At 42.3% G+C, this 57,671-nt stretch carries 58 protein-coding genes, 1 tRNA gene and 3 pseudogenes (2 of these 62 cut by a window edge); 45 read left to right on the top strand and 17 right to left on the bottom strand.

The annotated features are described in order from the left end of the window. Positions 1–359, top strand: partial view of a globin-coupled sensor protein gene (locus tag FTV88_RS14855; RefSeq protein WP_153726325.1) — the final stretch only. It extends 931 nt beyond the left edge of the window; 359 of the gene's 1,290 nt are visible here — the last part of the coding sequence; its start codon lies beyond the left edge, outside the window; it ends in the stop codon at positions 357–359. Between the two features lie 76 nt (positions 360–435). On the opposite strand, the gene FTV88_RS14860 is transcribed toward FTV88_RS14855, so the two are convergent. Together FTV88_RS14860 and FTV88_RS14865 are read right to left on the bottom strand one after the other, a co-directional pair. Further along, positions 436–1,209 (bottom strand): hypothetical protein, encoded by a 774-nt coding sequence (locus FTV88_RS14860; protein WP_162008079.1) that lies wholly within the window; start codon positions 1,207–1,209, stop codon positions 436–438. Between the two features lie 240 nt (positions 1,210–1,449). Next, positions 1,450–3,402 carry a M1 family metallopeptidase gene (locus FTV88_RS14865; protein WP_162008080.1) on the bottom strand — a complete coding sequence of 651 codons (1,953 nt, stop codon included), beginning with the start codon at positions 3,400–3,402 and terminating at the stop codon, positions 1,450–1,452. 371 nt (positions 3,403–3,773) lie between these two features. Here FTV88_RS14865 and FTV88_RS14870 point away from each other — a divergent pair, with 371 nt between their 5' ends. The 4 genes from FTV88_RS14870 to FTV88_RS14885 all read left to right on the top strand — a co-directional run bounded on the left by FTV88_RS14870 (position 3,774) and on the right by FTV88_RS14885 (position 7,314). Next, positions 3,774–4,073, top strand: coding sequence for a hypothetical protein (locus FTV88_RS14870; RefSeq protein ID WP_153726328.1), 300 nt, complete (start codon positions 3,774–3,776; stop codon positions 4,071–4,073). 307 nt (positions 4,074–4,380) lie between these two features. Beyond that, entirely contained in the window at positions 4,381–5,175 is a 795-nt protein-coding gene (locus tag FTV88_RS14875) for a hypothetical protein (RefSeq protein ID WP_153726329.1), read from the top strand. A 234-nt stretch (positions 5,176–5,409) separates the two neighbouring features. After that, complete coding sequence (locus tag FTV88_RS14880; protein ID WP_162008081.1) at positions 5,410–5,868, top strand: NapC/NirT family cytochrome c; 459 nt, start codon at positions 5,410–5,412, stop codon at positions 5,866–5,868. Positions 5,869–5,898: 30 nt separating this feature from the next. Beyond that, positions 5,899–7,314, top strand: a complete 1,416-nt coding sequence (locus FTV88_RS14885; protein ID WP_153726331.1) for an ammonia-forming cytochrome c nitrite reductase subunit c552 — start codon at positions 5,899–5,901, stop codon at positions 7,312–7,314. Positions 7,315–7,363: 49 nt separating this feature from the next. On the opposite strand, the gene FTV88_RS14890 is transcribed toward FTV88_RS14885, so the two are convergent. The 6 genes from FTV88_RS14890 to FTV88_RS14910 form a co-directional block, all read right to left on the bottom strand. After that, the gene (locus FTV88_RS14890; protein WP_153726332.1) at positions 7,364–7,603 is read right to left on the bottom strand and encodes a hypothetical protein; all 240 of its coding nucleotides are present in this window, start codon (positions 7,601–7,603) and stop codon (positions 7,364–7,366) included. 39 nt (positions 7,604–7,642) lie between these two features. After that, entirely contained in the window at positions 7,643–7,765 is a 123-nt protein-coding gene (locus tag FTV88_RS16085; RefSeq protein ID WP_279236861.1) for an ABC transporter permease, read from the bottom strand. A gap of 17 nt (positions 7,766–7,782) precedes the next feature. Continuing rightward, positions 7,783–8,844, bottom strand: coding sequence for an ABC transporter permease (locus FTV88_RS14895; RefSeq protein ID WP_153726333.1), 1,062 nt, complete (start codon positions 8,842–8,844; stop codon positions 7,783–7,785). Beyond that, positions 8,841–9,596 carry an ABC transporter ATP-binding protein gene (locus FTV88_RS14900; protein WP_279236863.1) on the bottom strand — a complete coding sequence of 252 codons (756 nt, stop codon included), beginning with the start codon at positions 9,594–9,596 and terminating at the stop codon, positions 8,841–8,843. Before FTV88_RS14900 ends, FTV88_RS14895 begins: the two co-directional genes overlap by 4 nt. Before the next feature lie 16 nt (positions 9,597–9,612). Next, the gene (locus FTV88_RS14905) at positions 9,613–10,503 is read right to left on the bottom strand and encodes an efflux RND transporter periplasmic adaptor subunit (protein ID WP_162008082.1); all 891 of its coding nucleotides are present in this window, start codon (positions 10,501–10,503) and stop codon (positions 9,613–9,615) included. A gap of 144 nt (positions 10,504–10,647) precedes the next feature. After that, on the bottom strand, positions 10,648–11,829 hold the full coding sequence (locus FTV88_RS14910; protein ID WP_162008083.1) for a class I SAM-dependent methyltransferase: 1,182 nt from the start codon (positions 11,827–11,829) through the stop codon (positions 10,648–10,650). A 126-nt stretch (positions 11,830–11,955) separates the two neighbouring features. Here FTV88_RS14910 and FTV88_RS14915 point away from each other — a divergent pair, with 126 nt between their 5' ends. The 14 genes and pseudogenes from FTV88_RS14915 to FTV88_RS14980 all read left to right on the top strand — a co-directional run bounded on the left by FTV88_RS14915 (position 11,956) and on the right by FTV88_RS14980 (position 21,161). Beyond that, positions 11,956–13,188, top strand: a complete 1,233-nt coding sequence (locus FTV88_RS14915; RefSeq protein WP_153726336.1) for an NAD(P)/FAD-dependent oxidoreductase — start codon at positions 11,956–11,958, stop codon at positions 13,186–13,188. A gap of 138 nt (positions 13,189–13,326) precedes the next feature. Continuing rightward, positions 13,327–13,482 carry a rubredoxin gene (gene rd, locus FTV88_RS14920; RefSeq protein WP_153726337.1) on the top strand — a complete coding sequence of 52 codons (156 nt, stop codon included), beginning with the start codon at positions 13,327–13,329 and terminating at the stop codon, positions 13,480–13,482. A gap of 76 nt (positions 13,483–13,558) precedes the next feature. After that, a pseudogene (locus tag FTV88_RS15950) lies at positions 13,559–13,642 on the top strand (rubrerythrin family protein); the annotation flags it as partial. A 135-nt stretch (positions 13,643–13,777) separates the two neighbouring features. Continuing rightward, a complete protein-coding gene (locus FTV88_RS14930) occupies positions 13,778–14,632 on the top strand; it encodes a PHP domain-containing protein (protein ID WP_153726338.1) in 855 nt (284 codons plus the stop codon). Next, positions 14,625–15,002 (top strand): 6-carboxytetrahydropterin synthase QueD, encoded by a 378-nt coding sequence (gene queD, locus FTV88_RS14935; RefSeq protein WP_153726339.1) that lies wholly within the window; start codon positions 14,625–14,627, stop codon positions 15,000–15,002. Before FTV88_RS14930 ends, queD begins: the two co-directional genes overlap by 8 nt. 30 nt (positions 15,003–15,032) lie before the next feature. Then, a complete protein-coding gene (locus tag FTV88_RS14940; RefSeq protein WP_153726340.1) occupies positions 15,033–15,635 on the top strand; it encodes a hypothetical protein in 603 nt (200 codons plus the stop codon). A 2-nt stretch (positions 15,636–15,637) separates the two neighbouring features. Next, positions 15,638–16,360 (top strand): YkgJ family cysteine cluster protein, encoded by a 723-nt coding sequence (locus FTV88_RS14945; RefSeq protein WP_153726341.1) that lies wholly within the window; start codon positions 15,638–15,640, stop codon positions 16,358–16,360. A gap of 47 nt (positions 16,361–16,407) precedes the next feature. Further along, positions 16,408–16,755, top strand: coding sequence for an STAS domain-containing protein (locus tag FTV88_RS14950; RefSeq protein ID WP_162008084.1), 348 nt, complete (start codon positions 16,408–16,410; stop codon positions 16,753–16,755). Between the two features lie 7 nt (positions 16,756–16,762). Then, positions 16,763–17,374: a chemotaxis protein CheC gene (locus FTV88_RS14955; protein ID WP_153726343.1), complete on the top strand. Its 612-nt coding sequence runs from the start codon at positions 16,763–16,765 to the stop codon at positions 17,372–17,374. Positions 17,375–17,410: 36 nt separating this feature from the next. Then, on the top strand, positions 17,411–17,821 hold the full coding sequence (locus FTV88_RS14960) for an ATP-binding protein (RefSeq protein WP_153726344.1): 411 nt from the start codon (positions 17,411–17,413) through the stop codon (positions 17,819–17,821). 133 nt (positions 17,822–17,954) lie between these two features. Then, on the top strand, positions 17,955–18,161 hold the full coding sequence (locus FTV88_RS14965) for a DUF1858 domain-containing protein (protein WP_153726345.1): 207 nt from the start codon (positions 17,955–17,957) through the stop codon (positions 18,159–18,161). Positions 18,162–18,378: 217 nt separating this feature from the next. Next, positions 18,379–19,020, top strand: a complete 642-nt coding sequence (pduL, locus tag FTV88_RS14970) for a phosphate propanoyltransferase (RefSeq protein WP_153726346.1) — start codon at positions 18,379–18,381, stop codon at positions 19,018–19,020. Between the two features lie 121 nt (positions 19,021–19,141). Further along, on the top strand, positions 19,142–20,200 hold the full coding sequence (locus FTV88_RS14975) for an HD-GYP domain-containing protein (RefSeq protein ID WP_153726347.1): 1,059 nt from the start codon (positions 19,142–19,144) through the stop codon (positions 20,198–20,200). Positions 20,201–20,273: 73 nt separating this feature from the next. Beyond that, positions 20,274–21,161 carry a YitT family protein gene (locus FTV88_RS14980; RefSeq protein ID WP_153726348.1) on the top strand — a complete coding sequence of 296 codons (888 nt, stop codon included), beginning with the start codon at positions 20,274–20,276 and terminating at the stop codon, positions 21,159–21,161. Here FTV88_RS14980 and FTV88_RS14985 read toward each other — a convergent pair. Continuing rightward, entirely contained in the window at positions 21,128–22,642 is a 1,515-nt protein-coding gene (locus FTV88_RS14985; RefSeq protein WP_162008085.1) for a DEAD/DEAH box helicase, read from the bottom strand. The two genes, FTV88_RS14980 and FTV88_RS14985, sit on opposite strands and share 34 nt — an antisense overlap. A 233-nt stretch (positions 22,643–22,875) precedes the next feature. On the opposite strand from FTV88_RS14985, the gene FTV88_RS14990 reads away from it, so the two are divergent. Genes FTV88_RS14990 through FTV88_RS15000 form a run of 3 tightly spaced genes read left to right on the top strand, consistent with a single transcriptional unit; the run spans position 22,876 to position 25,480 of the window. Further along, the gene (locus FTV88_RS14990; protein WP_279236998.1) at positions 22,876–23,607 is read left to right on the top strand and encodes a glycosyltransferase; all 732 of its coding nucleotides are present in this window, start codon (positions 22,876–22,878) and stop codon (positions 23,605–23,607) included. After that, positions 23,604–23,990, top strand: a complete 387-nt coding sequence (locus FTV88_RS14995; protein WP_153726351.1) for an EamA family transporter — start codon at positions 23,604–23,606, stop codon at positions 23,988–23,990. The genes FTV88_RS14990 and FTV88_RS14995 overlap by 4 nt, the downstream gene beginning before the upstream one ends. After that, positions 23,957–25,480, top strand: coding sequence for an ArnT family glycosyltransferase (locus FTV88_RS15000; protein ID WP_153726352.1), 1,524 nt, complete (start codon positions 23,957–23,959; stop codon positions 25,478–25,480). Before FTV88_RS14995 ends, FTV88_RS15000 begins: the two co-directional genes overlap by 34 nt. A gap of 6 nt (positions 25,481–25,486) precedes the next feature. Here the strand turns inward: FTV88_RS15000 and FTV88_RS15710 are convergent. After that, positions 25,487–26,238: pseudogene (locus tag FTV88_RS15710) on the bottom strand (sulfite exporter TauE/SafE family protein). A gap of 130 nt (positions 26,239–26,368) precedes the next feature. Between FTV88_RS15710 and FTV88_RS15015 the strand changes: the two are divergent. The 6 genes from FTV88_RS15015 to FTV88_RS15040 all read left to right on the top strand — a co-directional run bounded on the left by FTV88_RS15015 (position 26,369) and on the right by FTV88_RS15040 (position 32,479). Then, a complete protein-coding gene (locus FTV88_RS15015) occupies positions 26,369–27,118 on the top strand; it encodes a LytR/AlgR family response regulator transcription factor (RefSeq protein WP_153726355.1) in 750 nt (249 codons plus the stop codon). A gap of 117 nt (positions 27,119–27,235) precedes the next feature. Further along, entirely contained in the window at positions 27,236–27,994 is a 759-nt protein-coding gene (locus FTV88_RS15020) for a ZIP family metal transporter (RefSeq protein ID WP_153726356.1), read from the top strand. Positions 27,995–28,082: 88 nt separating this feature from the next. Further along, on the top strand, positions 28,083–28,727 hold the full coding sequence (locus FTV88_RS15025) for a GerMN domain-containing protein (RefSeq protein WP_162008087.1): 645 nt from the start codon (positions 28,083–28,085) through the stop codon (positions 28,725–28,727). Positions 28,728–28,979: 252 nt separating this feature from the next. Beyond that, on the top strand, positions 28,980–30,431 hold the full coding sequence (locus tag FTV88_RS15030) for an N-acetylmuramoyl-L-alanine amidase family protein (RefSeq protein WP_153726357.1): 1,452 nt from the start codon (positions 28,980–28,982) through the stop codon (positions 30,429–30,431). 135 nt (positions 30,432–30,566) lie between these two features. Then, the gene (gene murI, locus FTV88_RS15035; RefSeq protein WP_153726358.1) at positions 30,567–31,424 is read left to right on the top strand and encodes a glutamate racemase; all 858 of its coding nucleotides are present in this window, start codon (positions 30,567–30,569) and stop codon (positions 31,422–31,424) included. Positions 31,425–31,498: 74 nt separating this feature from the next. Next, positions 31,499–32,479 carry a 2-hydroxyacyl-CoA dehydratase family protein gene (locus FTV88_RS15040; RefSeq protein WP_153726684.1) on the top strand — a complete coding sequence of 327 codons (981 nt, stop codon included), beginning with the start codon at positions 31,499–31,501 and terminating at the stop codon, positions 32,477–32,479. A gap of 488 nt (positions 32,480–32,967) precedes the next feature. On the opposite strand, the gene cudC is transcribed toward FTV88_RS15040, so the two are convergent. Further along, positions 32,968–33,495, bottom strand: a complete 528-nt coding sequence (cudC, locus tag FTV88_RS15045; protein WP_243137194.1) for a choline uptake/conversion transcriptional regulator CudC — start codon at positions 33,493–33,495, stop codon at positions 32,968–32,970. Positions 33,496–33,942: 447 nt separating this feature from the next. Here cudC and FTV88_RS15050 point away from each other — a divergent pair, with 447 nt between their 5' ends. From FTV88_RS15050 to FTV88_RS15065, 4 genes are all read left to right on the top strand, one after another. Further along, complete coding sequence (locus tag FTV88_RS15050) at positions 33,943–35,265, top strand: quaternary amine ABC transporter ATP-binding protein (RefSeq protein WP_153726360.1); 1,323 nt, start codon at positions 33,943–33,945, stop codon at positions 35,263–35,265. A 2-nt stretch (positions 35,266–35,267) separates the two neighbouring features. Continuing rightward, positions 35,268–36,098 (top strand): ABC transporter permease, encoded by an 831-nt coding sequence (locus FTV88_RS15055; protein WP_153726361.1) that lies wholly within the window; start codon positions 35,268–35,270, stop codon positions 36,096–36,098. A 15-nt stretch (positions 36,099–36,113) separates the two neighbouring features. Further along, complete coding sequence (locus tag FTV88_RS15060; RefSeq protein ID WP_279236878.1) at positions 36,114–37,022, top strand: glycine betaine ABC transporter substrate-binding protein; 909 nt, start codon at positions 36,114–36,116, stop codon at positions 37,020–37,022. A 146-nt stretch (positions 37,023–37,168) separates the two neighbouring features. Further along, positions 37,169–38,332 (top strand): HipA domain-containing protein, encoded by a 1,164-nt coding sequence (locus FTV88_RS15065; protein WP_153726362.1) that lies wholly within the window; start codon positions 37,169–37,171, stop codon positions 38,330–38,332. Positions 38,333–38,376: 44 nt separating this feature from the next. Here FTV88_RS15065 and FTV88_RS15070 read toward each other — a convergent pair. The 6 genes and pseudogenes from FTV88_RS15070 to FTV88_RS15955 form a co-directional block, all read right to left on the bottom strand. Continuing rightward, positions 38,377–38,739, bottom strand: a pseudogene (locus FTV88_RS15070) (sigma-70 family RNA polymerase sigma factor); the annotation flags it as partial. Positions 38,740–38,771: 32 nt separating this feature from the next. Further along, on the bottom strand, positions 38,772–38,912 hold the full coding sequence (locus FTV88_RS15075; protein WP_153726364.1) for a hypothetical protein: 141 nt from the start codon (positions 38,910–38,912) through the stop codon (positions 38,772–38,774). A gap of 92 nt (positions 38,913–39,004) precedes the next feature. Continuing rightward, positions 39,005–39,562 carry a tyrosine-type recombinase/integrase gene (locus FTV88_RS15080; protein ID WP_153726365.1) on the bottom strand — a complete coding sequence of 186 codons (558 nt, stop codon included), beginning with the start codon at positions 39,560–39,562 and terminating at the stop codon, positions 39,005–39,007. A 391-nt stretch (positions 39,563–39,953) separates the two neighbouring features. Then, on the bottom strand, positions 39,954–41,120 hold the full coding sequence (locus tag FTV88_RS15085) for a PDDEXK family nuclease (RefSeq protein WP_153726366.1): 1,167 nt from the start codon (positions 41,118–41,120) through the stop codon (positions 39,954–39,956). Positions 41,121–41,384: 264 nt separating this feature from the next. Next, positions 41,385–42,470, bottom strand: coding sequence for a hypothetical protein (locus tag FTV88_RS15090; protein WP_153726367.1), 1,086 nt, complete (start codon positions 42,468–42,470; stop codon positions 41,385–41,387). 263 nt (positions 42,471–42,733) lie between these two features. After that, on the bottom strand, positions 42,734–43,999 hold the full coding sequence (locus FTV88_RS15955) for an IS4 family transposase (protein ID WP_243137196.1): 1,266 nt from the start codon (positions 43,997–43,999) through the stop codon (positions 42,734–42,736). Positions 44,000–44,478: 479 nt separating this feature from the next. On the opposite strand from FTV88_RS15955, the gene FTV88_RS15100 reads away from it, so the two are divergent. The 13 genes from FTV88_RS15100 to lon all read left to right on the top strand — a co-directional run. Continuing rightward, the gene (locus FTV88_RS15100; RefSeq protein WP_368277399.1) at positions 44,479–44,739 is read left to right on the top strand and encodes a 2-hydroxyacyl-CoA dehydratase family protein; all 261 of its coding nucleotides are present in this window, start codon (positions 44,479–44,481) and stop codon (positions 44,737–44,739) included. A gap of 448 nt (positions 44,740–45,187) precedes the next feature. Beyond that, the gene (locus tag FTV88_RS15105) at positions 45,188–45,508 is read left to right on the top strand and encodes a 2-hydroxyacyl-CoA dehydratase family protein (protein WP_368277400.1); all 321 of its coding nucleotides are present in this window, start codon (positions 45,188–45,190) and stop codon (positions 45,506–45,508) included. 532 nt (positions 45,509–46,040) lie between these two features. Continuing rightward, entirely contained in the window at positions 46,041–46,793 is a 753-nt protein-coding gene (locus tag FTV88_RS15110) for an acyl-CoA dehydratase activase (protein ID WP_153726371.1), read from the top strand. 18 nt (positions 46,794–46,811) lie between these two features. Continuing rightward, positions 46,812–47,654 carry a fumarate hydratase gene (locus FTV88_RS15115; protein WP_153726372.1) on the top strand — a complete coding sequence of 281 codons (843 nt, stop codon included), beginning with the start codon at positions 46,812–46,814 and terminating at the stop codon, positions 47,652–47,654. 3 nt (positions 47,655–47,657) lie between these two features. Next, positions 47,658–48,230 (top strand): Fe-S-containing hydro-lyase, encoded by a 573-nt coding sequence (locus FTV88_RS15120; RefSeq protein ID WP_153726373.1) that lies wholly within the window; start codon positions 47,658–47,660, stop codon positions 48,228–48,230. Between the two features lie 49 nt (positions 48,231–48,279). Further along, a complete protein-coding gene (gene rph, locus FTV88_RS15125; protein ID WP_153726374.1) occupies positions 48,280–48,999 on the top strand; it encodes a ribonuclease PH in 720 nt (239 codons plus the stop codon). A gap of 43 nt (positions 49,000–49,042) precedes the next feature. Then, on the top strand, positions 49,043–49,681 hold the full coding sequence (locus tag FTV88_RS15130) for an XTP/dITP diphosphatase (protein WP_153726375.1): 639 nt from the start codon (positions 49,043–49,045) through the stop codon (positions 49,679–49,681). An 84-nt stretch (positions 49,682–49,765) separates the two neighbouring features. Then, positions 49,766–49,848 (top strand) — tRNA-Leu (locus tag FTV88_RS15135). Positions 49,849–50,193: 345 nt separating this feature from the next. Next, entirely contained in the window at positions 50,194–51,492 is a 1,299-nt protein-coding gene (gene tig, locus FTV88_RS15140) for a trigger factor (RefSeq protein WP_153726376.1), read from the top strand. Between the two features lie 71 nt (positions 51,493–51,563). After that, positions 51,564–52,160, top strand: coding sequence for an ATP-dependent Clp endopeptidase proteolytic subunit ClpP (gene clpP / locus FTV88_RS15145; protein WP_153726377.1), 597 nt, complete (start codon positions 51,564–51,566; stop codon positions 52,158–52,160). A gap of 19 nt (positions 52,161–52,179) precedes the next feature. Further along, the gene (gene clpX, locus FTV88_RS15150) at positions 52,180–53,442 is read left to right on the top strand and encodes an ATP-dependent Clp protease ATP-binding subunit ClpX (RefSeq protein ID WP_153726378.1); all 1,263 of its coding nucleotides are present in this window, start codon (positions 52,180–52,182) and stop codon (positions 53,440–53,442) included. Positions 53,443–53,558: 116 nt separating this feature from the next. Next, positions 53,559–55,292, top strand: a complete 1,734-nt coding sequence (gene lonB / locus FTV88_RS15155) for an ATP-dependent protease LonB (protein WP_153726379.1) — start codon at positions 53,559–53,561, stop codon at positions 55,290–55,292. A gap of 81 nt (positions 55,293–55,373) precedes the next feature. Continuing rightward, a protein-coding gene (lon, locus tag FTV88_RS15160) for an endopeptidase La (RefSeq protein ID WP_153726380.1) crosses the window boundary here: on the top strand, positions 55,374–57,671 show its 5' portion. 138 nt of this gene lie beyond the right edge of the window; the window shows 2,298 of its 2,436 coding nt (coding positions 1–2,298); it begins with the start codon at positions 55,374–55,376; the stop codon falls past the right edge of the window.

Here is a 57,671-nt window from a genome sequence, read left to right on the forward strand (position 1 = left end):
AGTCAGGTCGAGGCTTTACTGTCGTTGCGAACGAAGTTAAAAAGCTAGCCGGCTTCTCCGAGCAATCGGTGCAAGAAATTGCTGAAATGATTCAGATTTCACGTCAACATACTACAGAAGTATCGCAAGCCATGATTCAGACGAGTAAAGCGATGGCAGCTGCTTCTTCCGTCGCTCAAGAAGTTGTTCGGAGCTTTGGTGATATTATTAGTTCAATCGACAACAACCAGGAGCGCGTTCGTTCCATTGCGACTGAGATTGAAAGCTTAACGACCACTTCGAAGCAGATCGAGGAAGCTTCTGATGAAGTGGCTCGTTCTGCAGAAGCGCTTTCTATGATGGCCGTCAATCGTTCTTAATCACCCCAACTGGGCATGAAAAAAGCCCTGCATCTAGCGCCTTTTAGAGCTAGATGCAGGGCTTTTTCTATTCCACCTATCCCATATATTCATCCATTACCACAAGAGCATACAAGCGAGCCCAAATCAATAAGACAATTGTTATTTGTTGAACCAAAAAGGACGTCCAAAGGCTTAGCCAACCGCCTCCAGGCCAATGCATCAAGAAGAGATACAAAAGTCCAACAATGCAAAAAGCGCTACCATAGATGAGACCACGCAAGAAAAATAAAGAAAGAAAGTGTTGCCCAGCCATCTTAAAAGACTCTAAAAGACGGAATAAAGGAGATGTTTTTCCTCTAAAGCAACAAGAGCTTTTCGTTATAGACAAGCGAGCCCAATCGCCAGTAAAGGAGATGTATGAAAGGGCAATCAGAATGATGGAAACCTTGAAAAGCCAGTAGATAGCCCACTGGAAAACTGTCCAGGTGGGACTGACAGTTCCAAAAGATGAAGCCAGCCAAAAAAGAAGGAGATAAAAAGGTACCAGTACCGTTAAGACTGTCCAACAATAAAGGTAGTTTTCGCCAATGCCTCGAAAGAAAGCTCGGAACTGTTGATGCGCTGTTAAGCGACCAAAACGACTTTCTTGGAGTGTACCAATAATACCAGCTTGCCAAAAAGGAAGAAAGAGTACAAACAATAGAAAGGGAAGGTAGATTAGACCTTGTACGATAGCGCTAGTAGCAGGCGTACCAAAAGGCAATAGCAGATCGTGATAGACACTATAACTAAGACTACTCCAACTTTGTTCAGCCACACCTGTAGTAAGACCCTGGGCACTATTCCAGTCAACAGGTAAGGCTGGCAAGGCTTTCAATAAGTAAAGAAAGAGCGGAACGATAAGTGGTAGTAAAAGGAGTAGCGTAAAAAACCAGAGCAGCAATGCTAGAGGAAAAAGAAGGACAGCACGGCCTATAGCAGGACCAAAAAGATAACGAAGCAGGAAGAATCACCTCCTGCTTCATCTTATTGGACTTCCTATAAAGCCATGACAGAAGAACGTTTAAGAAAAAAGAAATTATGAGCCCTTTTTATAATCTGAGTCTTTTTATAAGCCTAAGGTCAAAAGACTCTGGTAATAGAGCGTCAGGAATAAAGTCCATCGCAAAGCGGGCCACCAAGGGCGCTCTTGTGTCCAATCATTGTTTAAACGGTTGATATCGAGAGGAAGACGCTCTTCAGGATCAATATGAATAGCCAGAGGTGCTGTCGAATAGGGCACCTGAATCTGGTGGTACCGTTCCTTTCCAGACCAATGGTAAAGTTCTTTTTGGCCGTTGTGATGAACGATTAAAATATCGACAGGTGCAATGATCTCACCTCTGCGGTCTATGCGGATTGTCCAGTTCAATCCTTCAGGTGTACCGACTGGGCTGATATCGCCAATTGCATAATCTAGGTAACTGTCTTTTTCAAGACTTTCTCTTAGAAACTGAGCCGCTTCAACGCTTCCTTTTTCTTTAACAATGGCAATAAAATCGTCCGTCCCAGGATGACGAAAGGCCCATCGTTGGTAGTAGGTTGATAGCACATCAAACATTTTCTCTTCGCCAATGAATCCTTCAAGACTATAAAGCAGTAAAGCGGCACGGTAATAGACAGAGGTGGCATAGGAGCGTGAAGAAGCAAATTCCCAGGCTGGAAGGTCAATCGGATCAAGTACGAAGGGTTGTAATACAGTGCGAAAAAGGCCAGGGCTTTCTGTGCTTAAAGGAAGGGGCAACATAGGTTGTCCGAAAAGGGAAAAGGAACTACGGCTATCACCATAAAGGCGCGATAAAATTTTTCCTTCTGTGTAGGTTGTGAAGCCCTCGTCCAGCCAAGGCTCTTCAAATTCATTGGTAGCCACAAGCCCGTACCAATACTGGTGGATCATCTCGTGAACAAGTACCCGTTCTGGCTCCATAGAACGGCGGTGGGAAAGTAAAGGTGTGCCGCCTGTGATTAAAGTAGGGTATTCCATCCCACCAGCGCCAGCAGCATCACCGGGCGGATCAACAATCGTTACTGTTCTATAAGGATAGGTACCGAAAAGGCTTTGTAATTCATTTAAAGTACCGAGAACAGCCTCTAACTGGCGATTGGCCATGTGGGCATGCTCTTTCCGTGTAAATAGTTGTACCATAATAGGTTCGCCACTATCTGGTTGAAAAACATCGTGATAGACAAGAAAGCGGGGATCAGCAGCCCAAGAAAAATCATGGATCCATCGTTGGGCAAAATGATACTGTTTTTCTCCATTTTGGTGAATCGGCTCCGTCACTTCTTCGCCTGTTGCGCCTACTATATATTCTTTTGGTACCGTTATACGAACATCATAATTGGCAAAATTAGCAAAAAACTCGCTATTACTATGATATTGATGAAGATTAAACCCTTCGTGGGCTCGACCTCGCTGACCAGCAAGCTCATAAGCGGCGAGCTTGGGATACCATTGACCGGCCATCACAAAAGGTTCCGCTGTGCCAGAACGAGCAAAAATGGCAGGCAAATGGGTGCGGAACGAAATAGTGATCTCTAAAAGCTGTTCTGGTTGTAATGAATCAGGGAGTTGCACAAGAGCAAGAGTTTGATCTAAGTGATTATTGTCATCAGGCTGAATATATTGCAAGGTCGATGTAATATCTTTAGAACCTTCTGGGGTATGGTAGGAAATACTGAAAATTTCCACATAACCCCTCTGCATCGACGAGGCTTGATGACCGCGATGGAGCCCCAGGGAGTGATTCATGAAAGTAGAACCTGGCGAAAAAGCATTTTGATAAAGATGAAGGGCTATTTCAGAAAGGGGAACTTGGCCAGGATGGCGCCAGCTTATGGTCACTTTACCATCAATGGCTGACAAAGAAGGCGAAAAGGTACAATCAATGGCGTAATGCAACGCTGGATCGGTGTCGGGCATGGATAAAGAGAAAGAGTTTTTCTCTGAAGCTCCATTGACAGGTGAAGAAACAACAAAAAATAGGAAAATAAAAGAGGATAAGATCGTTCGTAACTTCATCTTCGATGACTCCTTTTCCATACATTTCATCCTATCATAGATGATGAGAAAGGACGGGGACACTTTTTCCTCAGCCTTAGAAAAATAGTAAAGTCACAAGACCTCCACTCATAAATTGTAGGACAAGAAAAATGAAGAGGAGGTCGGGAACTTGCTTGGCAATCCTTTAGATGGAACGACTTTTGAATTTCTTCGGCTTGGATGGTGGTTCTTGCATATTCTTTTCATAATGACGATCTTTTATCTCGGTCACCGATATTGGCCCCAAAAAAATAAAAAATAGTGCCCCACCTACCCTACAAATGGAACCATTAGATGGAAAGGTAATAAGATAATTACGAAAAAGGAATTGTAGGGGAGGTCCCAGTTTTATGGACATAAATAACATGAAAGAAGCGATTTCGCAGCTTTTGAAACAGCGCAACCTGAATCTTCCGATCAGCGATGTAGAAGAAAAGCAAGTCAAGGGCATCGTAGATAAAGTGAAAAAACGACAATCACTTAGTGATGAAGACCGTTTGAAAGCTGTTACACTTGTTAGTCATTTTTCCAAGCAACTAGCACCGCAACAGGGTCAACAGCTCAAGGCAATGCTTGATCAACTGATGAAAAACCATAAAGTATCGGATAAAGATAAAGTTGCTTTAGAAGAAATTAAGAAAATGTTATGAATGCGATCAAGCTTTGAGAGGAGTGATAAATCATGACTTGTAGTACAGAAAGGATTGCGCCTTTTTATGTAGATCGACGTGTTATTGCCCTTGCACTTACCTTGATCGTGATAGCAACTTTTTACCCTACTTTGTTTGTTAGTTATCACTAAATAAGAAAAAATAAGAAGACCACGAGAGACCACAGACCAAAAGAGAGCTCTAGCCGAGTTCTCTTTTTTTATTGCCCACAAAAACACACCTTTTTCCTAAAATTCTATAATATGTATTACCAACAATCGTTAGAGTGTTTCCTGGAGGTGTAGGAATGAAAGTACAATCGCGTCGTCGCAGTAAAAAGACAAGAACCAGCAGAAAAACAAAAACTTCCATTGATCAACAGCTAAAACTTCTAAAACAGCGTGAAAGCCGACTTCTTAAAGCGATTCTTCGCTTAGAAAGTAAAAAGGAAAGGTTAAATGAAAGGAAGAAAGGGAAAGAAATAGAAACTTTATATGACAGATCTTATGAACCTACACTAGATGATGAAAGAGACTATAATTCCTTTTTGAATCAGAATCAGGATGATGAAGGAACAGATGCTGTGGCTGCTATGTTAGAAAAAGAAGCTGCATCGAAATCACTGCCTGACAATCCAATCTCGGCGCTCCGTGATATTTTCCCCAAAAACTTTGATCTGCAGAATGTAGAGAAAGAGATACAAGGACTTAAGTCAAATGCACATAGAGTTGAAGGATTGTTAAAAGAAGCCGACGAAGCACTTGACTCACTTGTTAAATCAATGGGATATATGGGCGTTAAGCCAAAACGAGGTAGTTGGGCTTATCGCCGTTGGCGTAAAATTCAAGAACGAGGAGACAGTGGGAAAGAAGGCGCAGGAGGACTTGATCTAGGTGCCATACTCAATCTAGCTTCTATGTTAACGGGCAGCGGTGGTGGTGCTGTAAGTGCTGCCAATGTGGCAGGAAATACAGCCTCTGCTTCAGGCTCTTTACCGATGATGGGTATGGTAGGAGACTTGATGAAATCACCAGCTGTTCAGAACGTACTGCTCGATCTTGCTTCATCTTTTATTAAAAAAGGAAAATTTAAGCTATTTTAATAGTATCAAGAAGCACCGTGTAAATAATAAGAATAGTACCAGCTGTTAATTTGCTTTTTTAATAACAAAGGGTTATTGTCTTAAAAATTTTAAGAAACACCAAGTCGTGAATGTGACATTTATCACGTACTTTGGTGTTTCTTTTTATTACAATGCGAGTAAAGGATTATGAGGAGGGATAGGCAAAAATATTCTCGTGAAAGTGATTACATACGCAGAGAGGAGGAGGTAATAGTGGAGGCTGGCAAAAAGGTACGCATCGTCATTTTAGCTATAGGTTTTCTATTGTTAGCAGCTGGTGCAGGAACGGCTACCATGCATTCTGTAACAGGAAATTCTGCTTTCTGCGCAAGCTGTCATATTATGGACAACTATATGAGTTCCTGGGAGCATTCTTCACACAGAGAAATTGCTGGTTGTAATGACTGTCACACCGATCAGCGAAATCTTTTGACGAAGACTTGGTCCAAAGTAAAAGCAGGTACTCTCCATGGATATGTCAATTACCTCACAGATCACCCTGACTACCTAGAACTTTATGACTCTAGTCGTGATATTGTTCAGGCCAATTGTGTCAGTTGTCATAGCGATCTAATTTTCAAAACAAGCCTGGCCAATCCCTCTATCGGTGGCAAATACTGTTTTGACTGTCACAGCTCTGTGCCCCACGACACATACCGACCGCGATACTGACGTAACGAAATAGAAAGGAGAGATTCATAAATGAGTAAGAAAAAGTGGCTTCTTGCTATCTGGGGCATTCTGATCATTTTCATGTTCGGTGCTTTTATTAGTGGTTGTAACTCTCAACCAGCAGCAACCTTTGGCTACATAGAGACAGGATTTGGTCCCAATGAGCATGATATGGAAAAGTACGCCTTGCTCTTCCCCCATCATTATGATTCTTTCATGAAAAATGCGGAAATGGATGACTATCACTCTAAGTATGGTGGCAGTATTCATGACGATCACTTGGAAAAGTATCCCTATATGAGAACCCTATTTGCGGGTATGCCTTTCTCCTTAGAGTACAATGAAGATCGCGGTCACGTTTATAGCATGACAGACCTTGTAGAGATCAAGCGAGTCACAAGCCTACCAGGTGGCAGACAGCAGATGGGTTCCTGTCTCACCTGTAAAACCGTAGAAGCTTTTGATCTTCAGGTTGAAATGGGTCTAGACTACTACTCTACGCCTTTGAACGAGCTTATCCCAGATATTAAACATGGCTTTAGCTGTTCTGTCTGTCACGATCCTCAATCAATGAAGCTTCGTGTAGCACAACAGCCTTTTATTGATGCCATGGCTCGTATTGGTGAAGATGTTACCAAAGCGACACAACAAGAATTGCGCACTTATGTTTGTGCCCAGTGTCACGTTGAATACTACTTTAATCCAGCTCGTCAAGGTGAAGTAACCTTCCCGTGGGACAAAGGTTTTACACCTGGCGATATGGAACAGTATTACAATGAAATTGCGGGACCCTTATATGGTTTTAATCAAGACTGGATTCACCCTATGACGGGTACACCTCTACTGAAAGCGCAGCACCCTGAGTTTGAAATGTATCAAGGCTCTATTCACCAGATCAATGGTATTTCCTGTGCGGACTGCCACATGCCTTACGTTAAGCAAGGTAATCAGAAGATCTCCAGTCACTGGATGACTTCTCCGCTGAAGCATATGGAACAATCTTGTACGGTCTGTCATAGACAGAACGTAGAAGAGCTTAGAGACTATGTCTATAGCAAGCAAGATAAGACTTTTGAAATGCTGAAAAAAGCAGGTTCTTACAACGAGCAAGCTATCAATACGATTGCTAAAGCTATCGAACTCGGTGCTTCTGATGAAGCTCTTAAAGAAGCTCGTGACCTCCATCGTCAAGCACAATGGCGCTGGGATTATGTAGCTGCTGAAAACTCTATGGGCTTCCACAACAACCCTCTTGCCTTAAGCACCCTTTCAGAATCGATTGAACTGGCTCACCAAGCAACGATGGCGGCAGCTCGAGCAGGCAACTTCCACGACATTCCTGAGCTCAAGCCCTATGGTGACTATGTTTATGAAAGATTAGAGCAGAGTGGTTGGTCTAGGGACAAAGGCCGTTCGTACGCACCGAGTCATATGACCTGGCACTAAGGTAATTAGAAAAAGAAGATGTGCTTATGCACATCTTCTTTTTCTATGCTTAGAATTCTTTTAAAGGCACCACTACAGTGCGTTCAGCCTTACAATCGGGACAATGTAATAGATGTTGGCAATTCTTCTCCTCATCAATGTTCATACCCAACTGATCATCGCGATCATAGGGGCTATAGGGCTGTGCGTAATCTTCAAGTCGCCCTTGATCGCTCATCAAGTGACTGCAGTGCTGACAAGGCACAGAGATGCGAGTCAGACCGTTGCAAGCAGGACAGAGCTTTTGCACGGATTATCCCCATCCTTTCTAAATGCGAACTTCTCCCTATTACTCATAGCGAAGAGCTTTAATCGGATCAAGACGAGAAGCTTTTGAAGCGGGATAAAGACCGAAAAGAAGACCTATACCAGAAGCACCAACAAGACCAAGTAAAAAAGCAGAAAGAGGCAAAGCTGAAAGAAGACCTTCTAAGGGCCAATTGGCCCAATAGCTAGGCCATGTATGGTAAGTAAAGAAAGAAGAGAACCGATGAGGCCTCCCAGAGCACCGAGTAAAAGAGCTTCAAAAAGAAATTGAATCATAATTTGACGAGGTGTTGCCCCGAGAGCGCGACGAATGCCAATTTCACGAGTTCTTTCCTGTACAGAAACCAACATAATGTTCATAATACCAATGCCACCGACTAGAAGAGAAATGGCCGCTATGGCAGTTAGAAAAGAAGTTAAGGTTCCCAGGATATTATCGCTTACTTTCATAATATCTCTTTGTGAAAAGACTTGAATTTCACGTTGATTTTGCATACGTCCGAGAACCGTCTCGATTCGTTCTTGCAAGTCGTCAAGCAATGTTGGATTGCTGGCTCGTACAAAGATGATGCCGATATCTCGTGAACCCGATAGATCTTGCACGGCTGTAACAGGTGCTACCATAATATTGTCACGATCATGGCCCATGGCTCGACCTTTTTCTTGTAATGTTCCTAGTACACGAAAGGTTGCACCATTGACTCGAACGGTACGACCAACAGGATCGGCAGTGCCAAAAAGTTTTTCCTTGGTACGGGCACCTAAAACAATGACACGAGAGCGTGCCGTTACTTCACCATTATGGAAGAATCGACCTTCTGCGAGCTCATAGCCTTGGATAGATAAAAAATTATCGCTATCACCATAAAGGCTTACGCCTACCTGGCCTTTCGTCGTTTCAGCTCGTACAGGGATCGTTAGATTGGGGCTAACTACTTCGATGTTGGGAATATTCTTTAGCTTCTCTGCGTCTCTCATTGTTAAATTGGCTCTCAGTAAACCAGGACCAAAAGCGCCATCTTCTCGACCCGGCATAACCATCAATAGCCCTGCACCTAGTTCTGAGATCTGCCCGGTCACTTCTTTACGCACTGTATGACCGAGAGAGATCAAAGTAACAATCGCAAAAACACCAATGACCACGCCAAGAATGGTTAAGGTTGAACGAAGGCGATGGGCCCAAAGCGCTTCTAAAGCCAAACGAAGAATTTCTTGTATCTTCATAGGCTTACCAATCCTGGCTCGAGGCTCGGCTTTCCACAGTCATAGCCATGTTTTTGTAGAAAAACTTCTTGTGTATCATTTAACAGGATAGCACCGTCTTGTATGGTCACCACGCGGTCTGCCCAACGAGCCACTTCTCGATCATGGGTTACCATAATAATGGTTTTTCCTTCTTGGTGGAGCTCTCGAAAAAGTAATAATATTTCTTTTCCCGTTCGTTGGTCGAGATTGCCCGTTGGTTCATCGGCCAGTAAAACAGATGGTTGATTGGCCAGTGCTCTGGCAATGCCAACGCGTTGCCTTTCTCCACCTGATAAATCGTTAGGGCGATGGTACAAACGGTGTTCTAAACCAACTCGTTCCAGCAAAGCTTGTGCTCTCTTGCTTCTCTCAAAAGCAGCAATGCCGCCATAGAGCATGGGGATTTCGACATTTCGCAAGGCTGTAAAACGAGGAAGGAGATTAAAAGATTGAAATACAAATCCCATGGTCTTGTTGCGCAGCCTACATCGCTCTTCTTCGTGAAGCCCTTCTGTTGCTTGTCCTTGCAAACGATAAGAACCGGCAGTAGGACGATCCATCAAGCCAATAATATTCATTAGAGTGCTTTTTCCACTTCCTGAAGGACCCATGATAGCCACAAACTCACCAGAAGATACATGCAAGGTAATACCTTTTAAGATTGATAAAAGGTTCCCTCCATAGTTAAAAGACTTTTGAATATCTTCTATTTCGATGATCTTGTTATTCATAAACCCTATCCTCGATTCATGTCTTAATGGGGGAGTCCCCTTTCACTTTTACACTTTGCCCCGTTGTAATAGATAGTCCTAAGGGAAGAATGACTTCATCACCTTCCTCTAAGCCTGAAAGAACTTGGACGTGATAATCATCTTGAATGCCGAGCACAACATCAACGGCCTTGGCGCGGCCTTCTCGTAAAACATAGACTTTTGCTTGGCCCTGCTCCTCGAAAATCGAATCAACGGAAATCCGCAGATCGAGTACTTCTTCAAGAAGTACCTTTCCATCGGCTGTCATGCCTGCATAGACTGTAATTTCTTTGGGTACGGATAGAGTTATTTGAAAACCACGATTTCCTTCTATATCTCGCCGCGCCATTTTTGATAGTGTAAGTACTTCTCCTGAAAAAGTTTGTCCAGGATAACCTATAAATGACCAGAGAACGGGTAAACCTGGCTTTACTTGCAATACTTCTGTTTCATCAACCATTGCTTGAATTACTAGCTCACGGGTATCGCTAATTTGGCCCAAAGGAACACCGAGAGGTACCCATACACCACTATGAGCTTGCTTTTCCGTTAACTTTCCTGCAATGGGGCTCGTAAAGTCTTGTTCAGCAATACGAGCTATGACTTGATCTTTTCTTACATCATCACCTTCTTGCACCAGCCACTCTATCACGCCAGGGCGAGATGCGTAGAAGGCCACTTCCCGCTGTGGGCGCACTTCTCCACTGATCCAGAGCTCACGCCATACCGGTCCTTGCTCTACTGATATAGTTTCTACTTCGAGTGGTTTGGGCACAAAATAAGAAAGAACTAGAAAAGTTGAGGAAGAAAGAAGAAGTAAGGCAAAAAGACCGGAATAGATATTTTTTTTTCGCTTTGCACCATCTTGCTGGGATAAAGAAAACAAAAAAGAGAACCCCCTTTTGGCATAGATCGTTTACAAAAAAAAAGACCAGATAACTCTACGGAAAGTAGAACTATCTGGTATCTTATCCCTTTACTGTTTTTTTTATGATCTTTTATGCCCCTAAAGAGCCTACAGTATAGAAAATTAAAGAGGAAAAGCTTCCCGGCCTCGCTGACGTAGTCCCAACAGCTCCTGCACTGTTACAGCTTTCGTCTGAATTAGTATGCGAAAGGTTTCACCCATTCCCCAGGGCTGTATTAATTTCTTTAACTGCTGCTGTCGACGAAAATCATCTACTGTCATAGTTGCTCTTGGCTTCATTTCTTCAGGATCAAGCAAACTTATAAGAAACCACATCTGATTGGTTAATCCGACTGTACGCCAACCTCGTTCCTGTCCTAAGGTATGCAATGCTGTAAAATCAACGTGGGTCGTTAGATCTTTTAAGCCCACTTCTTCAAAGGGATTGCTATTGGCTTGATGCTGAAAATAAGTCATCAATGTACCTTCGCGACGGGAAGGGTGATAGAGAACTTCAGCCGGATGACCGTAATCAATGGTTAACAGAAAGCCACAATGAAGATGCCGATCAATCCAAGTTAGCCAGTCTCCTATAGACGGATTGATCTCAATAATTTGACCTTCCTCCAAGGCAATGCCACGCTGAGAAATATGTTGATCTACCCATGAAGCTAAACTTTCCTGAGAAAGGGCACCTTCCTGCCAGGCAAAGGTATCTTTTTGGGAGGTTACATAAAGCTCTTGCAAACCGGACTCTCGTTGAACCAACCGATGAACAGGCAAGGCATCAAAAAACTCATTGCTAAGAAAAAGACCTTCTATATTCTCAGGCAATTGATCCGGTTTTGACCAGCCGTAGGAGCCTTTTGATGCTGAGACAGGCAAGTCATAGGATTTGTATGCTATAAGCTCAGAGAGTCGCTTCTGTTGTTCTTCTTTACGCTGTGCACTTACTTCAACAAGGTGGTAAATAAGGTGCTCTGCTAGTTCAGAGCTTTGCAAAGCTTCTAGGATGCTGTGAGCCATTACTCCTCGCCCAGGTCCGAGCTCAACGATAGAAAAAGGAGAGGGACAGCGAAGAAGACGCCACATTTCTTCGATTTGTCTAGCCAACAATTGACCGAAAAGAGGGCTTACTTCGGGGGAAGTGATAAAGTCGCCTTCTCGTCCCAAAGGGCTTCGGTCTGCTGTGTAATAGCCGAAGTCACGATGATACAAAGTTATATCCATAAAATCACGAAAGGTGATAGGACCATTTTTCATTTGCGCTTTCAGATATTCTTGTAATTGATGATGCCGCATCATCTTGAAGCCCTCCTTCGCCATCGCTATTTTGAAATTCATCATAGCATTGATAGGCTTACTTGTCCAAGTATTCTGGCTTTTACAACCCTTTCTTGGTTATAATAACCTTTACAAGGAGGTGCTTGGATGGCAGTTAAAAAATTGTTAATCCTAGGTGGTGGCATGGCAGCCCTTTCTGCAGCTGAAGCGGCTCGAGAAGCGAATCCTACTGTAGAAATCGTGATGGTTGCCCGAGAGCCAGAATACCCTTATCTACGGTTTCGACTTTCTTCATTTATAGGTAAAACTGTTGACACAGCACAATTAGGAATCAAAAAACCTCATTGGTACGAGGAGAAAAAAATTAAGCTGCTAAGAGGAACAGCGGCCTTAGCAATCAACAATGCGAAAAAAGAAGTTAGCCTTAACAATGGTGAGACAATCTATTACGATCGACTGATTATTGCAACAGGCTCTCGCGCCATAAAGCCTTCTATCGTAGGCTCCGAATTACCACAAGTCCATACTTTACGAACCCTAGAAGATTTGCGCAAAATTAACATAGGGATACAGAGGAAAGAAGAGGCTAGATGTTCTGTAGTCATTGTTGGTGGTGGTCTTCTCGGACTAGAAGCAGCCTGGGACCTATTGCAAAAAGGCTTTTCTGTCACTGTCTTGGAAAGAGGATCTTATCTGCTTCGTCGCCAATTGGATGAAGAAGGCGCGAAATTTCTAGAAGAGAGGGCTTGCCAAGAAGGCTTGAACCTGATCAAGTCTGCCAATGTAGCTGAAATACACTCGAAAAATGAGCAGTTGGAAATACACTTGCAAGATGGCAGGGTTCTTGAAGGCTTTATGACCCTTTTTTCTGTAGGTGTTCAGCCTCAGTTAAACCTTCTGCGACAAGGGCAATTGTCTATGGAACGAGGATTGGTCGTTAATGCCAACATGAATACTTCAGATCCGGCTATATTTGCAGCCGGTGATGCTGCTGAATATGAGGGAAAAATTCCAGGGCTTTGGGCTGTCGCGATGGAACAAGGAAAAGTAGCTGGTTATAATGCTGTTACTGACCCAGCGCAGTGGCGGTCCTACGCGGGCTTTACGCCAGCAAGTATGCTCAATGTTCTTGGCACAAAAGTTTTCTCTTTGGGACAGATTGACTCAAAGGATATAGAAGTAACAACGCTACAAGAAATCGATGAAAAAAAGGGGCAATACAAAAAAGTTTTTCTTCGACAGAGCCGTATTATAGGCGCTATATTACTCGGTGATCTAACCATAGCCAATCGATTGCGGGAAGCTATCGCTACAAAAAGAGATTTTTCTAAGCAAGAGCTTTCAGATTTTATGAATTTACGGCAGTCGTTGGGGCTTTAAAACAGCTGATCTATCATGGAAATTCTTCGTACGTAGATTTTTATTAAAAAATACTTTTCACATAAACAATAGCGACACTTGGCAAACTTTACAAGCCTTGCTATGATGAATAAGAGAAAGAAAGGAGTGAATAACGAGATGAAGTATAGTTGCCTTCTCTGTGGTTATGTTTACGATCCAGCGCAAGGTGATCCAGAAAACGGTGTTGCTGCAGGCACTGCTTGGGAAGATGTATCTGCTGACTGGGTCTGTCCACTATGTAACGCTGGTAAAGATCAATTCGAAGCTGTATAAGATAGCATCATAAAAAGCTGTTCACATATCTTGTGAACAGCTTTTTATGATCTCCCGATAGGTGGAATAGGCAGCTCACGATTATTTCGATGAATCCTCAAAAGACGAAGCTCGTCATGCTCAGATGTTAAAAGGCATGTTAGATCGATATTTTGCGTAAATAATCTAAATAATAGATCCTAATTAGAAGGCAGGGTGCTCTAAGCTCTGCCTTTTTTGCTATAATTTAAGAATCTTGATAAATCCGTAAAGACTATCCTACTTCATCTTATTTTTGTAGGAGGAATTGAGTGCGATGGACTACATTGATTTGCATACCCATTCAACAGCATCGGATGGAACTTTTCGGCCTAGCGAGCTAGTGCAAAAAGCAAAAGCAGAAGGTGTCAGCGTACTAGCCATCACAGATCATGATACTGTCGATGGTGTAGAAGAAGCACAGACCTGGGGTCGCCTATTAGGAATCGAAGTTATTGGGGGCGTCGAACTTAGTGTGAATTATAACAACCAAGAAATGCATATTTTAGGGTATCATGTAGATAGAAAAAACCCTCTTTTGCTAGAAGGATTGCACAAGTTACGCCATTATCGAGATATTCGCAATCCTTTGATGATTGAAAGATTGCAGAAAATGGGAATTTCGATTACTCTAGAAGAAGTAGAAGAAATGGCTCGTGGACAAATTGTGGGTCGTCCTCATTTTGCGCAAGTTCTTATGCGCAAAGGCATTGTATCTTCTACAGCGGAAGCTTTTGAACGTTTTCTAGGAGCAGGTCAGGCTGCTTATGTGAAAAAAGAAAAGCTTACTCCCCAAGAAGGCATAGAGTTGCTAAAGCAAGCGGGAGCCATCCCTGTCTTGGCGCACCCTATTTATCTGGAAAAGCAAGAAAAAGAAAGCTTTTCGGCGATCCTAGGAGAATTGGTCTCCTATGGCTTACGAGGGATAGAGGCCTATTATCCAGAACACTCTGCCGAAGATGTAAAAAAATTTGTAAGCTTGGCGCAAGAACATCATTTGCTGATAACAGGAGGCAGTGATTTTCATGGTTCCAACAAACCAAAGACAAGATTGGGCAGAATTATGTACAATGGAAAACCTATCCCTTCTTCTGTAACAAAAAAAATGAAGGAGTGCTTACTCAATGTATGAACTAATTGTGCAAAGTCATTTTGATGCGGCTCACTATCTACGGGACTACCCAGGAAAGTGCGCCCAGGTGCACGGCCATAGCTGGGATGTGGAAGTCGTTTTACAGGGAGAGCAGTTAGACAATCTAGGTATGCTTGTTGATTTTGGTATTGTAAAAGCAGAATTAAATCGTATCTGCGATCAACTTGATCATAAAATGATTAATGAACATAGCTATTTCCAAGAACATAACCCTACAGCAGAAAACTTAGCACGCTTTTTTCATGAACAATTGACCGAATGGGTTAAAACAAGGTATTCTCATATCATAGTAGCTTCTGTAGAAGTATGGGAGTCACCACGGGCTTCCATTCGCTACAAAGCTATCTAAAAACTTTTTTGATTCATAAGGAGAAAGGATATGTTAACGTACGAAGACGTCTGGGAAGAACTGCTGAATGCATTAGAAGATTCGGGGTTGGAGCTTTTTGATATTCAACACTTTATTGAGACTGGCAGTTGCCTACGCGAGTTTCGCTGTTTCTGTCAGGTCCCCGATGCCACTGTTCACTCAGAGCTCAAGACGGAGATTGCCTTTCTCTGGGATGCCAGAATGACGGCTTCATCTCTTTATGAACCTGTTGAGACTTCGAAACAATTTTTAGAAGACACCCATAATCTAAAGCAAGTTGGTCCCTTTAAGAGGAGCCAGTTAAGTGGTCCTATTCTAGAGTTAGAGATTAAATATTATTTTCCCGCAAAAGATTTTCAGTGGGCTGGTTTTTTGTCGAGAAGGGTACAGAGCATTATCAGCCACATGGTTGAACCGCAGAACTCTCCAGAAGTCAACTTTGAAATTTCTGTAGACTCAGATCAACAAGTTCAGATTCATCGAGCCTACGCAATCTATCGTTGGCCCATACAGTTAGATAGTTATGAAACGCATTTCGATGCTTTAGGCAATGAAATCTCACGAATTTTAGAGGCGATGCATCATTCTGGCCACTTTGAGGAGTCTTTATAGCGATGGATAACAAAGTCATCTTGCAAAGTCGTCCTTTTTCAACGGGACTCGGCTATGATGTCGTTGCTTATGAGCCTGATGCAACCGTGGCCGATTATGAGAGAGCGGTAGAAGATTTTTTTACGCAAGCGCGATGGACTGTATTACGACAGTCTAAGCAAGAACAGCAAGGGTGGGACCATTGTTTTGGTTGCCCCCTTTGCTGCTCTGAACGAATCCCCCTTACGATAGGCGATGTTGTGCGTTTGGTTTCTGCCCTTCCCGGAAAAGATGAGCATAATAGTTTCGTCCGTAGCAGGGATCTAGAAGAAGTCTTGCGTACTTTTGCTCAAATCGATTGTCTGGGGGGCGCCGTCGATATCACACTGAAGCGCAATGAAGAGGGTCAATGCATTCTTTTTGATAAGCAGCGAAATTGTTGTCGACATCATGCTTTGCGTCCCCTTGTATGTAGAACTTTTTTCTGCTCCTTCTTGTCCCATCGCGCAGAAAAGCTTCGTCTGCGTTTGATCAATGCCGGTGAAGATGAACTTGTAAGGATAAACTTACGGTTGAATCTTTTACCTGATCTATTGCAAGAAAAAGTCTCAATAGAAGATTATCCCACTACAACTTGGTCTGCAGGATATAATCTAGATCAAGATAAATTCTCTAAAGACATAGAAAGTATTGTGCAATTAGAACCTTTTACTGTGTCTCTTGGTCTTGTCAGGTTAAACAGATAATGGTATGCTTGTGTTAAAAAATTAGTCCTGTAAAGGGGTTGGGACGGGTGTTGGAATTCCAGACCCGAGAACTCGGCTCATCGAATGTGCTTGATGTTAGAGGGGAAATCGACGGTTTAGGATTGGAACGATTTAAAGCAGGTCTGGCTGAAGCAGGCAAAGGCGAAAGCAAAGCAGTTATTCTGAACTTTACCGATGTCATGTTCATTAGCAGCTCAGGTCTAGGTGCCTTGGTCGCATTTTACAAGCAATTGCGCTCACAAAACCGAAGGCTTATTGTCTATGGCTTGCGTGATGTGATTCGTCAAGTTTTTGAGATAGTGCGACTTAATAAAGTGATTATACTCGTCGATACAGAGAAAGATGCATTGAGTTTGCTTGAGATAGAGGAGTGACTCATAGATGGACTTTCTAACTTTAAATCCCATGCAAATCGATGCGTTGAAAGAAGTTGGCAATGTAGGAGCTGGCAATGCCGCCACTGCGCTGTCTCAAATGGTACAACGAACCATTGATATGAAAGTTCCGGCGTTGAAAGTAGTGCCTTTTCAACAAGTAGCTGATCATATGGGTGGCGATGAAACTATTGTGGTAGGCGTATATCTTCGCGTGGACGGCGTGGCGCCAGCAAATATTCTTTTTGCTTTAACCGAAGATTCTGCTAGAAGAATGGTTGATTTGCTTCTAGGTTTGCCCCCGGGAACGACAGCCACATTGGGAGAGATGGAAAGTTCGGCTCTGCAAGAAGTGGGGAACATTTTAGCAGGCACCTATTTGAATGCGCTTTCTATGTTTACCAATATTACTTTTGAGTCTTCTGTGCCTGCTCTTGCTGTTGATATGGCGGCGGCTATTATTAGCGTCGTTTTGACGACAATCGCAGAAGTAGGAGATCATGCCATGCTTTTAGAGACAGAATTTCATGGCTTGGATATTGAAGTGCGAGGGACGCTTTATTTGATTCCAGAAGAAGGATCTTTAGAACGCATCTTGAGTTCATTAGGTTTGGCCTAACATTAAAGGGTATCTAGCTAGAAAGGGCGTAAACACATGGACATGATTGAGTTGGATTTGGTAAACCGTTATGGTGAGTTAGCCCGTGTCCATCGCTTGATTGATGAACTGGGTCTGAAAAATCATTGGGATCAGGCTGTAATATTTCAATTAAAGCTAGCTCTATCAGAAGCGATTAACAATGTAATCAATCATGGATATGGAGGAGAAGGTGACAAGCCGATTACGCTTCGAGTTATTGTAAAGGCAGAACAGATAGAGATTCAAATTTTTGATCAGGGGAAAAGTTTTCTAATTCATGAGCGTGAAGCCAAGACCCCTCCTCCTTGTAGTGAAAGTGGTAGGGGTATTTTTTTGATTTTCCACTGTATGGACAAAGCTCATTCTGCTCGAAGAGGGAACTGGAACGAATTAACTTTGGTTAAAGAGCTCAGAAAAAGCTGCTAAAGCACATGAAATGCTTTTTTGCGCTGGATTACCAGTAAATGCATCTCTTTTTTACTTTTATTGCACCATCTACGAGGGTATTGTATAATTGAGCCTACGGTGTTTTCGAGCCCGTAAAGGAGGTGTTGTTACAATGATCACAAAAGATATGAGTATTGGTGATACCGTTTCAAAATTCCCACAAGTTGTACCTGTATTCATGAGCTTTGGAATGGGTTGCCTCGGTTGCTCTGCTGCTCGATTTGAGAATATTGAGCAAGGTGCTCGTGCTCATGGTGTAGATGTAGATAAATTGATTGCAGAATTGAACCGTGTAGCCAGCCAAGGTGAAGAAAAGTAATTATTGAATGCAAAAAAGAAGGATTTCTCACTGAAGTGAGAAATCCTTCTTTTTTGCATTATTCAGTTTATTTGGACCTTACAATCGTCGAGAAAGCCCTTTGTTGTGGTGAATATTTTTGCAATTACAACTTATTTGTAATATGTTGCACAAAGTCGCTTGTGCCAAGTATAATTAGATTATCATTTTACGAATAAATCGGGAGGAGAACAGCATCATGACAAAATACAACATTCCCGTACAAGTACCTGTCGGTGTTTCTAATAAACATATTCATCTCTCCCAGAATCATCTAGAACAACTTTTTGGACCCGGTCATAAGTTGACTGAATTGAAACCTCTTTATCAACCTGGACATTATGCATGCAAAGAAGTTCTTACCATTGCTGGTCCTAAAGGTATTATTCCCAATGTACGGGTGCTTGGTCCTCTTCGTTCTCAAACACAAGTGGAAGTATCTCGTACCGACTCTTATTTACTAGGAATTAAGCCACCTCTTCGTGACTCCGGAGACCTAGAAGGCTCAGCTGGCTGTATCTTAATGGGTCCGAAAGGAACAGTTGTCTTAGAAGAAGGCGTAATTATAGCAGCCAGACACATTCATTGTAGCCCTGAAGAAGCAGAAGCGCTTCAACTGAAGGATAAAGACCGTGTCAATCTTAGTGTGGCAGGCGAAAGATCGGTTATCTTTAACAATGTGCTAGTACGAGTAGCACATGGCTTGCGTTTAGAGCTTCATGTTGATACTGACGAGGCGAATGCTTCCTTCTTAGGTAATAGCGATTTCGCTTATATTCTTGAAAAGTCTACAGAAAAAGAAGCGATTCCGCTTGTAGTAAAAGAGTTCCAAAAAGTTTAAAAATCGGGTGCAATGAAGAAGAAAAAAACATGGTATAATCTTAAGTGGCTACATTTTATTTGGTAGTCACTTTTTTGTTCTATTGCTATATTATGTGGGAGAGAGGAAAGAAGGGAATACTGTGCGACAAGTAGGCATTGATTATGTCAATATTGGTGATGTTCTTGAACGACCTATATTCGCAGCGGATGGCCAAGTTCTTTTGGGGCGAGGCGTTGTATTGTCAGCAGGATATATCTCTAAATTGAGAAATCTTGGCATGACTGCCTTATACGTGAGAGATGAAAGATTTAGCGATATAGAGATTCGAGATGTTGTCACCGAAGAGACTCGACGAAAAGTGTTACGCGGTTTAAAAGATTCCACGGACATGATTCGCAGTGGAAAGAACTTTGAAAGTAAAAAACTTAAAGACTCGGTTCATCAAGTCATAGAAGAAGTAACAGCCAATCACAGAGTATTAATTAGCTTTCCTGATATTCGAACGAATGAGAACCAACTGATGGCTCATAGTGTTCAAGTTTGTGTTCTTAGTACTTTACTGGGCATTGCTTGTGGACTTGATCGCTTTAGGCTTGCAGATCTAGCTACAGGAGCTCTTCTGCATGACGTAGGCATTACTTTGCTCCCCAAAGAGATTGCTGCTAAAAGCTTTTTGAAAATGACAGAGGATGAAAGAAAGTGCTTCAATGAACATACCACGAAAGGCTTTGAGCTTTTAAGGAAAAATGGAAATATTAACTTGCTATCGGCCCATGTGACCTATCAACATCATGAACATGTAGATGGTACAGGTTATCCACGAGGCATTGCTGGTGAGGAGATTCACCTTTTTGGTCGTATTACGGCAGTTTGTGACCTTTATGACAACTTGGTCAACGGTGGTTTAGAAGGCCGTAACTTGTTGCCTCACGAAGCTTGCGAATATCTTATGGCCCAGGCTGGCTCTCGTCTTGATGTAGAATTGGTGCGGCTTTTCTTAAAGAGCATCGCTGCTTACCCAACCGGTTCTTCGGTGCGTCTGTCTACAGGAGAAGTTGGTGTTGTTGTCGATCAGAACAGCTCTATGCCGATGCGTCCTGTAATTCGAGTTCTTGAAGAGCGCAGTCGTGTTATTGAGCCGATTGAGTACAACCTTATCACAGAAAAAACTGTTTTTATTGAAGAAGTATTTCGCTAATAGATTGTAACGTTAACAAGCTGGGCAATCTATCAGACAGAAGTCGATAGATCATATGCAGGCGAGTTGACGAATGAATATTTGGAAAAAGCGTATCAAAAGATGGTCCTATGAGATTACTGGGATTGCCCTCGGTTCTTTTATTTTTGCTTTCGGCCTTAACTATTTTATTATTGCCAATCGTTTAGCAGAAGGCGGCCTCACTGGTGTCGTACTGATTTTACACTATCTCTTTGATTGGCCTGTAGGGCTTACTTATCTTCTCTTGAACTTGCCTTTGTTTATAGCAGGGTGGCGTTTTTTAGGATCTGATTTTGCCTGGAAAACCCTTGTGGGTACAGTCTTTGTATCACTGGCCATTGAGCTGACAAAGCATTATCAAGCACCGATGACGGAAGACCTGCTTTTGGCTTCTTTATACGGTGGTGGTGCTGTTGGTCTTGGCCTTGGCATTATCTTTTATCTCGGAGGTAGTACAGGCGGCGCTGATGTTGTAGCTCGCTTTATCAATCATTACGGAGGCTGGCCGATTGGGCGAGGGTTGTTGCTCGTTGATACAATAGTGATTGTTGCAGTAGGCATTTTTTTTGGCTTGACTGTTGCTCTGTATACGCTCGTTGCTGTCTTTGTAGCCACAAGAGTGATTGATTTTGTCCAGGAAGGTGCTTATTCGGCCAAAGCTGCTACGATCATTTCTAAGAAAACCAAGATTATTGGAGAAGAAGTCGTTAGCAAGATGGGCAGAGGCGCTACTGTTTTTGTAGGCCGTGGAGCCTATACAGCACAGGAGAAGGACATTCTTTACTGTGTGGTAAGTCGAAGCGAACTCGTTCGTCTCAAAGCACTTGTCTATGAAGTAGATCCAACAGCTTTTATGATTATCAGCGATGTTCACGAAGTCTTTGGTGAAGGCTTTCGGCGATGGCCTTATAAAAGAAAAAGTGGTGCTGTAGATGGTTGAAAGGGAGTTAAGGGCCTCTGTAGAGGGGACTTCGGCTCTCTTTTTTCTTGTTCTGTTTGAATTTCTAATAGATGTTCAAGAACTTCTTTTTCCATCTTTTGACTTGCTTCTTGACTATATAAAAGCTGCTCTAAAGAACCGACCGTTGTTGTGAACATATTGATTTTTTCGTTCAGCAAGTCTAGCATATATTCCTCGATGGTATTGCGTGTACTTAAGTTGTAGACATGGACGTCTTTCTCTTGTCCAAGGCGATGAACGCGGCCGATTCTTTGTTCTAAACGCATAGGATTCCAGGGTAGATCGTAGTTGATCACTTGATGGCAGAATTGAAGATTAATTCCTTCACCACCAGACTCTGTCGAAAGAAGGACTGGGATGTCACTCTGGTAAAATTCACTTTGGGTAATAGAGCGGGTCCATCTACCTAAGCCACCATGGTACGTTAAAAAGGGAATCCCGTCACTTTGCAAATGCATGGCTAGGTAGTCCAAAGTTTGAAGATACTCCGTAAAGATAATTACTTTGTCTTTGCTGTTTTTGATAAATTCTGTAACTACACGTCCTTTGGCATTATGGCGAATTTTTTTGGCAAGAGGTATTAATTCTGTCAAGCCCATTGCTTCAATTGTCCCTAAAGCTGCAAAAGAGCTAGAGCAGACTTCGCGTAACAAGGTTAATAGACCGAGGACACTTTTTTTCTCTTCTTTACGACGTTGAAATTCGCTTCGTAGATATTGTACGACAGCATTATAGAGCACTCTTTCTGGCTCGGTCAGCTCAAGAGGTAGTAGATGAACTTTTCTTGGTGGTAGTTTTACTTCACATTCATGGCGATGATGACGAACCATAACTCCGGCAAGGATATCTTGTAACTCCTTAGGACTTTTTGGTTCTCTCTTGTTCTTCATAAAGGCGCTTTGAAAATCTCGAAAGACGCCGAAGTAGCCAGGGCGAAGGAGATCGACAAGATGATAAAGCTCTTTGAGATCGTTTTGCACAGGTGTTGCAGTTAATAACAAGAGGTTGCGGCATCGTATCGATCGAACGAATTGATAGTTGCTACTTCGTGGGTTCTTAAGCCTGTGGGCCTCATCAATAATTACAATATCATACTCGATAGATTGAATAAGCTCTGCATGAGGCGACCGTTTGGCCAGATCTAATGAAGCAACAACAAAAGGATGCCAGTTCCATCCATAATCCCGTTTGTTTACCCAGCAAGGGAATTCGAATTTGCTGCGCATTTCATGGGCCCATTGGCCTGTTAAGTTGGCGGGTGTAAGAATCAAAACTTTTTGTGCTTGTCCTCGATGTTGTAACTCTTTGGCAAAAAGGCCTGCTTCAATTGTTTTGCCCAATCCGACTTCATCGGCCAGAATGGCTCTACCAGCCATTGGATAAAGAGCTTTCCATGCTGCTTGTACCTGGTGGGGCAAGGGCTCGAAAGATAGCTGTTGCAAGCATTGTAAACGGCCCAATCTACTCATCCTTCCCAAGGTACTGAAAGTAATTATTTTATTCTTCTGCTTATATCAGTTTTTCATGTTTGGTAAATATTCGGCTGCTTATCTTTTCAATTAACAGGTGTATATCTCTGGTGAGTGTACATAATAAGAGAAGTCTATTAAAAAAACCTTGGACAGCCCATGGTAATTTTTGATAATATAACTTGAGAAAGAAATGACGTATAAGGAGGGCAACGGCCCTGTATATTCTTCTACCGGCTTACAATGAAGCAGCTAGTTTGCCAAAGCTATTGCAAAAATTTCACAGCCTTCGTCGGGATTATGAAGATCTGAAAATTGTTGTTGTTGACGATGGTTCACAAGACGAGACAGCGGCGATTGCAGAAAGCTTTAGTGAGGTACTCGATGTAAAAGTAATACGGCATGGTGAGAACAAAGGGTTAGGCTGTGCGATGATGACAGGCTTGCAGTGGATTTGTGAAAAAGGGACACCGAATGATGTTGTCGTTACCATGGATGCTGATGATACCCATGACCCCAATCATATTCCTGCTATGTTGAAGAAAATGAATGAGGGGGCTGATGTAGTCATTGCTTCCCGCTATCAGCAAGGCGGTGAACAAGTTGGGTTGTCTCAATATCGTCGGCTTATGTCTTGGGGCGCTTCAACTTTTCTAAGTGTTCTATTTGGTTTAGAAGGCGTCAAAGATTACTCTTCTGGTTATCGCGCTTATCGTGTCGGTCTTTTGCAGCAGGCTTTTGAGCGCTTTGGCTCACAGTTTATAGAGGCTCGTGGCTTTGACTGTATGGCCGAGATACTACTAAAATTGCGACCTTTTCGACCTCAATTTGCCGAAGTACCTTTGGTGTTGCGCTATGATCGCAAAGCAGGACCTAGCAAGATGCCTGTTCTGGAGACGGTTTTTCAATATCTATTTTTGGCTAGAAAAGCTGCAAGGTTGGATGATCGTTCATGAAACACAGCTTAGGTGATGGTCTTCCCATTATTCTACTTTCTATATTTATGGGCGCAGGTGGTCAGGTCTTATTTAAACTCGGTGCGAATAAGCTAGCTTTTCCTGAAGGTGCTCCCCTGGGGACAATGGCTGTACAAGGTTTCTTACAGATTGTTAAAAATCCCCTGATCCTTGGGGGATTTTTACTTTTTGGAATGAGCTCCTTACTCTGGATTGTAGCGATTTCTAAGGTGGAACTTAGTCTTGCTTATCCTATGGTGAGCCTTGGTTATGTACTGGTTCTCTTTTTGTCATGGGCTTTACTCGGTGAAACGATTACCTTGATTCGGATCAGTGGGGTGCTAGTTATTTGTTTAGGCGTATTTTTGATCGCGCAAAGCTAGGTTTCCAACCCGACTTACAAGGGTTACATAGTCCTTTCGCACCTTGGTTGTTAGGAGGACTTCTTTTCGTCGCTTTATTGCTCCGCTTGCAAGGCATTGATGTGCCTTTTGCTGACTTTCACAGTTGGCGCCAGAGCGATACAGCGGCTGTGGCTCGTCATTTTTATGAATTAGAAATGAATATTTTGCGACCGCAGCTTCATTACTATGGTGCACCACCCAATTATGCAGAGCTTGAATTTGGTTTGCTGCCCTTTATTACAGCTTTACTCTATCACCTCTGGGGAGGAGAAGCTGTTTGGATAGCACGTTCTGTTGTTGTTTTATTTTCTATTTGGTCTATTCTATCAATTTATCGAATTGCTCATCATTTTTGGGGTACTTGGGCAAGCCTTGCTGCTGCATTTGTACTCGCTTTACATCCAACGTATGTTTATTTTTCGCGCTCTTATCAACCCGACGTTCCGATGATTGCACTGGCCTTAGCGGGTCTTGCGAATTTTTTAGCTTGGCGGAATAAGGGCTCTCTTTTTCATGCTGTACTCGGATGTTTTTGGTTAACGCTAGCTGTTCTTGTGAAACCACCGGCTCTTATTTTCTATTTCCCGCTAGCAATATGGTGGTTTTATTCGGACCGCAACTGGTATATTGCCGCAGCGTACCTCTTTTTCCCGATTGCATTTACGGCAGCTTATATATGGTCTATCCATGGCATTGCGCAGCATCCTTTTGTATCAGGTCTTACCATTGGCTTTGCCGGTCGTCTGTTAGAGCAAGGGATCCCTTTAGGTTGGTTTAATGATGTTGCTCGTGGTCTGTTCTTCTATACTTTTACGCCGGCTCTTTTGTTGCCTGTCCTCGTAGGCTTATGGCGCGCCTTCAGTAGCGATGCTTGGAAGTGGATTCTCCCCTGGATCGTCGGTTTAACGGCTTTTTTTATGCTTGCAGGCAGCAACGTCTTAAATCTATTACAATATTACTATCTTGTTGCTATACCACTTGTTGCTCTTCTGGTGGCAGCTGCATTATCGGAATCAGAGCGATTTCAAGATATGAATAGCTGGATTTGGCGGCAAAGCTGGCAAAAGATACGCTATACTGTACTGTTTTGGCTTTTTTTAGCAGGAGGCTCTTATCTCGTCGTTAACACCTATCATTGGTGGTTGCCACAATGGTGGTTGCAAGGTGAACCATGGCGCTACGAACTTTGGTACAATGTCGATGAAAAGGTCTTGCAAGTCGGAAGTAAGCTCGATGAGATCACGGACAAAGAAGATTTGCTTTTAATCGTTGAAGGGACCCCGCGGACCCTTTTTCATAGCAGACGCTTTGGATGGTTTATTGAGCCAACTCTTTTTAATGATACCTATCTGGAACGAGCTCGAGCAGAAGGTGCTGCTTATCTTGTTTGGATGGATAAGGATCCGCCTCCTTATGAGGGGGAGCGGGTATGGCATGAAGAAGGTTTTTGGCTTGTTGATGTGAGATAGAAGAACTTAAGGTTTTTTACCTTTCTTTGAAATGGCTTTCCGATGATTTACTACTTCATAAATACCCATAACGACTAAAAAACCTCCGAAAATTTTACGCAAGAAGGGTGCTGGCAAATGGGAAGCCAGTGTTGCTCCTATTAAGGCACCTACAACAGCCCCGGACGCTAGTAAAAGAGCGAGCCGGGGCTTTACGTTGCCATTTTTAAAATGCGTAATAATGGCTACCGTAGAAATGGGTAAAAAGGCAGCTAGTGCAATGGCTTGGGCTTGATGTTGTCCGAGTTCGAGCAAAATGACAAGTGAAGGCACAAGCAGTGTGCCGCCGCCTAAAGCCAAACCGCTTAAAACACCGGCAAGAAGGCCGATGATTCCTAAGAAAATGGCCATAACATTCTTACTCCTGCTACTATCATAAATAATCCCAATAGAAGGCGAAGATTCTTTGGTGAGATGTGATTCATTAAGCGAGCACCTAGATAAGCGCCAACCATACCTGTAAGGGCGACAACGATAGTAAGTTGAAGAGGCAGAAAACCATGATACCAGTAAATTAAAGCGCTGGTGAGTGAGGTAGGTAAAATGACTGCCAAGGAAGTTCCATGGGCTTGATGTTGTGCCAGACTCAGAAAAAAGACAAGGGCTGGAATGACAATGGTCCCCCCACCTATGCCAACGAGACCATTCACCAGTCCTGTCGCCAGGCCGGCTAACAATAAAAAAAATAAAGTTCGTCGATTTACAGAAAAAAAAGACATAATAGCCTCCCTGCCTTGTGTCCTCTATGGTTTTCCCAAAGCTTCTAAGAAGGAATCTGGTATTCCATGTCTAATTACAAAAGTAAAGAGAAAAGGGAGCAGGAACTGTACACACAAGGGGGAGCAGGTGATGAGATTACGAACCTTGATTGTCGATCAAGAGCACATGGCCCGTCAGAAGCTACGACAACAGTTAGAAAAATACGATCTGATCCAGCTCGTTGGTGAAGCATCCTCTGCCCAGGAAGCCTTTGATTTACTCGAACATATCGACTATGCATTGATTTTCACAGAAGTAGAGCTTGCTGGTGGAAATGGGTTGGACCTTTGTGCCCGATTAAAAGAATCTGCGAACCCACCTCTTGTTATCTTTGTGACATCGTCGGAACAATATGCTTTGAAAGCCTATGAAGTTGATGCCATTGATTATCTGTTAAAGCCTTTTGCCGAAGAACGTATCGATGAGAGCATTCGTAAAATCAAACGCTTTAAGGCAAAAAATCAGTCTAAATCAAGTGCTTCCATGTCTTTGCAAAAAAATGTTTATCTAGGAATCATTCCCGTGGAGAAAAATGGGAAAACCATTCTTCTTAACCAAAGTGAAATTGTATATGCTTTTACTGACAAAGATGCTGTCTATATAAAAACAGCAGGAGAGCAATTTATCACCAAGTACACTTTAAAAGAATTAGAGACACGCCTGCAGGGACAGCATTTTTTCCGCTGTCATCGTTGCTATCTCGTGAATTTAGAAAAAACCAAAGAAGTGGTTCCTTTTTTTAACGGAACATTCACACTTATTGTGGATGATCTCGAAAAAAGCGAGGTTCCTGTCAGTCGTAGCCAATCGAAAAAGCTAAGAGAGTTACTCGGTTTATAGTAAAGAAAACTCCAGTGATACACTGGGGTTTTCTTTTTATTTTATCCTTTCTCCAGGGTCTTCTCTCATCAAAAAACACATATATAAGAGAGCAAGAAGAAGAGGGGAGCGGGTATCGTGGGAGGTGCTCTAGAAGACTTAATTGTGCCCATGCTGCTGCTGAGCTTTGTAGCTGGCTTTGCCACAACGCTAGGTGCCTTTGTTGTCTTATGGTGGCCCAATCTGCAACCCCAAAAACTTAGTGCTTTTCTTGGCTTTGCCAGTGGTGTAATGATAGTTGTCGTTGCCCTCGATCTATTACCGACGGCCTGGCAGTGGGGTGGGCTAGGTGCTATGGCAACCGGTTTTGTCATGGGTTTCATAGTGATTGCAATAGCCGATCTACTTTTAACTCGCCTCACAAGATCGACCCTAGGAAATGGAACCATGGCACCTTTACGGAAAATGGGTTACTTGATTGCGATTGGCATTTCATTGCATGACTTTCCCGAAGGTATTGCGATAGCCGCAGGGGCTGCTGCAGAAGTTCATCTTGGTTGGGTTGTGGCCTTGGCCATTGGGCTACACAACATTCCTGAGGGGATTGCTACAGCGGCACCTTTACGCATGAGTGGCTTACGGGCCTGGAAAATTATTTTGCTCACAGTCATTATGTCACTGTTTACGCCACTTGGCACTTTACTTGGCTTTGGCTTACTTGCTATATCGACAGAAGTGTTGGCACAACTGATAGCCTTAGCAGGTGGTGCAATGGTTTATCTTGTCTGGGATGAGCTATGGCCTGAAGCGAGAAAAAATAGCCCTTTCTGGGCTTACACAGGTGCCTTAATCGGAGCCCTTTGCATGGTTGCTGTTTCCTTCATTCATCACCACTAAAAAGGGCAAAATCAAAAAATGGGAATATAAGGGATGACTTGTCCATATCTATGAAACAAAAGAGTTTCATAAGGGAGGACGAGTGGTCATGGACAAAGATAGAAGCTGGTCAGCAGGTATTATCTTGCTTGTCACAGCGCTGGTTATTGCTTTTGGTCTTGGAGGATGCCAGGCCATAGATCGGTATGTATCTATGAAACAAGATTTTAAAGCGAAAGAAACAGGCGTTATACCGACAGAAGGAACAGTCGTTATGGAACAAGAGACCTTTGAGCAAAGTGCAGAGCTCGATATGGACAATCCTCCTTTCTTAGGGGAGCAATACATACTAACGCTCTACTTTGCTGATTCGAAAGGACAAAATCTCGTTGCCGAAGAAAGATCGATACCCAAAACAGAAAGCCTGGCTCGCTCGGCTGTGCAAGAGCTGATTAAAGGACCAAACTTGACACAAGATGCCTCACCAACCGTTCCAACCGGTACAAGGTTATTGGATATTAATATTCGGGATGGAATTTGTATTATTGATTTAAGCAAAGAGTTTAAAACGAATCATGAGGGTGGTTCAGCCGGAGAGACCTTGACAGTGTATTCCATCGTAAATACACTTACCCAGTTTCCAACGGTAGAAAAAGTGCAGTTTCTGGTTGAAGGTCAGATCATAGAAAGTATTGCTGGTCATATGGATGTCTCTCAGGCTATGGCTAGACATAATGCTATGATTGCGGAATAACCATGATTTTTATGTATAAATAAGAAAAAAAAGCCCGCAACTGTCGTCAAAATTCAGACGATGGTTGCGGGTTTTTTTGATCTACTTTATGATAGAAGCAGGGCATTTAAGAACCAATTCGACAAAAAAATGGTCATAGATGCGAATCTTTTTGGTAAGGATTGCTGATTGTAGCAATTCATCAAGTGAGTGAGATGGGGATGGGGATGTGAGAAATAACTCGCATTTTTTTAAGCAGGAGGCAAGTGTTGAATGAAAAAAGAAATGATAACGCTATTACTAGGAGGTGTCTTGTTACTGTCTCCCCTTGCTTCTACGATGGCAGAAGCAGGGCAGAATGGCGCATCACCAGGTTGGATTCATTCTAGCTGGCAAATGTTAAACCAGCAGCAAGAACTAAGAGGAGATCAGAAGGAATTAAGACCAGAGAAAAAGGATTTGCCAATAGAGATGGAGAACTCTCTATTGCCAGAAGAACAGAAAAATACAAGAGCTGTTGTAAATGGACAAGTTGTCAATATCCGCTCCGGCCCTGGCACTTCCTATTCAATTCTCACTACATACCGGGCCGGGCAGGTCGTTGAAGTCATAAAAAGTCAAGATCAATGGTCGCAGATTCGTATGAATAATGGCTCCCATGGCTGGATAGCACAATGGCTCTTACAATTTCCAGAAGAAAATGTAAAGAAAGAAGAACCAAAGGATTTCAAAGATGAAAATCCTACATATGATGATTCTAAAGAAAGAGATAGTCGCTTTGGCGTAGACCAGGGTTCTTGGTTGATCACAACAGAGTATTCGACCAATATTCGAAGCGGACCGGGCTGGGAATACAGCATTATAAAGACTGTGCCGAAAGGTCAAAGCTTTGAACTTCAGCAAGTACAAGATAATTGGTATCAAGTGTTGGAAAAGGGGCAGGTTATTGGTTGGTTAGCTTCCTGGTTAGCAAAAGCAGAACCCCTTTCTCCACAGGAGCCAGTCCAAGCAGACATCGATATGGAGAATCGAAGAAATGTTGGTGAAGCCAGTCGAGGAGGCTATAATCCGACTGCGCCAGAAAACAACGTAGGAATTACACCTGAGAGTTATCTAAACTCTTCTAGCTTGACGGGTAAGACCATCGTTATTGACCCTGGCCATGGCAACTTAAATCTTCGTTGGAACGTTATTGATCCTGGTGCGGTAGGTCAACTGGGGACGAAGGAAAAAGATATTTGTCTGGATATAAGCTTACGACTGGAAGAGCACTTGAAAGCTCGGGGCGCGACTGTTATTCTGACACGGCGTGGAGATGGCGATATCGCTATTTCCAATGAGTTGCATTATCGAGCGGAAGTGGCCAACTCTGCCCAGGCCGATCTTTTTGTAAGCATACACAACAATGCCCACTTTAACAAAGATGTAGGAGGCATTGCTACTTTTTACTATGCTTCCGGTTCCTTGCAAGGACAAAAAAGTGAGAGAGTACGAGTTGCTTCTATGATTCAACAAGCTCTGGTACAAGAACTAGGGCGAAGAGATATTGGCATTAGAGAAGCGAACTTTGTTGTCTTACGAGAGACCAAAATGCCCTCTGTTCTTGTAGAGATCTTATTTATCTCTAATCTAGAAGAAGAGCGATTGTTACAACAAGAAGATATCAGAGAAAGATCAGCCCGCTCTATTGCAGAAGCATTAGAACGGCATTTTGAACAGCCCTAATGGTAACAGATAAACAAGCACGTGAGTTTTTTTCTCACGTGCTTCCTTCGTTGGTAACTTTTCTTTTCACCAAGCATATTATATGCTATGGTTTAAACGGACGATTTAGCGCCTTTTGGCTAGGAGTGAGGTCTTTTGAGACGTTGCCAACCTATAGGACTTTTTGATTCAGGTGTTGGCGGATTAACAGTGGCTCAAGAAATATTTCGCCAACTTCCCCATGAAGAGATTCTTTATTATGCCGATACAGCTCATGTACCTTATGGCCCTCGTCCTGCAGAAGAACTAATTCACTTTGCGACTGAGATTACCGCTTTTCTCGTGTCACAGGGTGCCAAGATGATCCTCGTAGCCTGTAACACAAGTTCTTCTCTGGCACTACAAATGCTGCAAGAGCGTTTCCCAGTACCGATCATAGGCGTAGTCGATCCAGGTGCACAAGAAGCAGTTCGTATTACTCAAAACGGACGGGTCGGTGTTCTTGCTACAGAAGCAACGATTCGAAAAGGTGCTCACAGCATGCGCATTCAAGAACTCGATCGATCCATCCAGGTAATAGGTCAAGCTTGTCCACGCTATGTGCCTTTGGTTGAATCGGGCCAATATTTATCAGCAGAAGCAGAACAAGCTTCTCGTCTCTATCTTCAGCCCTTGATGGATGCATCGGTAGACACAATTATTTTAGGATGTACCCATTACCCCTATTTAGAACCATCGATTCGCAAAGTTATTGGTGATAACATTCACTTGATCGATCCAGCTCGACAAACAGTCGCTAGAGGAATAGCTTTGATCGAAAGTGGTCTCGTACCAGCTCGTGATAGCCGCTATGGAAAACCTTGTCATCGTTATTACGTTAGCGGCGATTTACAGGCATTTCGTCAGGTCGGTGGACCACTCATTGGAATGCATCTTTTAACGGATATTCGCCAAGTTTCTCTCCATGGAATCTTAGATGGAGCTGCTCCACAGCTCATATCTGCAACAGCCTGAAAGATGGCACTGCGTAGAATCTATCGAAGAAAGACTTGGAATTTGAAAGTGTGATTTGGGCGGTACAAGACGATATGAGCAAAAAAGTTGGAATTACAACAACCATACCAATAGAAGTTGTCTATGCAGCTGGTTTGAGGCCTGTTGATCTAAACAATCTGTTTATTGCCGGAGAAAAACCAAATGAAGCAGTAGAAAAAGCAGAACAGGCTGGTTATCCACGGAACATCTGTGGTTGGATCAAAGGACTCTATACAACTCTGTTGGAATCAAAAGAGATCGAGCAGGTTATAGCCGTCACACAAGGGGACTGCTCTAACACCCATGCTTTGATGGAAACTTGGCAAGCTGCAGGAATTGAAGTGATTCCTTTTGCCTTTCCCTATGATGGAGATTATGATCTGCTCAAATTGCAGATAGAAAAACTTATAAAAGCGCTTCATACAGATTGGGATAGCGTTTATCTATGGAAGCAAAAGCTTGATAGAATACGCCAAAAAGCTCACCAAATCGATACGTGGACCTGGCAAAAAGGTTCTATCGATGGGAAGAACAATCATCAGGCTTTGGTTGGCTGTTCCGACTTTGACGGCAATCCTGATCAGTATGAAGCCTTTCTTGAACATATGCTACAAGCTGCAATTGGACAAGAACAAAAAGGGGCGGTGCGCCTTGGTTATGTAGGCGTACCACCCATCTCCTATGATCTATACGATTATATTGAAAACCAAGGTGCCCAGATTGTGTTTAACGAGGTGCAGCGACAGTTTTCCATGCCCTTTGAGGTTTCTGACTTGGTCAAGCAGTATCAGCAGTACACCTATCCTTACTCCATTTTTCATCGACTCCGGGATATAGAGCAAGAAATTGAGCGTCGGAATATTGCGGGCATTATTCACTATACGCAGAGCTTTTGCTTTCGTCAAATCGAAGATATTATTTTGCGACAAAGGCTCAATGTGCCCATATTGACCCTTGAAGGCGATCGACCAGGGCCTATAGATGCGAGAAGTCGCATGCGGATTGATGCTTTTATTGATATGTTGGCGTATTAATAACACAGCCCCCGGGCATGACTGGTCAGTACGAAAATAGATAATTTGTGGTGGGGTCAGGCGTTATGAATTCCTTCCGAACGGACTCATCCCACGCCATGAGCGGCAGCAAGCTGCCGATGGCTGAGGTCTGAAGTCCTCTCTCCAGGAAGTCATAACGCCTGACTCAGGTACATTTTGCTGGTTGTGACTGAGTTTTGGGCCTATTGCATTGCAAATACAATAGGTAGTTGCGGATAGAAGAAAGTTTCGCCAAGCTATTCCAACGGAAGTAACAATCAGCAAAAACCTTCTGGGTCAGGGCATCACGCTTTCCGCAGCGGGACTTGGGACCTCAGCTGTCGCCAGCTTGCTGGCGGTAACAGCGTGGGACCAGTCCAGAGCGGAGGAAAGCGTGATGACCTGGCCCCTCTATGAAGTAACCCCAACGTAATCAGGAAATATTGATTTTCATCGTTGGTTGTGCCCGACTGGGCATGACTGGTTAGCTAACGAGGAATATACTTAAAAATTTCACCCGTTTCAAAAGCATCAACAAGCCGATTCAGCCATTGGTAGTACTGTTGAGCTTCTTCAAGTCGGGCTACATCTCGTTGTGCTTTTTCTCTTAACTCATCAGGTGTTCTTTCGTCTGCGATCACAGCTTGAAGTTCTGAGAGAGAGCGTTCTATGGCGGCTTGGTTCATAACACTGCTTTTGCGCCACTTGATACAAAAGAAATGACTGAACGTTTCATACCAATCTTCTTCGACACGGTAGAGATCTTTTCGAACGCCTTTTTTCCATGTCTTTTCGACCATTTTGAGGTCTGTTAACGTTTTTACACCTGTGCTCATGCTCGTTTTGCTCATGCCCAGGGCTTCGCTCATTTCTTCAAGCGTCATCGGTCCATCGTTAAAATAGAGGATACCGTAGAGTCGACCGATAGAAGGAGTTACGCCATAGAGGTCCATATTCTTAGAAAGAGCTTCTACGACTCTTTCCCGCGCTTTTTCGATGCGCTCTTGTGCATCCACTGTTGTTTCCTCCTTCATTATCTCGCTCCATTGCCTTCTACAGTTTGCCTCTTTCATTGTATATAGATCGATTAATAGATGAGATTTTTTCCTACACACCCTTTTGATTCTAATTGATCCCGCTGTTTGATGTAAAGTAGCAACATTTCCTTTAATGGATAGGAATCTGGAGGATATGTACGGTGAAGGGACTTATGCTTTGTACAGTTTATTCTGTACAAAAATTTCAGACCTTATGAACCTTATATGCTTTTTGATCTTTTTATTGCTTGTCTCTTATAATTAAAAAGGTTCGATAGTTTTGGTAAAAAATACATCACTTTTACTGTACTTGCTATCTAGACCTGTGTTTCTGCTCTGGATTCCGAGATTCCTAGTATTTTTGCCAGTACGACCAAGCTTTATGGCTTACGTTTACTGGCGAAGAAGTTTGAAGGTGATAAAAAATTGGCGAAAATTAAAGTTCAAAATGTAAGCAAGTTATTCGGCAAGCAAAAGAAAAAAGCTTTACAGCTTATCGATGCAGGACTGGGCAAGCAGGATATTTTAGAGCAAACAGGTGTAGCCGTAGGTGTACACAATGTTAGCTTTGAGGTGCAACCCGGCGAAATTTTTGTGATTATGGGTTTATCGGGCAGTGGAAAGTCTACGTTGCTTCGAATGTTGAATCGCTTGATTGAGCCGACTTCTGGTGAGATCTACATAGACGGTTCCAACCTTGTTGCGATGAAAGAGGACGCGTTGAGAGAACTGCGTCGCAAAAAGATTAGTATGGTTTTTCAACGCTTTGCTCTTCTTCCTCATCGCACAGTGCTCGCTAATGCTGCCTATGGCTTAGAGATTCAGGGTATGGCGGAAGCTGAACGGAAAGAAAAAGCGCAAGAAGCACTTCATCTTGTAGGTTTGCAAGGTTGGGAAGAGTCCTATCCCGATGAATTAAGTGGCGGTATGCAACAAAGAGTCGGCCTAGCAAGGGCACTGGCCAACGATCCCGATATACTTTTGATGGATGAAGCTTTTAGCGCTTTAGATCCGCTCATTCGAAAAGATATGCAAGACGAGCTTTTATCTTTGCAAGCGACGATGGAAAAAACGATCATCTTTATTACCCACGATCTTGATGAAGCGTTGCGCATTGGCGATCGCATTGCCTTAATGAAAGATGGCAAAATCGTGCAGTTGGGTTCACCAGAAGAGATATTAATGAATCCATCTAATTCTTATGTAGAGCGATTTGTAGAAGATATTGATCTCTCCCGCGTTTTAACAGCAGGTCATGTCATGAATCGCCCTGAAACGATGGGTCTTGACAAAGGACCTCGTGTAGCTTTGCAGTTAATGCGTGAACGAGGTATCTCTACGATTTATGTGGTCGATCGAAAACAAGTTCTTCACGGCGTGATCACAGCACAAGATGCTTCCAAGGCAATCGAAAAAGGCTTGTCCTTACAAGATATATTGATTCGCTCTGTTCCGACTGTTTCTTTGGACACCCTTCTTTCTGATTTATTCGACAGGGTCTCAACCTCACCCGTGCCCGTTGCTGTTGTGGATGACCAAGGTAGAATCAAAGGTCTATTGATTAAAGGCGTCATTCTCGGCGCTCTAGCGGGAAATAAAGAAGCTCTTTCTTTTGATAAAGTTTTAGAAAAACAGAGTCTAGAAGATTTGCAGGAGGGACAAGGCGCTACACCCCAAGAACTACATCAAGAAAGTCAACGTAAGAATGAAAAGGATAGTCAAGCTCTTCCGGAAAGAGAGGTGGGCTAGCCATGGGTGAGCTCTTGCCAAAAATTCCGGTAGATCGAGCTATCGAAGCGGTGCTTGACTTTTTCCTTACGCATTTTGAGGGCTTTTTCCGCTTTTTGTCAAAGCACTTGGAAAACTTTGTTGAACTCCTTGTTTTTATGATGTCTTTCTTTCCTTCTATTGTGTTGATTGCAGCACTTGCTGCTCTAGCTTGGTATGTTCGTGATTGGAAATTTGCACTCTTCACGGGTCTCGGTTTGCTCTTTATTGAAAACATTGGTTATTGGAAGCAGACCATTGATACGCTTGCTCTTGTCTTAACGGCTGTGGCCATATCTGTGCTCCTCGGTGTACCAATAGGGATTTTATCAGCGCAACGAGATGGTGTCCGCAATGTGGTGACACCCATTCTTGACTTTATGCAGACCATGCCTGCTTTCGTTTATCTCATTCCAGCTATCTTTTTCTTTGGTCTCGGTGTGGTACCTGGCATTGTAGCTTCTGTGATTTTTGCTATGCCTCCAACGATTCGATTGACCAACCTAGGGATTCGACAAGTGCCGGCTGATCTGGTTGAAGTGTCTGATGCTTTTGGCTCTACAGCAAAGCAAAAGTTGTTGAAAGTTCAGTTGCCACTGGCTATGCCGACGATCATGGCTGGCGTGAATCAGAGCATTATGTTGGCACTGTCAATGGTCGTCATTGCTTCTATGATTGGCGCTCCAGGCCTTGGCGAAGAGGTGTACCGGGCTGTAACACAATTAAAAATTGGTTCTGGCTTTGAGGCTGGTCTAGCCATTGTCGTACTTGCCATTGTGCTGGATCGGTTTACTCAAAATATAAAAAAGAAGTAGAAAGGGGTTCTAGCTTTGAAAATTTCGTTTTTACAAGGTAAGAAAAAGCTAATGACACTCGCACTTACGGTAGGTTTTGCCGTTGCTTTGGCTGGCTGTGGCCAGGAAGGAACTGTCGATGGTGATGCTTCGATCGGTGCACAAGTTAATTATCAGATTACAGGAATTGATCCTGGTGCAGGCCTAATGAGAGCCACCGATCGAGTGCTTGAAGAGTATGAGTTAGATGGCTGGCGTGTACAGACGGGGTCCGGTCCTGCCATGACTGCCGCATTAACGCGGGCTTACAACAACGAAGAGCCCATTATTGTAACAGGTTGGACACCACACTGGAAATTTTCTAAGTTCGATCTCAAGTATCTTGACGATCCGAAAGGCATTTATGGCGATGAGGAGTTCGTACATACGATTGTTCGCCTAGGCTTGAAGGATGATCATCCTGCTGCCTATGAAGTGCTGGATCGTTTTGCTTGGACGCCTGATGACATGGCTTCTATTATGGTGATGGTGGAAGATGGAATGCAGCCTACTGAGGCAGCCGCTTCTTGGATTGCCGACAATGCTGAAACTGTAGCAACCTGGACCGAAGGTGTAGAAGCCGTAGACGGTGATAGGCTCACTCTCGCCTATGTGGCTTGGGATTCTGAAATTGCTAGTAACAATGTGATTGCGCAAGTTCTAGAGACTGTTGGTTACGATGTGACGTTGCGTCAAGTAGAGCCTGGTCCCATGTGGGCTGGCGTAGCCGATGGCAGTGCCGATGCTATGGTAGCAGCCTGGTTGCCAACGACTCATGCGGACTATTACAGTGAATTCGAAGGTCGCTTTGAAGATCTTGGTGTGAATATGGTAGGAACGCGCATTGGTTTGGTCGTTCCTGCTTATATGGATATTGATTCAATTGAAGATTTGAATTCTAAGTAAGGTAAAGGACCCTTCAGGCTGACGAGCCGAGGGTCCTTTTTTTATCGCTGCCAAGGTCGGAATGCCTTGGTTATATTTCTTGTCTGAATTGTGAAAAAGAGGTATAATATTACATTGATAAAGCTGTGGGAAGGGAAGTAAAGCGGATGAACTATACACTTATGAATAAGTATAGGCCCGTTGTGGAACTGAGCATTGACGAGGAAACGTCCGCTATCATAAAGGTCGGTCAGGTGCTTCATCCGGATTATCTTCCAGTGGGTATCCAGATTACCAGGGGGATTCCAGACAGAAAAAGCCTCAATGACTGGTGGCGCGGACGTTCTATTCCAGCCAGCCGTTCCGGTATACGGAAAGCGCTTGCCCTTTTAAATGTATCCCATACGGAGCAGCTTCTCACCAAGTGCTATGGCTTGAGCCTGTCAGACCAGTATTGGATCAACCCCATAGAGCAGCCTTTGAAATGGGAGAATATTAATTTTTTCGAGAATACTTTTTCGGACGATGTAGGGAACGCTCTCTTTGGTCAGGCACCAGAAATCGGTGAGCTAGATTTGCTCTCGCCTTGCAATACTTCCGACGGATGGCTGAAAAAGAAGTGGAAGATTCTCGCTGGGGAACGGGTCCTCATCAAATCCGGAAGCAATCCATTCCAGCAAGAACCTTTAAACGAGGTCCTTGCCACCTCCTTGCACAAGCGTCTGAACGGTGCGACCTATGTTCCGTACCATCTGATCTGGGAGAACAACGTCCCCTACAGCGTCTGCTCGAATATAGTCACACCGGATACGGAGCTGGTTAGCGCCTACAACATTTTCAAGAGCCGAAAAAAGCAAAATCATCATTCTTTCTACGAGCACTTCTTGTTATGTTGCGACCACTTAGGCATATCAGGTATGAAGGAATTTTTGGACTATCTGCTAGTCTTTGATTTCCTGATTGTAAACACAGACCGGCACTTCAATAACTTTGGCTGCATCCGAAACGTAGAAACTTTACATTGGCAGGGTCCCGCGCCGATTTTTGATAGTGGAACAAGTCTGTGGCACGATCAAGTGAGTAGAGCCATTCTGCCGCAAAGCGATGTGCCTTGTCAGCCCTTCAAGGCTACTCACAGTCAACAGATTGTCCTTGCAGGCAATCTTGATTGGGTGGATTTTTCCGCCCTCCAAGATCTAGACGAGGAATTCCGAGCATTGCTTTCATCTTCTCCCTACATTGATGAGCCAAGAACCAATGCTTTATGTGCAGGGCTGAAGGGCCGTATACTTCAGTTGGAACAACTCGCCCTCAAACAGAAAATGCAGTAGCAGTGCTATCAAGCTGAGAGATTTTTTACTTGAGTCGGTCGAAGCTAGGCCCCTTCTGTCCCTAAATCTTTCATCAACTTTTGTACTGCTCTTTTTTCAATCCTGGAAACATAGGATCGTGAAATACCTAAGTTCTTAGCAATCTCACGCTGCGTTTGCCGAACACCACTGAGAAGTCCGTACCGTAATTCTAGAACGTAACGTTCTCTTTTCGTTAGTTTTTTCATCTTGTTGAGCAATCTCGCTTGTTCGAGAGCGCTTTCGACGATATCAGGTACGCTGTCGCCGTCGGAACCTAAAATATCGATAAGAGTAATCTCATTGCCTTCTTTGTCAACGCCAATGGGATCGTGAAGAGATACTTCACCGCGCGTTTTCTTCATGGCCCGTAAGTGCATGAGGATTTCGATATTAAAGTCATTATAGTAGCGGAAATATTTTACTTTTTATGGTTTGTTGGCTTACTTTCTTTTTCTTGTTCTTTATGTTTTTTGATGTATTTTTTATATAAATAGTAGTAGCACTTCAATTTGTTTATTTTTGTGCGTTCACCTTCCACTATTCGCACAGATAAAGCCATCGCACCCACCCCCTGCTACAGGGTATGATGTGATGGCTTGTCTTTATTTTTGTAATTTATCTTCGTTTTTCGGTTTTAGAGAAAAGTGATGATTATAAAACTCTCCGTTTCATCTTCCCTCTAAGCTCTATAGGGTTCACGTGGGTATATATTTGCGTAGTCCGTATATCTGCATGACCGAGGATATCCTGAACTTCACGGATATTAAAGTCGTCGTTCAATAGCTCCGTGGCACAAGTATGACGTAGCATATGTGCATGAACTCTTTTTATTCCAGCTCGTTTGCAGTACCGCTCTAACATGGCATTGACATATCGTGGATTCACAGGGTTCCCTTCTAGTGTACATAAAAATGTCTTTGACCCTTTTGGTTTTACTTCTTTCCAATCCCGTAAGGCAACAATTGTTGGATAGTCCAAAGGCACGACTCTCTCCTTATCTCCTTTACCTACTATTCTTATTTGGCCTTCTGCCCACTGAATTTGACTTGTTCTTAGCCCTACTGCTTCTGAGACTCTAAGTCCTGACCTATACATGAGGAGTATTAAACCTAGATTTCTTTTTCCAGTCATACAACGACAGTTAATTACACTAATTAGTTTCCGCACCTCTTCTTTTGTAACGATTGTGGGCAATCTCCGCTTTGTCATTTTAATCCCTCCCAAAAACAAATAGTACTTAATTTATACATTATAAGTACTATATAACCTTCTTTTTCATTTCCATGTGGCTTTTGTATAAATTCGGTACTATTTTGTATGTCGAGTAATAAATTTAGTTGTCTTATTAGTAGTTAGCAACGTCCAACTTAGTGAATATTTAGAATAAATATACAAAAAAAGAAAGCGACCATAAATCCCATTCAATAAGGCTAAAGTCACTTTCTTTTTTGGGAAAAAATGCTTGGCGTAAATCGTGGTAACTCTAAAAATGTTTTTATGATCGCTAGGAAACATGTTCTTGCAAGTGAGTAGCTTCACTTTGCTCAATTTATCCTCGCATTATAAGTATCTAATCAAAGCTATAGTTTATATATAATTGTTAAACACTTAAACCGCTTTGTTTGATTTTGTTAAATAATACCTTTTTTGTGATAGTATCATTGTAATGCCACTCAATTAATGTTACATTTTCTTTCTTGCACAAAGCTTTCTTCTTACTATCTAATTCAATTCTTCGTTTAAAGCTTTCTTCTCCCCCAAAAAAATCTATAGGTTCGTAATGCTGTAATCCCTGATATTCAAAGGCTAATCTAAGACTTGGAATATAAATATCTAAAGATTGAGGACATAACCATGATGGTCGATGTTGAAAAATCGCATCTTCAAAATACTTTGCTACGAGGTCAAATAATTTTTTTTCGGATTCCCATCTAACATGTATTTTGTTTGATTTAACTAAGTCAGTATAAATTTGCTCTTTTTCTGCTTTCCATATGTCGCAATTTTCATCATTAATATGTTCTCTAATGAATTTTTCTGTTTTTTCGTATTCTTCTTGAATAGGAACCATTATTTTCTCTCTCAAGAAGAATGACATTTCTAACTCCGTGTCAAAAACATTTTCTTTCATTATTTGTTCAATTATCTCTCTAGTTTCTTTTATCTTATAAGGATCTGTATCACGTCTAAACATGTTTCCGCAAAAATGAACTAAATCATTTGGTTTTGGAAATATGGTTGGTTTACCATTAAACGATGCCAAGTCTGTAATAAAAGATAAATCACTTCCGTAAATTCTATAGCCTATTAAACCCTGAGCTCCAATACTCCAAGGTATAAGTCTGGATAGTAATAAGATATTTTTAAACTCTCGTTTTTCAAAACAAATCATATGGTTAATACTGGTGTCATCTGGTACTAGATTGGGCAAAGTTTTAAAAATAGAAGCTCTATTTGCCACTTCAACAGCTATGTAATAATTTTTCCTAGGTAAATAACTAAAAAACATAGTAATAAGGTTATCATTCTTATACTTTTCTATATCATTGAGTAAAGGTCTTAACCATTCTTCTATATCAGCTTTCCTAGGAGAAGTAGCCAAGTTTTTTATTTCCTTCTCTGTGGAATCCCAAATCTCCATTTCTTCATTCATTGTTACCATTAAAAAGTTTTCTAGACCTAGCTCTTTAAACTCAGAAGATATTCTTTCAATGGATACATTATTTTTTTTATTGCTAAGACGACTATAGAATTCTTCAAGTTTCAAAAGCACCCCTCCTCATCTTTCATAAACAAAAAACAAGTTTTTTCCACAACTCGGGCAGTAAATGCAAAGCCTGTATTCATTTTCATTAAAACCGTAAATGTTAGCTATAGGCTTATTTAAAATATGAACAGTGTAGCTTCTTGTTAACATATACTCAGGTATCATAGCCATCCACTCAAAGCTATAATTGCAATCATCACAAGTAAGATGTCCTGTAAGACTAGACAAATATTCCCCTCCTAGTGATTATCCAAAGCTGAATCGTCATTGTTTCTGGAACTTCAAACCTAAATTTTTTTCTATAAATTCCTTCATTCTAATTATCTTAATTTTCGTTAGTAAGCTTTGATTGTCTAAATAATAAATATTTTTACCTTCTTTATCTTTCCCTATATACAATTCTCTTTCTTCATCTTGGACATCGGACATTAATATTGAGCCATGTTTTAGATCCTTTTCAAAATCCCAACAAATAATCCATCTGATATTCGAAAAAGAGTGGTTAAAGTTTTTACTTAAAACATATTTCAGTTCCACATACCAATATTCACAATCTGATATTTTATTATCAGTCTTATTTCTCGCTATAATATCTATTCCTTGTCTTGTATTATAATCTAATGGTTCAAAGTCGAACTTATCTGGAAATATGGTGTAAATCATAATAAATAAACCAAATAATTCCGATTCATTTTTTGGTTCAAGCACTGAAATTTCGTTTATCTTTAAGATTCTTCTCTTTGCTATTGATTCTTTTCTTTGATTAAACTCCACATTTTCGATTCTTAATGTTTTCTCTTCTAATTGCCACTTTTGAAGTGTATTTATATCTTTTTTGTATAGAAATTCATCTATGCTTTCTAATATAGTATTAAGTTCCTTTTTTAGTTCTTCAACTATTTGTGGCTCTGTATTTGCAATTGTTCCACGATTTGCTGTTAGTTTTAGGTTTTGACAATTAATAAATCCGTGAAGTAGAGTATATGAACTTGTCCCTCCACCAAAACCACTAATCCATTCGTTTACTCTTTGTATAGGGATGAAATCTTTACACAACCAAATTCCATAACGGTCTTGAACCTTGTAATAGCCTTTTGTTTTACTTTTCTTTTTTCTTAAAAGTGGATTATATGATTGCTTAGCTTCATTTCCTTCAAAATATATTACAGCATCATACTTTACCTCTGGTCTATGCTCGAGTCTTTGGTTTATAAAAGTGAATTTTTTCGCATAATAATCTATTGCATTTGCACTGTACTTTTCAAATAACTCTTCAATATTATCATTTTGTTCTGCAAATATATGCCCAAACTTCAGTTCTTCATAATTTTCAACATCTAAACATTTCAAATAAACCTTAAAATCTGGTGGTACGTTCCCAATGTCATAAACCTATGCTTCCAATAATTTAAAATTATCGTTAAAATCCTCGTATACTACGATAATTTTGCTCATTCGCTTTAGCAAAACTATACGATAGGGGATGATAGCAAAGGCCGTTATAATAAAAATGACAATACAATGCCCGGGACTTGCTTTTGGAATTAAATAACAAGCCCCTATGAACTCTGTTTAATTACTTTCAACAGATCAGTATTGTATAGAAAATGAGTTTACAGTGATCTCTTCTTATTCATAGTATTTTTATTAGCATTACCTCTCATATTGCGAGGGCTACTTCTTCCAGGACGTATTGGTACTACATTGCGATGCAGCTCATCCATAATCTTACGAAACATGGCCGTTCGCTTTTCAGTGTTATCTTCAAGTAACATAAGTACTAACGAATCTTTCAATTTACCAATTAGAATGTTTATATTGACCTGATATTTATACTTTAAATCTTTATCTTCATTTTTTTGTGTAATTTCTTCATTCACTTCATTTTTCGCTAACGCTGCCATATTTGCTAAGTACATGGAAGCATAAAAATCTTGCTTTACAGCAAGTTCCGTTTCTCCTGTGAAATTTTGTAGTTGAAGTTTGTTCTTTAATTCATCAAATTTTACTTCTATCCCCCAACGCTTGAAGTAAAGCGATTTGAATTCTTGAATCCCCAGGCTTTCATCAAATAGGTTTGTGACAAGAACTTCCTCTATCTCAGAGTCTAACATGAATCGAAGAAGACGAACCTTAATTGGTTTTCCTTTAACCATAATCTCAATAATTTGATCTGGTTCCTGTGCTAAATTAAACTCAGTCATCGAATTAACTTTCACACGCATTAGGTACTTAATTTTGCTACTTTCTAAGTATGCGATGAAATCTTTCGAGGGATATCCACGGTCAAAAAGAATAAGGTCATTTTTTAGACCCAAAGTTTTTAATTTCTCAATCAGTTTTATAGCAATTTCTCTTTCACCAGTGGTATATTTAGTAATCTCTGATGCAAGTATCATGTCATTTTCAATATCGTAAATACATGATGCTTTAGCACGTGCAAGCTTAACATCCTTACCTTCGGCATAACCAAAAGCTTTTCTTAATTCTTCTGAATTGTGTACTTCCAAAATTGATGCATCGATAGAAGAAAGTCTATATCCGTTAAATTTTTTAAAGTCGTCATCACCATAGTACCAAGTTATTATATTGTCGCCCATTTTAACAAAGGCTTCGTGCGAAACTTTCTGTCTTGCTTGGGAGAATCCTTGCTTTGTAATAGTGTATTCCACCCCTTTGATTTTTTCAAAGTATAAATCTAATTCTAATTGCAATGTCTTTTTTACATAGTTAAGTATAAATAAGATGAGATCATTAAAAGTCATTTTACAATTAACTGCTCGTGTGAAATAAGTGGGTTTTATTCTATTTTCACACATAAAGACAATATCAGCAATAAGTTTCTCTGTATGTAGTAATCCATCCAAAAAAGTCTTCATAGAAACAATCGTCACCATTCTTTATTTGATATACCAATTAATGATATACAAAATAATATGGTGACGATTTAAAAAGTCAATCATTTTTAATTATTCATTCCACATTGATTAACAGCCTAATAAAAACCAACCTATTTATGGAACCATAGGTTTATGACATTGGGCACGCCCCAGTAGCCTTGCACGAGTAGGAAAAGATTACTTTTATTCAAAATAAAGTAAAAAAGAGCTGTTTTCAAAAAAACTCTTTACAAAATGAAAAAAACTCCTATTGTAGAAAGAGTAGACCTTGTTCGGTTCCCAACACCAACAAGTCTTTCTACAAAGGAGTTCCAAAAATTGAATAACATAAGTATAAAACAGAAAAATGGTCATACGTCAATGCTTATCGATGCTTCCATGGAACAGTACAAATGCCCTTTGTTAAATTATGAATATGATAAACTTGATACCGATCCATGCCCTTTGAGGTTTCTGACTTGGTCAAGCAGTATCAGCAGTACACCTATCCTTACTCCATTTTTCATCGACTCCGGGATATAGAGCAAGAAATTGAGCGTCGGAATATTGCGGGCATTATTCACTATACGCAGAGCTTTTGCTTTCGTCAAATCGAAGATATTATTTTGCGACAAAGGCTCAATGTGCCCATATTGACCCTTGAAGGCGATCGACCAGGGCCTATAGATGCGAGAAGTCGCATGCGGATTGATGCTTTTATTGATATGTTGGCGTATTAATAACACAGCCCCCGGGCATGACTGGTCAGTACGAAAATAGATAATTTGTGGTGGGGTCAGGCGTTATGAATTCCTTCCGAACGGACTCATCCCACGCCATGAGCGGCAGCAAGCTGCCGATGGCTGAGGTCTGAAGTCCTCTCTCCAGGAATTCATAACGCCTGACCCAGGTACATCTTGCTGGTTGTGACTGAGTTTGGGCCTATTGCAAATACAAATACAATAGGCAGTTGCGTATACATCGCAGAAAGGTGCGCAAAGCAATGTCAACGGAAAGTAACAATCAGCAAAAACGCTCTGGGCCTGGGCATCACGATTTCCAGAGCGGGACTTGGGACCTCAGCTGTCGCCAGCTTGCTGGCGGTAACAGCGTGGGACCAGTCCAGAGCGGAGGAAAGCGTGATGCCCAGGCCCCTCTATGAAGTAACCCCCATGTGATCAGGAAATATTGATTTTCATCGTTGGTTGTGCCCGACCGGGCATGTCCATGCCCTTTGAGGTTTCTGACTTGGTCAAGCAGTATCAGCAGTACACCTATCCTTACTCCATTTTTCATCGACTCCGGGATATAGAGCAAGAAATTGAGCGTCGGAATATTGCGGGCATTATTCACTATACGCAGAGCTTTTGCTTTCGTCAAATCGAAGATATTATTTTGCGACAAAGGCTCAATGTGCCCATATTGACCCTTGAAGGCGATCGACCAGGGCCTATAGATGCGAGAAGTCGCATGCGGATTGATGCTTTTATTGATATGTTGGCGTATTAATAACACAGCCCCCGGGCATGACTGGTCAGTACGAAAATAGATAATTTGTGGTGGGGTCAGGCGTTATGAATTCCTTCCGAACGGACTCATCCCACGCCATGAGCGGCAGCAAGCTGCCGATGGCTGAGGTCTGAAGTCCTCTCTCCAGGAATTCATAACGCCTGACCCAGGTACATCTTGCTGGTTGTGACTGAGTTTGGGCCTATTGCAAATACAAATACAATAGGCAGTTGCGTATACATCGCAGAAAGGTGCGCAAAGCAATGTCAACGGAAAGTAACAATCAGCAAAAACGCTCTGGGCCTGGGCATCACGATTTCCAGAGCGGGACTTGGGACCTCAGCTGTCGCCAGCTTGCTGGCGGTAACAGCGTGGGACCAGTCCAGAGCGGAGGAAAGCGTGATGCCCAGGCCCCTCTATGAAGTAACCCCCATGTGATCAGGAAATATTGATTTTCATCGTTGGTTGTGCCCGACCGGGCATGGAGGGTTAACATTAAAGTTTAATGAAGATGGGGGCTTTTGCAAAGTCTATGAATATTGGACTTGATCTTGGGAGTCGCTTTGTCAAAGCCGTTTTTTTTCGAGAAGGTACTATGGTAGAACAACGGTATTACGATACGCTTGCTTTTTATCGACAGTATGGCCGCAAAATAGGAGAAGAGCTGGTCATCGATAAAAAAGCACTACAATGGCCTTCTTATGAAAGTGTTGTCTCAACAGGCTACGGAAGGAATTTGATTCAAGTCTCTGGGGGCAAGGCTATCCCTGAGCTACGAGCTCATACAACGGGTGCTATCTACCAAACGGGACTTCAAGACTTTACCTTGCTTGACTTGGGTGGACAAGATAGTAAAGTTATCAAAGTGAAAAATGGGCGTATGATTGATTTTCGAACGAATGATAAATGCGCAGCCTCTTCAGGACGGTATCTAGAGAATATGGCGCATGTCTTAGGCCTAAAGGTGGAAGAATTAAGCAATTGTCTGGATAACCCCGTCCCTCTTTCTTCGACCTGTGCTGTTTTTGGAGAATCAGAATTGATTGGACGTATTATTGAAGGACATAGCATCGAAGCTTTAGCTGCCGGTGTTAATGAAACGATTGTTAAACGAGTAGAACCAATGCTTAAAGAACTTTATAGCCCGACCATCGTCTTTACTGGTGGTGTCGCCTACAATAGTGCCATCAAAACCATGTTACGAGAGGTAGTTCAAGCAGAAATTATCGTCCCCCAGTATCCCCAATTAAACGGTGCCATCGGTTGTGCTGTTTACCCAGTATGAGAAAGGAGCTAAGAAGCTATGCGTAGAATAACCTTTGAGCAAATCGCCTGTGCAGTAGAAAAGCTCTGCATAGAAGCTAACACGATTATCGGTGATGATGTCAACAACGCTTTAAAGAGGGCCTGTAACCAAGAAGCCTCATCACTAGGGCAATCGATTATCCAAAAAATACTAGAGAATAATGATATCGCTGCTCGAGAAAGTGTTCCCATATGTCAAGATACAGGCATGGCCGTTATTTTCGTAGACTGGGGACAAGATGTACGCTTTGAAGGCTCAGATATTAAAGAAGCCATCCATGAAGGTGTCCGTAGAGGCTATGACAAAGGATATCTGCGCAAATCAGTTGTACAAGATCCCCTAGAGCGTATTAATACAGGTGATAACACCCCGGCAGTCATTCACTTTGATCTCGTACCAGGAGATAAAGTGCATATCCTTGTAGCACCAAAAGGCTTTGGCAGTGAAAATATGAGTGCACTTAAAATGTTTAAGCCTTCTGAAGGGATTGAAGCTGTCAAAAAACTTGTTATCGATACGGTAGACAATGCCGGTTCAAACCCCTGTCCACCCATTGTTATTGGCGTTGGCATTGGTGGAACTATGGAAAAATCAGCTATATTGGCGAAAAAAGCTTTAATGCGTACCATCGGAACATCAAATCCTAAGCCACATCTTGCTGCTTTGGAAAAAGAACTGCTTGAAAAAATCAATGGTCTTGGCATAGGACCACAAGGGCTCGGTGGCACTACAACAGCGCTGGCTGTTCATGTAGAAACGTATCCAACCCACATTGCAGGCTTGCCTGTTGCAGTAAACATAAATTGTCATGTTACGCGTCATGCTGAGGTAGAACTATAAAGAATGAAAGGGGAGAGAATTGTGGAAGCCAAAAAGATAAAGACACCGCTGACAAGAGAGCAAGCCAAAGAACTGCGAGCAGGCGATCAAGTTTTGATTAATGGTGTTATCTACACCGGGCGTGACGCTGCTCACAAGAGAATGATAGAAACATTAGATAGAGGAGAAGATCTTCCCTTTGATGTTCAAGATGCTGTCATCTATTATGTGGGCCCCTGTCCTGCAAAACCGGGACAGGTAATTGGCTCAGCAGGACCCACCACATCAGGTCGGATGGACGCCTACGCGCCAACTTTGATTGTCAAAGGATTGACCGGAATGATTGGAAAAGGCTTGCGAACCTCAGCCGTCATTGAGGCCATGAAAGAGCATGGCTCTGTCTACTTTGCGGCCATTGGCGGTGCTGGCGCATTAATGGCCCGTACCATCAAAGAATCCGAGGTCATCGCTTACGACGATCTTGGCACAGAAGCAATCCGCCGATTGATTGTAGAAGATTTTCCTGCCATTGTTGTAATTGATAGCCAAGGTAATAACTTATATGAGCAGGGCAAGGAAGCGTATAGAAAAAAATAAGTCTAACCTATGCAACGATAGGAAACCTTAATGTGTGAGGAGGAAAATAATGGCTCGTTCAGATGGCCGTTCTCCAGAACAATTGAGAACTGTTCGAATCGAAAAAGATTATTTAATTCACCCAGAAGGCTCTGTCTTAATTACCATGGGAAAGACCAAAGTAATCTGTACAGCTACAATAGAAGAGAAAGTACCGCCTTTTCAAAAAGGAAGTGGAAAAGGTTGGGTTACAGCAGAGTACGCCATGTTACCAAGAGCCACAGGAACGCGGACCCAAAGAGAATCAACACGAGGGAAACAACAAGGGCGAACCATGGAGATTCAACGCCTTATCGGTCGAGCTTTACGGTCTATTGTTGATCTACAACGTTTAGGAGAAAGAACCATTTGGATCGATTGTGACGTTATACAAGCCGATGGTGGGACTCGAACAGCTGCCATTACAGGTGCTTTTATTGCCTTACATGAGGCTTGTGCTAAGTTGTTACAGAAAGGTTCTATTCAGCAAACTCCTCTGCTCCAACAGTTAGCGGCTATTAGTGTAGGAAAAGTAAACAACCAACTGCTTCTTGATCTTTGTTACGAGGAAGACTCGCAAGCAGAAGTGGATATGAACGTAGTCATGACCGGTGATGGCAAATTTGTTGAGTTACAGGGAACTGCAGAAGGGGTACCTTTCTCACGACAAGACATGGATGGCATGATTCGTTTGGCGCAAAAAGGAATTAACGAATTGCTAGAGATCCAAAGAAAAATAATTAACAAATAGTGATTGGACAAAATTAAGGCTCCTGTCATGAGGAGTTGAAGCAATGCAGATTATTTTAGCAACAAATAATATGGGAAAAGTTCGTGAATTTGAAGCGATGACAGCAAGTCAACGTTCCCCCCTACCCGTACAATGGCTTTCTCTGCGCAACTTTCCTGAAATCGGAGAAATTGAAGAGACAGGAAAGAGCTTTCGCGAGAATGCTTTGTTAAAAGCACAGTGCGTAGCCAATAAGACAGGGTTGGCTGCATTAGCTGATGACTCAGGGTTGCAAGTTGACGCCTTACAAGGTGCACCAGGTATATACTCTGCTCGCTATGCTGGTGAACCCAAAGACGATCGGCGCAATAACGAGAAGCTTCTTCAAGAATTAGCAGGTGTACCTTTCGAGAAAAGAACAGCCCGTTTTACTTGTGTATTAGCCCTGGCTTTGCCTGATGGACAAAAATTTTTTGCAGAAGGTGCTTGTTATGGACTCATAGCCCAAGAAGGTCTTGGAGAAGGCGGCTTTGGCTATGACCCCCTTTTCTACTTACCCTTTTACAAAAAAACAATGGCACAACTAAGTAGTGATGTAAAAAATCGAATTAGTCATCGTGCCTCGGCCATGGAAAAAATGTTTTTTTTATTACGGGCACTGCTTTTTCCAGAGCCAGAACCATTAAGAAAACCCAACTTCTAGCAATAAGGAAAAGCTTCTCTTGACAAAAAGAAATGGTTTCGTTAATATATTATGGTATCAGCAAAGATTGCTTGGCAAGCAGATGCGGGAGTGGCGGAATTGGTAGACGCACTGGATTTAGGTTCCAGCGGGCAACCGTGGGGGTTCAAGTCCCTTCTCCCGTACCAGCAATGCTCTTGCCGCTGCTACAGGCCTCATGAAGGTGATCCATCTGATGATTACATTAGGAAAAGGTTCAACCTCGGTGTGCCATCGCCGAGGTTTTACTATTAGCTATTTAAAAAAGCGTATAAAGCATAGATTATCAACGATTTGTCAAAGATAAATCGTAATGAAAAAGCAATAATTGGGAAAAATACTTCTTGACTGCAATGCGAAAAAAGCTCCTTCAGCAGGAAAACGTAGATGTTCGTAGAATGATCATCTTATGCTTTTTCTCAATATCGGTTACACTATGCTGGTAGAACGCCCAGGGTGGCAAGTTACGTAGAAAAGACGAGAGGTGTACATAGGTGAAATCAACGGTGGAAAAGATAGACCAGAATAAGGTTGTACTGGAAGTTGAAGTACCTGTAGAAAAGTTTGAAGCTGCACTTGGTAAAGCCTACAAGAAAGTCGTTACTAAGGTAACCATACCAGGCTTTCGTAAAGGTAAGGCGCCTCGTAAGATTGTAGAACAATTTTATGGTCCTGAGATTCTTTTTGAAGACGCTCTAGAGATTGTCGTGCCAGAAGCCTATTTTGCAGCTGTTGAAGAACAAGGGGTAGAGCCAGTCGACCAACCAAACTTTGATATGGTTCAACTGGAAGTAGGGAAACCTCTCATCTTTAAAGCAACCGTTACAGTAAAACCAGAAGTGGCTTTGGGTGAATACAAAGGACTAGAATACCAGGTAGAGTCTGTAGAGATTACAGAAGAAGCGGTTCAACAGCAACTAGATAGTTTACAAAAGCGTCACGCCAAAATGGCTGTATTGTCTGAAGACGCAGAAGCCCAGATGGGAGATACTGTAACTATTGACTTCCAAGGATTCAAAGATGGCGTACCTTTTGAAGGTGGTAAAGGGGAAGACTATCATTTAGAACTCGGTAGCAACACTTTTATTCCTGGCTTTGAAGATGGATTGGTTGGAGCAAAAGTGGGCGAAGAGAGAACTTTAGAGTTAACATTCCCAGAAGAATACCATGTTGCAGATTTAGCAGGCCAGCCTGTACAATTCAAAACTGTTCTGAAAGAAATGAAGCGTAAAGAATATGCTGCTATAGATGATGAATTTGCTAAAGACGTAAGTGATTTTGAAACATTAGATGAACTGAAAGAAGATATTCGTAAAAACCTTCAGACGCAGGCAGAGCAAGCACAAGATAGAGAAATGCGCAACACACTGATCGAAAAAGCTGTCGAATCTGTCGAAGTAGAAATTCCTTCCGCTATGGTTGAAGAAAGAGCCGAACAGATGCTGCAAGACTATGGCAGACGTCTTGAATATCAAGGCTTATCTTTGGATAAGTTCTTAGAAATGACGAAGCAAGATATAAATGGCTTGCGGGCTCAGTTTACACCAGAAGCAGAAAAGTCTGTGAAAAGAGATCTTGTCTTACAAGCCATTGCCAAAACAGAAAATTTGGATGTTAGCGAAGAAGAAATCAATCAAGAAATTGAAACTTTGGCTGCTAACTATAACCAACCTGCCGATGTATTGCGTAAATTGCTTGTAGACAATGGTCAACTAGACAATCTAACCGAAAGTCTTAAAGCTGACAAAGCAGTTCAGTTTTTAGTAGACCATGCGAAAGCTGTAGAAGCATAATTTTACATTCTATTGAACTACAGCTCTAGTTGAGACATAGACTGAACTGTATATTGAGGAGGATACCGTGGATGAGCCACTTGGTGCCTATGGTTGTAGAGCAAACAAATCGTGGTGAGCGTGCTTATGACATTTATTCACGATTGTTAAAGGACCGAATTATCATCCTTGGTGGACCGATTGATGATACTGTAGCGAATTTAGTCGTAGCTCAATTGCTTTTCTTGGAAGCAGAAGACCCTGACAAAGATATCCACCTTTACATTAACAGCCCTGGTGGTGCTATAACTGCTGGGTTTGCCATATATGACACTATGCAACTGATTCGCTGTAACGTATCCACAATTTGTGTAGGGATGGCTGCATCGATGGGTGCTTTCCTATTGGCGGCAGGAGAGAAAGGCAAGCGTTATGCTCTACCCAATGCAGAGGTAATGATTCATCAACCTCTCGGTGGGGTTCGAGGTCAAGCTGCCGAAATCGAAATTCACGCACGCCATATTCTAAAAACAAGAGAGCGCCTTAACAAAATTCTTGCTGACCGAACCGGTCAGCCTCTAGAAAGAATCGAAAAGGACACCGACCGCGACTACTTCATGTCTGCAGAAGAATCGAAATCATATGGTATCATCGACGGGGTGATGGAGTTTAAGCCAGCCAAGGCATGAGTAGCAGAGAGGTGAGGTTATGTACAAAGGTTTTGGTGACGACAAAGGTCAACTAAAGTGTTCTTTCTGCGGAAAACTACAAGACCAGGTTAAGAAACTGGTTGCTGGCCCTGGTGTGTATATCTGTGATGAATGTATTGAGCTTTGCAATGAAATCATTGAAGAGGAATTGCAAGAAGAGAACAGCTTCGATCTGGGGGATATCCCCAAACCCAAGGAAATTCGAGAAATTCTTGACCAATATGTGATTGGCCAGGAACAAGCCAAAAAAGCATTGTCAGTGGCTGTATACAATCACTACAAGCGTATTAACTTGGGTTCAAAAATCGACGATATTGAATTGCAAAAGTCCAATATCGTTATGCTGGGGCCTACTGGTAGCGGAAAGACATTGCTAGCCCAGACGCTAGCAAGGATTCTCAATGTACCTTTTGCCATTGCGGATGCTACGTCACTTACAGAAGCAGGTTATGTCGGGGAAGATGTAGAAAACATCTTGCTCAAGTTAATCCAAGCTGCTGACTATGATGTTGAAAAAGCAGAAAAAGGCATTGTTTACATTGATGAGATTGATAAGATTGCTCGCAAATCAGAAAATCCTTCCATTACTCGAGATGTATCCGGTGAAGGCGTACAACAAGCTTTATTGAAAATTCTAGAAGGAACGGTTGCTTCAGTACCGCCTCAAGGAGGACGAAAGCACCCCCATCAAGAGTTTATTCAACTTGATACGACCAACATCTTATTCATCTGTGGCGGTGCCTTTGATGGCATCGATAAGATGATTATGAATCGTGTCGGTAAAAAATCAATGGGCTTTGGCGCTGACATACGAGGCAAAGAAGACAAAAAGATTGGCGAGATCTTACGAGATATCTTACCAGGTGACCTACTCAAATTTGGACTTATTCCCGAATTTGTCGGTCGTCTGCCAGTAATTGTCACACTTGACGCGCTTGATGAAGAAGCCTTAGTGCGGATTCTTACAGAGCCGAAAAATGCTCTTGTTAAGCAATACCAAAAATTCTTTGAGCTTGATCAAGTGAACTTGGAGTTTACCGAAGATGCATTAAAAGCAATTTCGGCTGAAGCTATCAAGCGAAACACAGGTGCTCGAGGATTAAGAGCCATTTTAGAAGAAGTAATGCTTGATGTCATGTTCGATATCCCGTCCCGTACAGACGTCAATAAATGTATCGTCACCAAAGAAGTAATTCAAAAGCAACAAGAACCAGTGCTTGTCACCAGTGATCGGAAGAAGAAAAAGGAAGAATCTGCTTAGAATTACAAAAACCCCTGAGGGACCATTCCCCTCAGGGGTTTTTCCATGGTTATAAAATAAGGAGCAAGATGAATACTAAGGAGGATTGGTAACTACAAGAAACGGAGTGACCGACATTGTCTTTTTGGTCTAGTCTAAACGGATTTCTAGGACTGCTCCAAATCTTCTTCATCATCATCATTGGCACCTATTTTTGGCACCTTCTTCGCAACCAACAGAGCAACAAATCAGCTGTGGAAAGAGAATCAAAAAAAGAGCTTGATAAACTGCAATTACTAAGAAATATCAGCTTATCAGAACCATTGTCTGAAAAAACGAGGCCTACCACTTTTTCCGAAATCGTAGGGCAGAATGAAGGTGTCAAAGCCTTAAAAGCAGCTCTTTGTGGCCCCAATCCACAGCATGTACTCATCTACGGACCGCCCGGCGTTGGAAAAACAGCCGCAGCTCGACTGGTTTTAGAAGAAGCCATTGCCAATCCCCTATCACCTTTTCGTGAAGATGCCAAATTTATTGAAATTGATGGAGCAACAGCACGCTTTGATGAGCGTGGCATTGCAGATCCCCTCATTGGTTCTGTACACGATCCTATCTATCAAGGTGCTGGTGCCATGGGTATGGCCGGAATTCCTCAACCAAAACAAGGTGCAGTCACGAAAGCGCATGGTGGTATTTTATTTATAGACGAAATTGGTGAATTGCACCCCATTCAGATTAATAAACTTCTAAAAGTGCTAGAGGATCGGAAAGTTATTCTGGAAAGTGCCTACTATTCCAGTGAAGACAATAACATACCTGGCCATATTCATGACATTTTTCAAAACGGATTACCGGCCGATTTCCGCCTCGTAGGCGCCACAACAAGGTTGCCTCAAGAAATACCAGCGGCCATTCGCAGTCGCTGCTTAGAAATTTACTTCCGGTCTCTAAATGGCGAAGAAATTGCTGTTATTGCCGAAGGCGCAGCATCGAAGGTCATGATGGGCATACCGAAGGAAGCGATTACCGTCATTCAGCAATATGCAACCAATGGACGGGAAGCCGTAAATATTGTACAAATCGCAGCAGGAATTGCGTTGAGCGATGAAAAAAAGGAATTATCAGTAGAAGATGTTGAGTGGGTTGTCCATTCGGGACAATATAACAGAAGACCTGATCGAAAAGTCCCATCTGAATCACAAGTAGGCCTTGTCAATGGTTTAGCCGTAACAGGCCCATCTACAGGTGTATTAATGGAGATTGAAGCCACTGTTATGCCTGCTAAGAAAGGACGAGGCGGCATCACCGTTACAGGCATTGTAGATGAAGAAGAAATGGGAGGAATGGGCGGCAGAACCATTAAGAGAAGAAGCCTTGTAAAAACATCGGTAGACAATGTACTCACAGCCCTTCGCCAGAAAAGCGACATTGAGCCAAGAGACTGGGACATTCACATTAACTTTCCAGGCGGAACACCGATAGATGGACCATCTGCTGGTATTGCAATGGCAACGGCCATTTACTCAGCCATACAAGGAATGCCGGTACATCATAAAGTGGCCATGACAGGGGAAATATCAGTACGGGGACATGTTAAGCCTGTTGGTGGTGTACTCGCTAAAATAGAAGCAGCCCGAATTGCAGGGGCAGAGCGAGTTCTCATACCGCGAGAGAATTGGTTGGAAAGTTTTCAATCCATAGATTCACCCAAGGTAATTCCCATCAGTTCTCTCGATCAAGTCTTTGCAGAAGCCTTGATCGAAAAGGACCAAGAAAGCAAAGAAGAATTTCAGAAAAGTCACGAATTGCTCCCGGCTGCTGCTTTTGGTGTTATTGCATCCGATTCTATGGAAGAGCAACCGACCCTATGATAAAATGCTGGGATTTCCCTCATGAATATAGTAAAATGAGGATATTCCTTTGCTCGCAACAGGTTACAGGAGGTGTCCCTTATGTCTGAAGAAAAGAAAGAGCGGCAAATTGTGCAAGAGCTTCCTCTCTTACCTTTAAGAGGGATTATTGTTTTCCCATATATGGTCGTCCATCTCGATGTAGGACGGGAACGTTCTGTGAGCGCCGTAGAAGAAGCGATGGCTCAAGATCGCTTGATTTTCTTAGCTACCCAAAAAGAAGCGCAAACGGATCAACCGAAAGAAGAAGATATTTATAAGATTGGTACGGTTGCAGAGGTTAAACAACTCCTAAAATTGCCCGGAGGAACGATCAGAGTCCTTGTAGAAGGGTTGGCTCGTGCTGAGATAGAAGAATATCTAGCCATAGAACCCTATATGAAAGTTCAAGTTCGTGAGCATGTAGAGGAAGAAGAAAAAACAGCAGCTTTAGAAGCTTTAATGCGATCTCTGGTCAATCAATTTGAGCAATACGTTAAAATATCGAAAAAGATTCCCCCTGAAACCTTTGTTTCCGTTGTAGCAGTTGAAGATCCTGGTAGATTTGCAGATATCATTGCTTCTCATCTAAACTTAAAAACACAAGACAAGCAAGAAATACTAGAAGCACTTGATATCACCAAACGATTAGAGTTGCTATCGGAAATTCTAGCCAAAGAAATGGAGATCTTAGAGCTAGAACGTAAAATTAATGTTCGCGTACGTAAGCAAATGGAAAAAACGCAAAAGGAATACTATTTACGCGAACAAATCAAAGCGATTCAAAAAGAATTGGGCGATAAAGATGATAGGCAAGCAGAGTCTGAAGAATTACGAGAGAAGATTCAGAAAGCGAAGCTGCCAAAAGAAGTAAAAGAAAAAGCTTTAAGAGAGTTAGAGCGCCTAGAGAAAATGCCACCGATGGTGGCAGAAGCAACAGTTGTTCGAAACTATTTAGAATGGCTCTTAGCACTACCTTGGTCTAAGCAGACGAAAGATCGGCTTGATGTAGATAAAGCAGAAGAAATTCTCAATGAAGATCATTTTGGCTTAGAAAAAGTAAAAGAGAGAATTATCGAGTACCTAGCCATTCGTAAGTTAACGCAAAAGCCAAAAGGTCCGATCATCTGTTTCGTAGGCCCTCCCGGTGTAGGTAAAACTTCACTGGCTCGCTCCATAGCCAGAGCCTTAGAACGAAAGTTTGTACGACTTTCTCTAGGTGGTGTTCGTGATGAAGCAGAGATTCGCGGGCACAGACGGACCTATGTCGGCGCCATGCCAGGTAGAATTATTCAAGGTATGAGAACATCCGGCTCGAAAAACCCTCTCTTTCTTCTCGACGAAATCGACAAGATGACCATGGATTTTCGAGGTGACCCAGCTTCCGCCCTTTTAGAAGTGCTTGATCCAGAACAGAACAGTACTTTTTCTGATCATTTTATTGAAGTACCTTTTGATCTTTCTAAAGTTATGTTTCTTACTACAGCCAACGGGATTCACAGCATCCCACGACCACTGCTTGATCGCATGGAGCTTATTCATATTGCTGGATACACAGAAGAAGAAAAAGTACGAATTGCCCAAGACTATCTCATTCCCAAACAGCTCAAAGATCATGGCTTGAAAGAAGAGCAAGTCCAAATCTCAGAAAATACATTGCGAAGAATTATCCGTGAATATACTCGTGAAGCTGGTGTTCGTAATCTGGAAAGAGAAGTCGCTGCACTCTGTAGAAAAAGTGCAAGAGCCATTGTTAAAGAACCTGAGAAAATCATATCCATCTCCTCAGGCACTGTACCGACGTACCTGGGCATACCTCGCTTTCGCTACGGTTTGGCTGAGATGGAGTCTCAAGTTGGCGTAGCCACGGGTCTTGCATGGACAGAAACAGGTGGAGATACTTTAGCGATTGAAGTGGCCTTACTTCCTGGCAAAGGCACCTTGTCTCTAACAGGTAAACTTGGTGATGTGATGAAAGAATCAGCACAAGCAGGCATTACCTACGTTCGCTCAAGAGCCAAGCATTTGAATATTGATGAAAAATTCTACCAGAACACGGACATTCATATTCACGTCCCAGAAGGTGCCATTCCAAAAGACGGACCTTCTGCTGGTATAACCATGGCCATCGCACTCACTTCAGCTTTAACGAAACGTCCTATCAACAAAGAAGTGGCTATGACAGGAGAAATTACACTCCGTGGTAGAGTTCTCCCCGTAGGGGGTATAAAAGAAAAGGTCTTAGCAGCCAATCGAGCAGGTTGTACAAAAGTCATCTTGCCTGCCGATAACAAAAAAGATCTAGAAGATGTACCAGCCAACATTAAAAAGAAATTAAAATTCTTCCTGGTAGAGCATATG

Origin of the sequence: Heliorestis convoluta, from assembly GCF_009649955.1 — a bacterium.
In the GTDB taxonomy this organism is placed as follows: Bacteria; Bacillota; Desulfitobacteriia; order Heliobacteriales; family Heliobacteriaceae; genus Heliorestis; species Heliorestis convoluta.

Bases quoted from the DNA above. Each gene is read 5' to 3' on its own strand.
- FTV88_RS14865 (WP_162008080.1), bottom strand. From the start codon at position 3,402: ATGAAGTTACGAACGATCTTATCCTCTTTTATTTTCCTATTTTTTGTT.
- FTV88_RS14870 (WP_153726328.1), top strand. From the start codon at position 3,774: ATGGACATAAATAACATGAAAGAAGCGATTTCGCAGCTTTTGAAACAG.
- FTV88_RS14875 (WP_153726329.1), top strand. From the start codon at position 4,381: ATGAAAGTACAATCGCGTCGTCGCAGTAAAAAGACAAGAACCAGCAGA.
- FTV88_RS14885 (WP_153726331.1), top strand. From the start codon at position 5,899: ATGAGTAAGAAAAAGTGGCTTCTTGCTATCTGGGGCATTCTGATCATT.
- FTV88_RS14895 (WP_153726333.1), bottom strand. From the start codon at position 8,844: ATGAAGATACAAGAAATTCTTCGTTTGGCTTTAGAAGCGCTTTGGGCC.
- FTV88_RS14900 (WP_279236863.1), bottom strand. From the start codon at position 9,596: ATGAATAACAAGATCATCGAAATAGAAGATATTCAAAAGTCTTTTAAC.
- FTV88_RS14910 (WP_162008083.1), bottom strand. From the start codon at position 11,829: ATGATGCGGCATCATCAATTACAAGAATATCTGAAAGCGCAAATGAAA.
- FTV88_RS14915 (WP_153726336.1), top strand. From the start codon at position 11,956: ATGGCAGTTAAAAAATTGTTAATCCTAGGTGGTGGCATGGCAGCCCTT.
- rd (WP_153726337.1), top strand. From the start codon at position 13,327: ATGAAGTATAGTTGCCTTCTCTGTGGTTATGTTTACGATCCAGCGCAA.
- FTV88_RS14930 (WP_153726338.1), top strand. From the start codon at position 13,778: ATGGACTACATTGATTTGCATACCCATTCAACAGCATCGGATGGAACT.
- queD (WP_153726339.1), top strand. From the start codon at position 14,625: ATGTATGAACTAATTGTGCAAAGTCATTTTGATGCGGCTCACTATCTA.
- FTV88_RS14940 (WP_153726340.1), top strand. From the start codon at position 15,033: ATGTTAACGTACGAAGACGTCTGGGAAGAACTGCTGAATGCATTAGAA.
- FTV88_RS14945 (WP_153726341.1), top strand. From the start codon at position 15,638: ATGGATAACAAAGTCATCTTGCAAAGTCGTCCTTTTTCAACGGGACTC.
- FTV88_RS14955 (WP_153726343.1), top strand. From the start codon at position 16,763: ATGGACTTTCTAACTTTAAATCCCATGCAAATCGATGCGTTGAAAGAA.
- FTV88_RS14960 (WP_153726344.1), top strand. From the start codon at position 17,411: ATGGACATGATTGAGTTGGATTTGGTAAACCGTTATGGTGAGTTAGCC.
- FTV88_RS14965 (WP_153726345.1), top strand. From the start codon at position 17,955: ATGATCACAAAAGATATGAGTATTGGTGATACCGTTTCAAAATTCCCA.
- pduL (WP_153726346.1), top strand. From the start codon at position 18,379: ATGACAAAATACAACATTCCCGTACAAGTACCTGTCGGTGTTTCTAAT.
- FTV88_RS14980 (WP_153726348.1), top strand. From the start codon at position 20,274: ATGAATATTTGGAAAAAGCGTATCAAAAGATGGTCCTATGAGATTACT.
- FTV88_RS14995 (WP_153726351.1), top strand. From the start codon at position 23,604: ATGAAACACAGCTTAGGTGATGGTCTTCCCATTATTCTACTTTCTATA.
- FTV88_RS15015 (WP_153726355.1), top strand. From the start codon at position 26,369: ATGAGATTACGAACCTTGATTGTCGATCAAGAGCACATGGCCCGTCAG.
- FTV88_RS15025 (WP_162008087.1), top strand. From the start codon at position 28,083: ATGGACAAAGATAGAAGCTGGTCAGCAGGTATTATCTTGCTTGTCACA.
- FTV88_RS15030 (WP_153726357.1), top strand. From the start codon at position 28,980: ATGAAAAAAGAAATGATAACGCTATTACTAGGAGGTGTCTTGTTACTG.
- FTV88_RS15040 (WP_153726684.1), top strand. From the start codon at position 31,499: ATGAGCAAAAAAGTTGGAATTACAACAACCATACCAATAGAAGTTGTC.
- FTV88_RS15055 (WP_153726361.1), top strand. From the start codon at position 35,268: ATGGGTGAGCTCTTGCCAAAAATTCCGGTAGATCGAGCTATCGAAGCG.
- FTV88_RS15065 (WP_153726362.1), top strand. From the start codon at position 37,169: ATGAACTATACACTTATGAATAAGTATAGGCCCGTTGTGGAACTGAGC.
- FTV88_RS15075 (WP_153726364.1), bottom strand. From the start codon at position 38,912: ATGGCTTTATCTGTGCGAATAGTGGAAGGTGAACGCACAAAAATAAAC.
- FTV88_RS15080 (WP_153726365.1), bottom strand. From the start codon at position 39,562: ATGACAAAGCGGAGATTGCCCACAATCGTTACAAAAGAAGAGGTGCGG.
- FTV88_RS15955 (WP_243137196.1), bottom strand. From the start codon at position 43,999: ATGAAGACTTTTTTGGATGGATTACTACATACAGAGAAACTTATTGCT.
- FTV88_RS15110 (WP_153726371.1), top strand. From the start codon at position 46,041: ATGAATATTGGACTTGATCTTGGGAGTCGCTTTGTCAAAGCCGTTTTT.
- FTV88_RS15115 (WP_153726372.1), top strand. From the start codon at position 46,812: ATGCGTAGAATAACCTTTGAGCAAATCGCCTGTGCAGTAGAAAAGCTC.
- FTV88_RS15120 (WP_153726373.1), top strand. From the start codon at position 47,658: ATGAAAGGGGAGAGAATTGTGGAAGCCAAAAAGATAAAGACACCGCTG.
- rph (WP_153726374.1), top strand. From the start codon at position 48,280: ATGGCTCGTTCAGATGGCCGTTCTCCAGAACAATTGAGAACTGTTCGA.
- FTV88_RS15130 (WP_153726375.1), top strand. From the start codon at position 49,043: ATGCAGATTATTTTAGCAACAAATAATATGGGAAAAGTTCGTGAATTT.
- clpP (WP_153726377.1), top strand. From the start codon at position 51,564: ATGAGCCACTTGGTGCCTATGGTTGTAGAGCAAACAAATCGTGGTGAG.
- clpX (WP_153726378.1), top strand. From the start codon at position 52,180: ATGTACAAAGGTTTTGGTGACGACAAAGGTCAACTAAAGTGTTCTTTC.